The following is a 57,671-nucleotide window of genomic DNA, read 5'->3' as shown; positions in this document are numbered from 1 at the left end:
GGATAATAGCAGTTTCCAGGTTGAAATACCACGTTTCAATCTGATTGCGGATTATGCATTGAATTAAATTTATCAAGGTAATATCATTATTGCCGATTTATCACACAACGAAGCTTTTTTCGCATCGAATAAGAAACTATTTCTTTATTTTTGCGTGCATTCTAAATCAACTTGTTACTGAGATTATGCTGAACTGGATAATTTTGTTCCTCAGCCCCTAGTTAAACATAGCATAGAAAGCCATCCATTAGATTTAATTAGTCAGCAATCAAAAAAGATTATTGATTCAATATATAAATAATTGATAATCAAACGCAACAATATAATTACTTGATTATCAATACATTAAAAAACAATCAGGGGTAATAAATTCCTGAATGGGATTTTATTGTATTAAAATGACTAAAATTAATTTTAGGGTGATATAACGTGAGTATTTTAGCTACAGAACAAGTAAGCCATTCCTTCCATGATAGGTGGCTTTTTAGAGATTTACACTTCGGACTCCAAAAAGGAGAGCGGGTGGCTTTGGTCGGAATAAATGGTACAGGCAAATCAACATTGCTTTCTATTTTAGCAGATCGTACCTTGCCAACATCAGGAAAAGTTGTCAAAGAAAAGGGTATAAAAATAGGCTTTCTCGAACAAGATCCTGATTTCACAGGATTAAAATCAATCAATGATTTTATATATAGTGCAGACAACGATCAGCAACGTCTAATCAGGGAATATGAAGAACTTCTTGAAAGTACTGATATTGATCAAAAAAAATTAGAAGATCTTACCGAAAAAATAAGTTCATTGAATGCTTGGGAATATGAGCATAATATAAAGACGATTTTAAATCGTTTAAATATTATGGACTTTCAGCAGGATATCAAAAGTCTCTCCGGGGGACAACGTAAAAGACTCGCACTGGCCAAACTTTTGATAGACGAGCCGGATGTATATATCCTGGATGAGCCAACCAACCACTTGGATATAGAAACCATTGAATGGTTAGAAAAGTTACTGACCACTGGCAGCAAGACAGTACTTTTAGTTACACACGACCGCTACTTCCTCGATAATATATGTACAGAAATCAGAGAACTGGATAGGGGTAATCTTTACATTTATAAAGGTAACTATTCCTATTTTTTGGAGAAGAAGTCAGATCGAGAAACTATCGATGCAGTCATGGTCGAGAAGAGCAGAAATCTACTTCGCAAGGAATTGGAATGGATGCGGCGTCAACCTCAGGCAAGAGGTACCAAATCTAAATCCCGCATCGAAGCTTTCTACGATCTAGAAGAAAAATCCAAATCAATAAAAGGAAATGACTCTGTTCAGCTTAGTGTAAAAGTAAGTAGACAGGGTTCTAAAATTCTCGAACTGGAACATGTATCCAAGCATTATGGAGCGAAAGAAATCATAACAGATTTTTCCTACACATTCAAAAAAGGAGACCGTATAGGTCTAGCTGGAAAAAACGGAACTGGTAAATCAACCTTTTTAAATCTTATCACAAAAGAAGAAACTCCAGATGCTGGAACCATAGCAGTAGGAGAGACCACTGTATATGGATACTATAAGCAAGGGGGACTTGAAGTAAATGAAAATGATCGTGTACTTGATGTTGTAAAAAATGTTGCTGATTATATTGAGATGGCAAATGGAGAAGTGATTACAGCATCTCAATTACTCACACACTTTTTGTTTCCTCCAGAGAAGCAATTTGGTTTTGTCAACAAACTTAGTGGTGGGGAAAGAAAGCGTCTTCAATTGATGCGGGTATTAATGAAGAATCCTAATTTCCTTATACTAGATGAGCCATCCAATGACCTGGACATTGACACATTAAATGTATTAGAAGATTTCCTTGATAATTATAGGGGCGTACTTATATTGGTATCCCATGATAGATATCTATTGGATAAGTTGACAGATCAACTTTTCATATTTGAGGGAACAGGTAAGATCCGTATCTATAATGGAAATTATGCCGACTTTAAATCAGAACAAGACGAAATCCAAAAATTAGAAAAGGAAAAACAAAAGAAAAATAGCCAAGACAAAGCTAAACCTGAGGTAAAAGAGGAAAAGAAAAAGCTCTCTTACAAGGATCAACTTGAATACAATAAACTGGAAACAGAAATAGAAAATCTCGAACTACAGGTAAAGACAAAGACTGAAGAATTAAATCAATTAACAGATCATGTCAAGCTTTCAACATTAGCAGAGGAGATTAAAACGATACAAGAACAGATAGACCAAAAATCGGAACGATGGTTATATCTTGCAGATTTTATGTAAAATTTTCAATCGGGTTTCACGTGGAACGTAGATAAAAGAGTAAATTTGTAAACAAATAAAAAGCCACGTTTCACGTGGAACAAGGATATAGAGATGTTTAAAAAATACAATGTAATTGTAGTAGGTGCAGGACATGCCGGATGTGAAGCAGCAGCAGCAGCAGCTAATCTGGGTTCTTCCACTTTGCTTATTACAATGAATATGGGTGTGATAGCTCAAATGAGTTGCAACCCCGCTATAGGTGGTGTAGCCAAAGGACAAATCGTAAGAGAAATAGATGCAATGGGAGGATACACAGGTATCATTGCAGATAAATCAACGATTCAATTCCGCATGCTTAATCTTTCAAAAGGTCCAGCGATGTGGAGTCCACGTACACAAAATGATCGGATGCGATTTGCAGAGGAGTGGAGATTACAATTAGAATCTCTGCCAAATCTAGATATGTGGCAAGATACCGTCAAAGAGGTAATCGTTAAAAACGGAAAGGCATGTGGAGTCATCACTTCTATGGGAATAGAAATTGAATCGGATGCTGTTGTCCTAACAAACGGAACATTCTTAAATGGCGTAATCCATATCGGTGACAAAAAATTTGGTGGTGGTAGAACAGGAGAGAAGGCTGCTACGGGACTGACGGAACAGCTCGTTTCACTGGGCTTCGAATCAGGTAGAATGAAAACTGGTACGCCACCAAGAATTGATGGCCGTAGTCTTAACTATGGTCTCATGGAAGAACAATGGGGTGATGAAAAGAAAGGACGATTCTCCTATACAGATGTAGAAATGCCAACAGAACAACGCTGTTGCTGGATTACATATACCAATGATAAGGTACATGAGATGCTTCGTACGGGCTTCGAAAAATCACCTATGTTTACCGGACGAATTAAAGGTTTGGGTCCCCGTTATTGTCCCTCAATAGAGGACAAAATCAATCGCTTTGCGGAGCGTGAGCGACACCAGATTTTTGTGGAACCAGAGGGTTTCAAAACAGTAGAAATTTATGTCAACGGATTCTCCACATCACTTCCAGAAGATGTACAGCTAAAAGCGCTACAACTTATACCCGGATTTGAAAATGCAAAAATGTACCGTCCTGGATATGCGATAGAGTATGACTATTTTCCACCAATGCAGCTTGATCTAACATTGGAAACCCAATTGGTAAAACATCTATTTTTTGCTGGACAGATCAATGGTACTACGGGGTATGAAGAAGCCGCAGCGCAAGGATTCCTTGCCGGTATAAACGCTCATCAACGTATCAATGATGACAAAGAACTTATTCTAAAAAGATCCGAATCTTATATTGGAGTATTAGTAGATGACCTTGTCACAAAAGGAACAGAGGAACCGTACCGCATGTTTACCTCTAGAGCAGAACACCGTTTACTGCTACGTCAGGATAACGCCGATATCCGTCTTACACCATTAGCCTACAAGCTAGGATTAGTCGGAGAGGAGAGACTAAAGAAAGTGCAAGATAAAATAGATAACTCCAATAACATCATTGAATACCTCAAACAGAATTCAACGAATCTTGAAAAGATGAATACGGTATTGGCAGAAGTTGGATCCAGTGCACTTGCTCAAAAAACACGTTTAAGTAATGTACTAGCCCGACCACAGGTCAGCATACAAGATATCGTCAAAGGCGATGAAGCCTTTGCTCAATATGTTTCGCAATTTGATAATGAAACAATAGAGCAGGCAGAAATTAACATGAAATACGAGAGCTATTTTGAAAAAGAAATAGAAATAGTTAATCGCATGAAGAAGATGGAAGATAGAGAAATTAATCCTGATTTCGATTATAGTTTACTAACTTCACTGTCAATTGAAGCAAGACAAAAATTAGCGAAGGTAAAACCTAGAACATTAGGTCAAGCTTCCCGAATTTCGGGCGTATCACCATCAGATATCAGTGTTTTAATGGTACATATGAGTTAATTAATTGATTTACAGGTAATTATAAATAAAAATAAACAAGCTTAAAATAAGCGATTTAAGACAATATTCTATTTTTTATGACAACTTCTTTAAAAAGTAATAAAAGTAGTTCAGAAAGGCTAAAAAGTAGCTTAAAAACGAGATTACTTATTTTAAGCATGTTTATAATGCTCATTGGCTTGTCTATACAATGTGCGAGTATACAACAGCCAACAGGAGGACCTAAAGACTCTATTCCTCCAAAAATTCTGCAGGAAAGCCCTACGAACTTTTCGAAGAATTTTACCGAAAAAAAAATCGTCATAACTTTTGATGAGTATGTCAAGCTGGCCAATCAGCAAAAAGAGTTTAGCATCACACCGGATATGGGAAGTAATCCCCAATTCAAAGTCAAGAAAAAAAATCTGGAAATCACATTACCAGATTCATTGGAAAAAAATACGACTTATAGCATCTATTTCGGCAAGGGCCTAGTAGATTATAATGCAGGGAATGCATTGGTAAATTACGCTTATGTATTTGCAACAGGTGACAAAATTGACTCACTCAGTATATCGGGCAATGTAAAAAGTGCAATGACAAAAGAAGTATTAAAAGAGGTTAAAGTTCTTCTAATACCTACAAGCCAAGATTCTATTTTCGGAAAAAAGAAAGCCAATATCTTTACAATAACAGATACTGCTGGAAACTACAAACTAAATAACCTTCGTGAGGGAACATATCGTATATATGCTCTCCAGGAAAAGAACAATGATCGGATCTATAATGCACCCGATGAAGAAATAGGCTTTCTAAAAGATTCCATTGTATTAGAACGGGACCTTACCAATATCAATTTAGAAGTATTCAAAGCTGTTCCAAAAAAATTCCGCACGCAAGAAAAGAAATTTGAGAAAAATGGAAGTGTGCTCCTCATTTTCAATAGAAGAGTGGATAAACCAAAGCTTAATATTCTGAACGATGAAATCAATAATAAGGATAAAATAGTACGATTCTCGAAGAGTTCCGATTCTGCGACGTTGTTTCTTCCCAACCTAAAAATAGACTCACTCAAGCTCGTTCTAACAGAAGGTGAGAAACCTTTGGATACTATTCTTGTCAGAAGAGGAAATGTGAAAATAGAGCAGGTTATAGACCCACAATTTACACCAAATAATGGTAAAGTGGATAGAATCAATCACCTTCAGGTATCAGCTTTTACTCCGATAAAAAATATAGATAAAGCGAAGTTAAAGTTCAAAGAAGATTCTCTTATAAGAACAAATTATCAATTGGCAGTGGATACAAATGACTCCAATATTTACCATATCCGTTACAATTGGAGAAAAGAGAAAAAATATCAGATAGAATTTACAGAAGGTGCCATAACAGGATATTTTGGGGAACAAAATAAAGAGAAGAAATTCGATCTGACTTACGATGATAGTGAAAACTATGGGGATCTAATATTTGACTTTACGGATCTGGATAGCAATACAACCTACTTGGTCGAACTGATCAATGAGAAAAAAGATAGGATATATAGAATGGATAAGATCAATAGTGTTAATCCATCAGTAGTTTACAAACAATTTCCAGGAGGAAAATATACCATACGTGTCATTCGCGATGACAATAATAATGGAATATGGGATACCGGAGATGTTGAGAAGAAGACTTTCCCTGAGCCTGTTGTCTACCTAAATAAGGTTTTCACGATACGTGCAAACTGGGAACAAAAAGATAGCTTTTCATTAAGTGGACTCAAAAAGGAATAAAATTGAGACTAATTTTAAAAAACAAGAAAAAAACTATTGCTAATACGTTTAAGCTAAAACCAAGAGCTATATAATACATAGTTATGTGGTAGCTGTTGTAAAAGCGCTTTCTGTTCATCAGTCAGCGCTTTTATTTTTTTTGCAGGAACTCCAGCATATAAATATCCCGATTCACAACGGGTATTTTCCAAAACAACAGCACCAGCAGCAATAATTACATTGGATTCTACCACCGCATTATCCATTACTATAGCGCCCATCCCGATCAGAACATGATCTTCCACGACACATCCGTGTACCATGGCCTGATGGCCAATATTAACGTAATTACCAATGGTAGTTCCGCATTTTTTATAGGTACAATGGATAACAGCACCATCTTGTATATTGGTATAATGACCTATACGAATATAATTAACATCCCCGCGAATTACCGCATTGAACCAAACCGAACAATGGTGTCCAATCTCTACATCGCCAACAATAGTCGAATTGGGGGCTAAAAAGCACTCCTCAGCTATCATTGGAGACTTATCTAAAACAGGTAAAATAAGTGCCATATCTACTAAAATATCGTATCCTGTAATATATCCGAATGCTGGTGATAATCTGTCGTATAATGCAAGCCCCTGCTTTCTTTTCTAAGCATAGCCGACTTGGTTACAATATAAGCAACCTGGATCACATTCCGCAGTTCACAAAGCTTCACAGAAAGCCGAGTATTGCGATAGAATTCCTCTGTCTCCTCATATAGTAAATGTAGGCGTTTAAGCGCTCTTTCTAGTCTAAAATCTGATCGAACAATACCAACATAATCACTCATGATCTTTTGGCATTCACGTAGATTATGACTAACTAAAATATCCTCATTGGAAAGGGAGGTCTTCGAGTCATCCCATTCGGGAACATCGGAAACATGGTTTATAGCTCCAATCGATTTTGTAGCATCCAAAAAGATCCGATGAGCATATACAAGAGCCTCAAGCAAGGAATTAGAAGCCAATCGATTTGCTCCATGCAACCCAGTCGATGAACACTCTCCACAGGCATATAGATTACGTATGCTGCTTCGTCCAAAATCATCTACATAAATTCCACCACACAAATAATGGGCAGCCGGAGTGACCGGTATAAAGTCTGTAGCCATGTCCAATCCTATAGAAAGACATTTTTCATAAATATTTGGAAAGTGTTTAATAATATCCTTCTTATCCCTATGGGTAATATCCAAATACACATAATCTATACCTGACCTCTTCATTTCGGCATCTATAGCGCGCGCAACAATATCTCTTGGAGCCAAAGATGCTCTTTCGTCATATTCCTCCATAAAAGACTCACCATTTATCCTTCTAAGAATCCCTCCGAAACCACGAACGGCTTCCGAAACCAAAAAAGCGGGTGAATCCTTCGGATTATATAATGAGGTCGGGTGAAATTGCATAAATTCCATATTACGCACCTTTCCTTTCGCTCGGTAAACCATCGCTATACCATCACCAGTAGCAATAGTCGGATTAGTTGTACTCGAGTACACATGTCCCGCACCACCAGATGCCATGACAGTCACCTTGCTCAAAATCTTGTCTACGAGATGCGATGAGGTATCAAATGCATAAATACCATAACAGGTAATATCTTCCCTATTCTTATCAACATACTCCCCCATATGATGCTGGGTAATCAGATCGATAGCAAAATAATGAGTAACCATTTCAATATTAGGATCGTTGTGTGCTTGCACCAACAACGCTCTTTCTATTTCATAACCTGTTATATCTTTATAATGGAGAATACGATGAGCCGAGTGCCCCCCTTCTTTAGCTAGATCATAAACCCCGGATTCCTCTTTGTCAAATGAGGTTCCATAAGAAATAAGCTCGGCAATCCGATCTGGAGCCTCCCGTACCACGTTTTCCACAATTTCCACATCACATAATCCATCTCCAGCTATCTGAGTATCAATGATATGCTTTTCGAAGCTATCCGACTTATCCACAACGGCAGCCACTCCCCCCTGTGCGTATTTCGTATTAGACTCATCCTCATTGGACTTAGTGACTATCAACACTTTACCAAATTTAGAAGCTTTCAATGCAAAGCTCAATCCGGCAATACCTGATCCAATGACCAAAAAATCTACTTTTCTATCTGCCATATATTTTAAAATTCACAAACTATCCCCAAAAGTGATGGTTCAAATTAACGAAAAATGTGGAAAACGTGTAAATAAAAGGTTAAATAAAAATGAAAAGTATTTAACATTCCACAAATCCCCTACTTTCACTACGAATTCCAATTATTTTTCCGCACAAAAATTGGCAGATTTCCACATTTTACAAACATTAACTATTCAACAAAAAAATATGGAAAATAAAAAACAGGAAAAATTAGAATTTTAAAAATCAGCTCTTTAATACCAAATTTCTGTTGAAAAATTGTTGAAAACTCTATAAAAACCTAAAATCAAAATCGATTCAGATCAATTTATACCACTTTTCCACACCCTAATAAACAATAAGAGATTCTTTAATTTAAAATATTAGTATTTATTGAAAAAAAAGATTGTGGAATACGTTCGAAAATCTTTGTTTAGTTTTGTCAACATCGAATCAAACCTTTTTAGGTTACGATATTTGGAAGTGATTAACTCCCCTATTGAAATATCGAAATCTAAACGGGTTTATTTTCGGGAATCAAATTCTTGAGGGATTTTTGAGCTCTTTAGAATGGAATATTTTTTTTAAAAATTTAAAAACAACATTTTATGAGATTATAAAAGAGTTTGTATTGGCATTTTTATGCTTTTTATTCTGGAATTTTGTTTTTGAGGCTATTAGACTTGTTTATTTCACTTCTGATAACTTTATTCGGATTTTATCTGAATCTTAATGCGTTTAAAATCATTTTGAATGGAAAAATCTGTCTATTTAGGTCGTTTTGGCTTTAATATTTACTTTTTTCTAGAATTTTCTTGATTTACTAGGTTTAAAATAGTTTAAACGAGGATTTTTTATTGAATTTTCGAACGTAATTTTGGGAGATTTCTATATTTTGAAATTTGAAATTTTAACCCTTTCAGAATCAGATAAACGATTCGTTAGTATACTTTTAACGTTTTATCGGATTCCTGGGGGCTTTAAGACAAGGAAAATTTATTTTAAGATCGACTATTTCCAAAAAAGTAATTTTATATGAGTGAAAATTTTGAAAAACGCCATTTAATGGTGGTTTATTACCGATTTCTTTGAGATATTCAAATTTTCGTAGTATTTATTGGTATTTATGCTATTCTCAGCGGCTTTATTATAAATTTTTGTAAAATAGAGGCGATTAGAATTGAATATTTTCCATTGAATTTTTTTAAGAAATTGTTATTAGATTCTAAATAACATTTTGAAATATACTAATCGAATCGCATGAACCGTGTATTTGATGAGTTTAGCATAATTTCACAGTAGATACACTGAAATCGAATGTGATTGTGTTATTTGAAAAAAATTTATTGAGAAATGAACATTCTTACTATATTTGCGACCCAGTATCGACTGGCCATTTTTGGAAATTTAAAATTTAAGTGCTTTAGCTTTTGATGAATGGCATTATTGGATATTGTATATTTTCTATGACAATCTCAAGGAGTTTATTTTTAAAATAAGGTCTCTATGAATGCAATAGAATTATATACTTTGTAACATATAAATTTTGGTCGATTCTAAAGGAGTTTATTTGTGCTGGATAGCGGATTCTAAAGGCTTTAAGATTGGCTTATTCGAAGGATAGGATTTATGTTTATAGATTATTGAATTCTTAGATCCTATAAGAGGCTTTACAAACTACAATAGTTAATTATAATAAAATTTTATACTTGTTTAAATTATATTGATATTGTTATTGTAATATAATTTTATATATGGTTTATATTTAATTATATAGAAATTTTTTAAATAATATTCCTTTACACCGATAGAAAGCATAGAAATGACAATTTTTTCTATATATTTCTGAGTTATTTTGAGCGTATTAGTGGACGCTTTAGTAGAAATACATTATTCTCTAAACACTCAATTCATTTCTATTCGACTAATGGATTTTATTGGGCGTTCTAGATTCCGATATCAGCCTATTTTCTATTTATTATATTGAATAGTTCACCCATAAGGAGCTTGTTTAATAGTCAAGGCCTGCTAGACTTGAATAAAATCTGATTTACTGATTTTTCATATGGATATTCTATTCCTACAGCTTTCATTTAGTTGAATTTCGACCTTACAAGTAGACCAAACCCTCCTAGCTTTCTATATAACTTTTTACTTTCTTATTTTATTAAAAAATTGGATTCTAAAAGACTTTTATTCCGAATAGCCAATATTTGTCTTTCGGAATCGATTTATTTTCAAAATCGATCTGGGTTATTTAATCAACTACTTCTGACTGTCTAAACCTATTTATAATACAAATTTTTATTTTCGAAATTATGCTGCATAAAACACTTTACCCAAGAATTTAAAGTCTTTGAGATTTTGCTGCAGCACATTATGTTGATAATAGAGACAGATATTCAATTCTCAGCGACTTTATTTGAAAATGGATAGCGCTTGTCTACGCTTGTTTTACTCCTTTCGATTTGCACATCTAAAAAATAGCTCTATTTAAAAATAAAGTCTTTCAGGTTTTCTTAAAACTTCACCGTTAGCTGCCAGTATGTGAATAATCAATTCTCAGCGACCTTATTTGAAAATGGATAGCGTTTAGTTTACGCTTGTTTTACTCCTTTCGATTCGCACATTAAAAAATGGCTCTATTTAAAAAATAAAGTCTTTCAGGTTTTCGTAAAACTTCAGCGTTTACTGTTAGTACGCGAATATTCAAATCTCAGCGGCCTTATTTGAGGGTGGATTCTGTATAGACAAACCTTTATCAATTTTTTTAGATTTTTATTTTTTCAAAAACTAGTCGATTTAAAAATAAAGTCTTTTAGATTTTTTTAAAAATCGCGGCTGACTTCCTGCACGGGAATAATCAATTCTAAACGACTTTATATTTGCGGATGCTATTCTCTTTGAAATCGACATATTTTTACCCTCTATAGCGGCTCGATATGGTAGTTATTAGAAGGGGGATGGTTATTGAAGTTTCTTCCTAAATTTCCCTAGACATCAATATTTTTTTCCTTCATAAATTCATTTTTGAATAGCGGATTCTAACGGCTACAAATTTCCATCGGATAGAAAATGTTAATAAATAAAGCTTCCGTTTATGCTATATTTTTCCTTGTTTTGTATCATGCCTAAGAACGTTCATAAGGCTAGAAATTTATAGAAATTCGTTTTCTGTGTTAGAAAGATTCTGAAACAAACCCGCTGAGATTTTGATATAGGATATATAGCTTGGTTATTTATAGGATATACGACTCTAAGAGGGTTTAAAATTGAATATTTCTGGAGTTATTTTGTTTTACGATAATAATTTAACTTTAGTTTTTGTATTATTTTTAAATTACTCTATCAACATATTTGATTAATTTGCTTTTTGCTGACTTTTATATATGTAACAATGCTTATTTTTGTTGTTCATAAACTGTTGAAGGTACCCGCATGGAAATTGTAAATTATGAGCTTCAGGCAAAAGGATATAATGATGCTCCGATTGACCCCTCATTGGATTTAGTAGCCGAAATCCAACGATTAAAGAAAGAAAAGAATGCTGTAATTTTAGCACACTATTATCAAGAGTCTGAAATTCAAGATATAGCAGATTATATTGGGGATAGTTTGGGCTTGTCGCAAGAAGCGGCGAAAACGGATGCAGACTTGATAGTGTTTGCTGGAGTACATTTTATGGCCGAGACAGCCAAGATACTTTCACCAACAAAAAAAGTTATTTTGCCAGACGCTAAAGCTGGTTGTTCATTATCGGATTCATGTCCACCACATTTGTTTGCTAAGTTTAAAGAGCAATACCCAGATCATTTGGTGATTACTTACGTAAATTGTACAGCTGAATTAAAAGCGCTTTCAGATATCGTATGTACCTCAAGCAATGCTGTACAAATCGTCGAGAGTCTTCCGATAGACCAAAAAATCATATTTGGGCCAGATCGTAACCTTGGGGCCTATGTAAAGAAAAAAACTGGACGTGATCTAGTGTTGTGGAATGGAGCGTGTATGGTACATGAAATTTTTTCTCAGGATAAAATAGATCGTTTGAAAAGCGAATACCCTGAGGCTAAATTTATTGCACATCCGGAATGTGAAGACCATATTTTAGCTAAAGCAGATTATGTTGGTTCCACAGCCGGAATGCTTAAGTTTACACAGACAGATAGTGCCCAGTCTTATATTGTTGCCACGGAATCTGGAATTCTTTATCAGATGCAGAAAGCAAGCCCTGAGAAGACTTTTATTCCTGCTCCACCGAACAATGCCTGTGCATGTAATGATTGCCCTCACATGAAGCTTAATACGCTTGAGAAGCTTTATAATTGTTTGAAATATGAATCGCCTGAAATTTTACTTCCTGAAGATGTCATACTTCGCGCACAACGGCCTATTGAACGGATGTTAGAGATATCGGCAAGTTTGGGACTGTAGTAATTTGCATAGTTTTTGATAATAATCGATATGAAAACAAATTGGTTTTCATATCGATTATTATTTTATAATGCTATTCATCAAGTTATCTTGATGAGGATCGAGGGAATATCCTGATGAAGCATTACATGATATTTTGAAATTTTAAATTTTTTAACATGTTTGATTTTGATAATACTGAACGTACCAATTTGGAAGAAATGGGGGAGTTTGGTTTAATTGACTATATAAGTAAAGCAGTAGAGTTGACCGAGAAATCGACCATTAAAGGAATTGGTGATGATGCAGCAGTATTGGATTTTGAAGGAAAGAAGACTTTAATTTCTACTGATTTGCTCCTCGAGGGAATTCATTTTGATCTGCGATATGTTCCATTAAAACACTTGGGCTATAAAGCTGTACAGGTAAATTTGAGTGATATCTATGCCATGAATGGAATTGCTTCTCAGATTACATTTTCTATTGGTTTATCTTCCAAATTTCCATTGGAGGCGGTGGAAGAGATCTATCAGGGAGCTTTGATTGCCTGTAAAAAGTATAATGTTGATCTCGTGGGCGGGGATACCTCGGCTTCAGCGCAAGGCCTCGTTATATCAGTAACAAGTATAGGCTATGCCGATGCTGAAAAGATCGTTTATCGTAACGGAGCAAAAGAAGGTGACCTATTGTGCGTATCGGGAGATTTAGGAGCAGCATACATGGGATTACAGCTACTGGAGAGAGAAAAGGATATTTATTTAGAAAATCCTAATGTGCAGCCTGATCTAGAAGGTAAAGACTATATCGTGGAACGTCAGTTAAAACCAGAGGCACGAAAAGATATTGTTGAATTATTTGCAAAATTGGACATTATACCTACGTCAATGATGGATATTTCAGATGGTTTGGCTTCCGAAGTACTTCATATTTGTCGCCAATCTGATAAAGGTTGTAGACTGTATGAGGAAAAAATTCCATTGGATCAGATGACTTATGATACTGGACGTGAATTTGGTATTGACCCAACCGTTGCCGCTCTTAATGGTGGAGAGGACTATGAATTGCTGTTTACAATAGCACAGTCAGATCACGATAAGATTAAGAATTTGCCTGATATCAGTATCATTGGCTATATGACAGCGGCTTCAGAAGGTTGTGAAATGATTTCGAAATCTGGAAATCTGTATCCGATTACAGCGCAAGGCTGGAATGCTTTCAAGAAAAAGGATTAACAAGAAAAAGGATTAAAAAGAAGATATCTAAAAAACAAGAAACGAATTTTCCACGAATAAATATTAAAAAAGTTCGATGTGGAATGTTTCGGTAAAGCAAGATAAAAAGAGGCTGCCAAACTAATTTGGCAGCCTTTTTTTATTGCTCTAATTCTTCTTCAAACACTAAATCTTCTTGTTGTGGATCTCGCTCACCAACATTGAAATTATTGTATCCAAGACCTACTTCTATCTGCAGTAAACGCTGTTGTAGCATCTCTAGAATGGCCAGAAAATTATATACAAACTGAATCTTGTTTTCTGAGTTTTTCAATATCTCCTGAAAATCCAATTTCTTATTGATTTCAATAAGCTCAGCTATCGCCTTTTTCTGTTGTTCGATAGTATAGGGATACTTTACAACAGTATGTGTTACTTCTGCTGGTCTATTGCGAAATTGATACATCATTTGTTCATAGATCATCATTAGTCCATAGAGATCAAAGCTGTCTAGGTTTTCACCTGTCGCATCCAATTGTAGTCGTTGTCGTATATCATATTGGATGTTGCCTCTACTAAATAACTGGAGACGATTTTCTTCCATTACCTTTAAGCCTTCACATACCTCTTTAAATTGCTTATAGAGGATAAGTTTCTGAACAAGGTCTTCTCTCAGATCTATTTCGTTTTCGTTTTCATCCAGATCTGGTCTAGGCAGTAGCATCTTCGCCTTAATACGCATCAATGTAGAGGCTACAAAAATAAATTCGCTGGCCATCTCCATATTGAGTGCCTGCATTTGACTCACGTAAGACAAAAAATCATCGGTAATTTTCGAAATAGGGATATCATGAATGTTCAATTCATCCCGCTCGATAAAAAATAGTAATAAATCAAAAGGTCCCTCAAATTGGGGAAGCTTGATTTCGTAACCTTCTTCTACTTGCATATCTAATACAAATTTACATAATAAAATCTTTTGGAATTGTTCATATAGAAACTATTGGTGCTTTTATTTGTTGTAGCTCAATATGGAAATGCGATTTATTTTAAAGATTAAATAAAATTGTCGTTACTTTGTGTAAACATTTAATGTAAAATAGCAGTACTATGCAATTTGAGGCTGGAGAACTATTAAGTAAAATAAACGATCCCTCTGATCTTAAAAAGCTAAAGGAAGACCAATTAGAACAACTAAGCCAGGAATTACGTCAATTTATTATTGATCAAGTTTCGGTGAATGGTGGTCACTTTGCAGCAAGTTTGGGAGTCGTTGAGTTAACCGTGGCATTACACTATGTAATGAATACACCTTATGATCAATTGATCTGGGATGTAGGTCATCAGGCTTATGGTCATAAAATTTTGACTGGACGTCGTGAGATATTTCATACGAATCGCATAGAAAACGGAATTTCGGGTTTTCCCAACCGTTTTGAGTCCGAATATGACGCTTTTGGGGTAGGGCATTCTTCTACATCAATTTCAGCGGCTTTAGGTATGGCTGTAGCTTCCCAAATAAAAGGAGAAAAAGATCGTCAACATATTGCGGTTATTGGAGACGGAGCTTTAACTGGCGGTATGTCATTTGAAGCTTTGAACCATGCCGGTATTTCTAAATCTAACCTATTGGTGATTTTGAATGACAATTGTATGTCCATAGATCCCAATGTTGGCGCACTAAAAGAATATTTAACAAGTATTACTACATCAAAACGATATAATAGATTTCGGGATGATATAGCTGCTGTGTTGACTAAAATCTCGGAAGTGGGGCCAAATGCTCTCGGCATTGTAAAAAAACTGGAGAAAAGCATCAAAGGTACTTTATTGAAGAATGCTAATCTTTTTGAGTCATTGAACTTTAGATATTTTGGTCCAGTTGATGGACATGATGTAAAGAAGTTGGCCAAGACGCTTGAAGATCTTAAACATATACCCGGTCCCAAATTGCTACATGTTGTAACAATGAAAGGAAAGGGATTTGCGCTTGCTGAAAAGGATCAGACGAAGTGGCATGCGCCAGGCCTATTTGATAAAATTACTGGGGAGATAAAGAAATCTTCAAGTGAAAAACCTGTAGCACCAAAATACCAGGATGTTTTTGGACATACTATGGTAGAACTTGCTGAAGCAAATGAAAAAATTGTTGGTATAACGCCAGCAATGCCTTCTGGCTCCTCAATGAATATCATGATGAAAGCAATGCCTGACAGAGCATTTGATGTTGGTATTGCCGAACAACATGCTGTTACATTTAGTGCTGGCTTAGCGACGCAGGGCTTATTACCCTTTTGTAATATTTATTCATCGTTTATGCAACGTGCCTATGATCAGGTTGTCCATGACGTCGCCCTACAAAATTTGAATGTTGTGTTTTGCTTAGATCGTGCTGGCGTAGTGGGAGCTGATGGTGCAACACATCATGGAGCCTATGATATTGCTTTTATGCGTTGTGTCCCGAATATGACTGTTTCTGCTCCAATGAATGAAGAGGAGCTTAGAAACTTAATGTATACTGCACAGTTACCTAATAAAGGACCTTTCGTCATTCGCTATCCGAGAGGAAATGGGGTGATGCCAGATTGGCGCCGTCCATTTACGGAAATAGAAATAGGGAAAGGACGAGTGATTACTGAAGGGGAGGAACTCGCTATCTTAAGCTTCGGTGCTATTGGAAATGAAGCCGTCAAAGCCGTACAGCAATTGAATGAATTGGGAATACACCCTGCGCATTATGATCTGCGATTTGCTAAGCCTTTGGATGAAGCCTTATTGCATCAAGTCTTTAAAAAATTCAAGAAGATAATCACCGTTGAAGATGGTTGTCTGCAGGGAGGCATAGGTTCCGCTGTATTAGAATTTATGGCTGACCATGGTTACAATAGTCAGATTGTACGATTAGGTATTCCTGACCGAATTGTAGACCATGCTGAACAGAATGCCCAATGGCGAAATTCTCATTACGATGCTGCTGCAATTGTCGAAGAGGGAAAGAAGATGTGTGATGGAAAATTTACACATACAATGGTTGGATAGATCCAGCCACTTATAATTTACCATAAAAAGGAAATCCTCTAAGGGGATTTCCTTTTTTTCTGAGAAAGTTTTTTTGGAGTCTTCCTTTCTGTCATGTTACAAAAACGATTGTTCAATGACTTGTAATTATTATACTTTTTTATTTCACAAGGGCTTCAGAATAGAGTAGAAAGATGTTGAGTAATGTTGTTAAGTAGAGTTTAAATTCTTATAAATTTAATATTAAAAATATATGAACTAAAGGTTGTATTTCGCTTTTATTTTGGTTAATTTAGTTCTATACCTTTAAGACTGAGCTGTAGTATGTTTACTACTTTTTTTGTTCTTTTTTTTGAAATAAATTTGGAATGTTAATAATTATTTTTAGAGATCAATTTTAGCGCGAGTTTTCCACAATTTTACAAGGTAATTTACTGATATATAAGGTTTTATTAATTATTTTATATTTTAGTTTTTTAGCTGATTTTTTTTTGTCATCTTCGTTCTCAGAGAAAGTTATCAACATATTTTTTGTCGCGTATTGTAAATCAACTTATTAACAATTTTAGAATGGAAAAAACGTATTCAAGTGTCTGGAATAATTGTCTTTCGATTATCAAAGATAATATCCCAGCACAAAGTTTCAAGACCTGGTTTGAACCTGTGAAAGCAGTCCGTTTGGAGGGTGACGTTTTGACTATTCAAGTACCTAGCTTATTTTTTTATGAGTGGTTGGAAGAACACTATGTTGGTATTCTTCGCAAGACCGTAAAGAAGTTTCTAGGAGAACAAGGTAGATTGGAATACAATATTGTAGTTGAGAAGTCATCGGCTTCTCATCCCTATACGACTAATCTTCCATCGAATGGCAATGGGGCAGAGGGTAAGAGACAATCTATTCCTGTGCCGGTATCTTTGAATAGAGATATCAAAAATCCATTTGTTATTCCTGGATTAAAGAAATTGCAGGTTGACCCGCAATTGAATCAAAACTACACATTTGAGAATTTTATTGAAGGCGAATGTAACCGTCTTGCTCGTTCTGCAGGCTACGCTGTAGCAAACAAACCAGGAGGTACTTCATTCAACCCTTTAATGATCTATGGTGATGTAGGTTTGGGAAAGACACACCTTTCCCAAGCTATCGGTAATGAAATCAAAAGAAATCTTCCCGATAAGTTGGTCATTTATGTGTCCTGTGAAAAATTCTGTCAGCAGTTTGTGGATTCATTGAAAAATAACACAATCAATGACTTCGTTAATTTCTATCAGGCAATGGACGTAATCATCATGGATGATGTGCACAATTTTGCTGGTAAAGAGAAAACACAGGATATTTTCTTCCATATATTCAATCATTTGCATCAATCTGGAAAACAAATCATTCTGACTTCTGACAAAGCACCTAAAGATCTAGCTGGTTTAGAAGAACGTTTGCTTAGTCGTTTCAAGTGGGGATTATCTGCAGATATTCAAATTCCGGATCTTGAAACAAGAATGGCGATTTTAAAGAAGAAGATGTATTCTGACGGCATTGAATTACCTGAAAATGTCGTGGAATATGTAGCAACTCAAATCGATAACAGTGTTCGTGAATTAGAGGGAGCAATGGTTTCTTTATTGGCTCAATCTACATTGAACAAAAAGGAAATTGATTTGGGGTTGGCGAAATCGATGTTGAAGAATTTTGTGAAGAATACACATAAGGAAATTTCAATGGATTTTATTCAAAAATTAGTTTGCGAATACTTTGAGGTTCCTGTGGATATGGTAAAGTCAAAGGTCAGAAAGCGTGAAATCGTGCAGGCCAGGCAAATTTCGATGTATTTAGCAAAAAGCCACACAAAATCTTCGCTCAAATCGATTGGTGCATTCTTCGGAGGAAGAGATCATTCAACTGTCATCTATGCATGTCAAACCGTTGAGGATTTAATTGAAACTGACAAGAAATTTAAAACTTATGTCAGCGACATTATGAAGAAATTGAAATCTTAATGTAGCTTGATATCGAGTTAAAGTAAAAAAGGCTGTCTAGATAGACAGCCTTTTTTTGTACTCATATGTGGTGAAGGAATAAAAAAAACCTCTGAATATGCCTAAGCATATCCAGAGGTTTAATACATTCTTCTTAATTTAATAGAATGATTATTGTTGTTGATTGCTGTTTTCGTTGTTATTTTCCTTTTGTTCTGTTGGTGCCGGAGTGGCAGGTATGCTTACTGCAGGTCGCTCCTCAATGTATTTTTTAAAGGCCACTTTCTGCTCATCGGTCAATAGTAGAGCAATCTTGCTATCTGATTCACCTTGAAGCTTCGTAATACTCTCTTTTTTTACATCAGCTGTTGTTGTGGTATCTTGGATAACAGCTGCTATCGCTTTTTCTTGATCCAATACAATTGGTGATACAGCAGTTTTTTGTTCATCATTCAGTGTAAGCTTTGTTACCAATTCAGTTACAACCTTAGTTGCATTTTCTTCTGGGGTGGTTTGCTGTGCAAATATTAGGCTCATCGCTAGGAAAAAACCTATACCGGTTAAAAATAACTTTTTCATGATGTTTAATTTTAAATGAAATTATTCAATGAATTTATTAACGTCTGTTTTTAATTATTCCAATAAGCTATTAATTAGCACTGGAATCTGTTTTAGTAGGTTCTGTACGCGTAGGGACAGCTTTTGCTGGGCGTTCAGCAATTACCTTCTGATAGATAGTTTTTTGATCTTCTGTAAGTAATTGACTCACTTTGCTGTCTACTTCTGTTTGAAGTTTATTGAGGGTTTCGCCTTTCGCAGCAGCAGTGGAAGAGCTGTCTTTTAGAATCGTTTCTTCTGCTTTTGCCTGATCCAATAGAATGGAGGATACAGCAGTTTTCTGTTCATCATTGAGATTCAGCTTTTGTACCAGTTCGGTAGTAGCTTTTGCAGCGGTTTCCTCAGGTGTAGCCTGTTGGGCGAATGTTAGGCCAAGTGCCAAACACAATCCTATACCTGTTAAAATTAGCTTTTTCATATCTATTGTATTTAAAAGTTATAACTACAATGTCTTAATATAAAAACTATTAAAATTGAGCTATATTGTATCAAGTATGTTACTTTAACAAAGTTTTAACGCTACATATTTATGTATCTTGTTTGTTGTCAGCTGTATATGTGTTTTAGGGGCAAGATATAATAGATAACGATTGTTTTGTTTTAAATAAAGCGCGGAGAATCGCTTTTGGTATAGAAGAAAGAATATGTTTGCTTGGAAGGATAAATGGCCTTAAATGACCTAATAATGGTATTATATGGCTTTATAGGTCTAATATGCTATAGAAAGATACACGCTCTACTATTTTGGCTAGCCATAAGTTAATTCATAAAAAAGGTCGATAAATAATCGACCTTTTTTATGAAAATTAGTTTTCAGAACGTTTTTTCATTCTATCCTTCATTTTTTCTTGCTGTTCATCGAATAGTTTTACTTGATCCGGAGTGAGCCATGATTTTATTTTAGTTGCCTGAGCTTCTTGGAGCTGTTTATACTTTTCCATATTGGCTTTGCGGTCTCCGCCATCACTTTTTATTGCCGCTCGTTGTTGGGCTTGACTTAATGTAAGATTATAAATGGAATCTTTTTGCACTTGATTAAGTGTAAGTAGTTTGTCTAGATGTTCCACACGCATCTTTGCCTGTTCTTCGGGACTACGTTGTTGGCGCTGTTGTGCAAAAGCTACTGTTGTTGCCAAAAGCAGGCCACCTATTACCATTAAAGTTTTCTTTTTCATCGCTTTATATTTTAAGTTTACTTTCCTTTTGAATATAAATTTGACGAAAAAGTTTACTAAAATATTAGCCCTTAACAAAATTTAAGGTTGATTAACACTTAATGCGACTGTATCACTTATAATATTACAAAATTGATCTCTTTGTTCTGGATCATTAAATTTAAGTCCTATCGGTAAATAGACGAGTTCTATAGTATCGAAACGATCTTTATATGGTTTTAGCCGCTGATAATCCTTTTCAGTGGTTAATATTATTTTATTGCTGCTATTTAGAGATTGGAATGCTTTTATGATTAGGTCAATATCGGAGTCGTTAAATGCATGGTGATCTCCAAAAGAGATATGATTGACAGCGTTTGCTTTTTTCTTGACATGATCTAGTAATGGCTGTGGTCTGGCTATACCAGTCACTAATATGATATCCTTATCTTCGATATCAATCGATCTCCCATCGCTATTAACAGGTTCAAAATAGTCTATATGGCTAAATGCGATCAAGGCTTCGCTGTTATAACGACGGAGCTTTTCTTCTATACGTATCTTTTCCTCACTGGAAATATTAGGCGGACATTTTGTAATGACTATGATTTGCGCTCGTTTAGATTCAGTGAGTAGGTCTCTGAAATTTCCAGCAGGAAATACAAACATAGGTTGCGAAAAGGATCGGAAATCAAATAAAAGAATATTAAATAAAGGAGATAATTTTCGATGTTGATAGGCATCATCCAATATAATAAGCTGATGATCTGTCTCAAGATTTTCTATTCCAGTACAACGATCTTCACATACCGCTACTGTGATATTTGGAAGCTTGTTTTTGAATTGCAATGGCTCATCGCCTACTTCTGTTGCTAAAGAATCTGTTTGCACAGTCCGGAATCCTTTTGTTTTTCGACCATAACCTCTGCTGAGGATAGCTACCTTGTAGTTACTACTAAGATAGGAGACAACAAATTCGGTCATGGGACTCTTACCGGTACCACCAACTGCTAAATTACCAATTACGATGGTCGGAATCTGGAAAGATCGAACTGGTAGCAGATGGGAATCATATAGGCGATTTCTTAACCATACGATTAATCCAAAAATAATGGAAAAGGGAAGAAGGAGATATCGTAGGAAAGTCCACATTATTTTGGTATTACTGTCAATCCAATATCTGTAATTTCCTGCAAAGGATTATCTCGCATATTCTGTTCAATGGATATCGTATATAATCCTGTATCTGGAAATACGTAATCTTGATGAATGATAGATTGCTGATTGTAAAGACTGCCTGATGATTTTCCAATCCACTTTCCATCTGATTTTGCCAATTTAATTTCCTTACGGAAGGTATTTGTTTTTTTATCGGGACCCTGCTGGTAAATCAAAACAAAGAGATTAGAAAAGGCATATTCGGGTGTATGGCGTACATCTATAAGTACATTGTATTTTTTTGTCTTGTCGCTAATGTGGAATTGAAAACTAGGATGTGAGGTATATAGCCACGTCTTATTTTCGATAGGTTTATTTTCATTGATAATAGCAGTTTGGTCACAGGATGTCCATAAACCAATACATAAAATTCCAAAAAGAAAAGCCTTTAGTTTCATTTTAAATCTATATAAATAGAATATGCCTAACATTTTAAAATTAGGCATATTCGTTTTATTCTGTTTTTGAGGCAGGATTGTTATTGTTGCCTTTGTTTTTATTTCTATGACGATTAAAGCGTTTTTTAGGTTTATTATTTTGACCCTCTTTATTTTCTTTGCTCGCTGTTGCAGGATTTGTACTATCCGGATTGCTTTGCTGTTTGGCCACTACCTGTTTTGGTGGATTTTGTTCAGCCTTATCATTTTTCTGACCGCTTTTGTTTTCCGGTTTAGCATTATTGCTTTTAGTTTTCCGTTTTTTCTTTCTTTTGTTGCGGTCATCCAAACGTGTTAAACTATCTTGACCGACTACATTTTCATAATCGTAGTTGATAATTTTTTCCTCTCGGATATCTTCGGTTTCTATTGCACTTGATATGGCTTCTGGTTTAATACCCTGCTTATTCATTTCGACAAGTTCTTTGACTTGTTGAACTGGCATTGCAATCCAGTTTTCTGCTCCTGGGAAAGAAAACCACATCATTTTTTTGAAGATATCGGTTTTTTGGAGATAAGCCACACCTTTTAGTGTTTCAATACGGTCAATATTGTTAGGAATGTCTTTCAATGCGTCCATATAACTATCCAATTCATAATTGAGACAGCATTTTAACTTACCACATTGTCCAGCTAGCTTTAAGGTATTCAATGATAAATTTTGATAGCGGGCAGCAGAGGTGGATACGGTTTTAAAATCCGTTAACCAAGTAGAACAACACAGTTCGCGTCCACATGATCCAATACCGCCAAGACGGCTCGCTTCCTGACGCATACCGATCTGGCGCATTTCAATCCGTATACGGAATGCTTCAGCCATTTTCTTGATCAATTCACGAAAATCCACACGACCTTCTGCCGTATAATAAAACGTTGCTTTCGTTTTATCTCCCTGATAGTCTACATCCGAAATTTTCATTAATAAGCCTAGATCCAAAGCAAGTTTACGTGCTTTATGCATGGTTTCCCATTCAAGATCTTTCGCTGCATTATACTTCTCTACATCCACTTCATTTGGCTTCCGATAGATCTTTTTTGTTACCAATTCAGGGGTAACATTGTTCTTTTTTAATTGTAATCGAACTAGCTCACCCGTCAAGGAAACGTGGCCAACGTCATATCCCCCTGTTGAGGGCTCTACAACGACCATTTCTCCCATTTCAAGGTAAAGGTTGTCTACATTAATAAAGAAATCCTTTCGAGATCCTTTGAATCGTACTTCTACGATATTGAATGGTTTATAGTTTGATGGCATATCCATATCGGAAAGCCAGTCATATACATCTAATTTATTACATCCGCTAGTCATGCAAGAGCCATTATTTTGACATCCTGCCGGTGTACCACTTGCTGTGGTAGTACCGCAACCTCCGCCGGATGAGCAACTGCCACATCCCATAGTTTTCTATTTATATATATTGAGTTCCTTTCGGAAACGTTTTGTATTTGTATATTAATGTTAATTGCAAAGATAAATCTAAAAATAATATTTTAGGGTTTGCATTTCTTTCTACAAAATAATGCGTTTCCTCAAATAGATTTATTGTTTCTTCAATTTGTTCTATGCTATAATGTACTGCAAATTTTTGGACAAAATCCAATTCTTTGGCAGGTAAAAATACGAGACTGGCGAGACCTTCCTTAATCAAAATAATCTGCCGCATCATATTGATCGCGTAAAAAAGAAAGGTCTTTTGATTTTCGCGACCCATTTTGGACAAGTCCTCTTCAACTAAAGAAATCATGTTTGTTCCTGCGTCCGATACGATAAATCGTAGCCAGTTTACCAGAATACCAAAATGATTATTGGTCTGTGTATTGAGTTGATTAAGCGCTTCCTGTAAGTTTCCATCAGCTATAAAAGCTATTTCAGATGCTTCCTGATCAGAAAGATGTTGCGCAGTCTTCAAATACTGTGAGACTTCGGTATGATCTAGTTTCTTAATTTTGACCAGCTGTGTCCGAGAAATAATGGTATTTAAAATTTTATCTTGATTCTCTGCAACCAAAATAAATAACGTTTTTTCAGGTGGTTCTTCAATCAATTTTAATAATGCGTTGCCTTGGGTATCCAAGTATTCGGGCAACCACATGATCAAAACTTTATACTCAGCCTCAAAAGCTTTAAGACTCAATTTCTTGATGATACCATGTGCTTCCGCAATATTAATATTGACCTGTTTATTATCTGCATCCAACTGATTTCGCCAGTATTCCAAACCCATATAGGGATTGGTTAAAAAAGACTTTCGCCAGTTTTCAGCATAGTCTGTGGCTGTATCTTCTTTGTGTTTGGCAATAAAAGGATAAGACATGTGCAAATCTGGATGAATCAGCTTGCCATATTTTCGGCAAGAGGCACATTCGCCACAACTATCCGTAGCTTGTTTGTTTTCACAGTTTAAAAACTGAGCATATGCATAGGCTAGAGCAAGGCTTCCGGAGCCCTCTGGGCCTAGAAATAATTGCGCATGGCTCACACGGTTTTCATGAACCGTACGAACAAGATGTTCTTTGATGTCTTTATGCCCAATGATATCTTTAAACTGCATACACTATTGCTATTATACAAATGTAATAAATATTGTGATTTATCAGGGTGAATTTGCTTTCTATACTTTTGAAAGCGTGCTTATTAATTGAAATACAATCGCTTATTTAAGTGCAATAAATCTTCGTATGTGGAAAGAAAGGCATTTACAAATCTCAAAAATATTGATTAATTTGTGTATTATTGCACATAATAATTAGTAATTAGGAAATGAGATTCATTGTATCAACATCAATTTTATTAAAGCAGTTACAAGCTATCAATGGAGCATCTAGTACAAGTACTGTTTTACCAATATTGGAAAACTTTCTTTTTGAAATAAAAGACAATAACTTGACTATTTCTGCTACGGATTTGCAGACGAGTATGGTTACTTCTTTGCAGATTGAAGCAAAAGAAGAAGGAAGAGTAGCTATGCCTTCTAAGATTTTGATAGAAACACTAAAAACTCTCCCAGATCAGCCCGTTGCTTTTTCAGTAGACATGAATACATTGGCTATTGAAATCAGTGCAGGTGATGGTAAATATAAATTGAGCGGAGAAAATGCAGATGATTTTCCTAAAATTCCTTCTATTGATAACGGATCTATTATAGAAATGCCAGCTCCGGTTCTTTCGGAAGCTATCAGTAAGACTATCTTTGCGGTAAGTAACGATGAATTGAGACCAGCGATGTCTGGGGTTTTAGTGCAATTGGCTGAGAAAAATGTGACTTTTGTTTCTACAGATGCACATAAATTGGTACGTTACACGAGATCGGATATCAGTGCTGAAAAACCTGCTTCACTTATTCTACCTAAGAAAGCACTTTCTTTATTAAAATCGTCATTACCATCGGATGATACAAAAGTATCTATCGAATATAATCAGACTAATGCATTTTTTAGTTTTGGTAATATCAATCTGATCTGTCGTTTGATCGATGAGCGTTACCCTGACTATGCTGCGGTAATTCCTCAGGTCAATCCAAATAAGCTGACGGTTGATAGATTACTTTTCTTAAACACTTTGAGAAGAGTTGTTATTTTCGCAAATAAGACAACACATCAAGTACGATTGAAGATATCAGGTAGCGAATTGAATATCTCTGCTGAAGATTTGGATTTCTCCAACGAAGCACACGAGCGTTTGTCTTGTCAATTTGAGGGAGATGATATGGAGATCGGATTTAACGCTAAATTTTTGGTTGAAATGTTAAATAACCTTGAAAGCGAAGAGGTTGTTATCGAAATGAGTACACCAAACCGTGCCGGTTTATTGATTCCTGCGACGTCTGAAGATCATGAGGATATTTTGATGTTGGTTATGCCAGTGATGTTAAATAACGCTTAATCTTCTTATCGGTTTTGGAAATAATTACACATCTTATTGACTTTATTCTCCATATTGATAAACATTTGGTTGAAATTGTCAATGATTATCAATTATGGACATATCTTATTTTGTTTCTTATCATTTTTGTGGAAACGGGTGTGGTCGTAATGCCTTTTTTACCGGGAGATTCTTTGCTGTTTGCTGGCGGAATGCTTGCTGCACAACCGAATGAATTGAATGTTTGGTTGATGATATTGATTCTGCTGATTGCTGCAATATCAGGCGACTCTCTTAACTATTCCATCGGAAAGCATTTTGGGATGCGATTGACAAAATTCAAACTTTTTGGAAAACAGGTTGTCAAGGATGAACAGATTGCCAAGACACACGCTTTCTATGAAAAGTATGGAAGTAAAACGATTGTCATAGCTCGTTTCGTACCCATTGTACGTACTTTAGCACCATTTGTTGGTGGTATTGGCAAGATGAATTATGGTACTTTCATTACTTACAATATAGTAGGAGCAGTGTTGTGGGTGGGTGGCATAACATTAGCCGGCTATTTTTTGGGTAATATTCCAATTATTCGAGATAACTTTTCGAAAGTGGTACTACTGATCATTTTTATTTCAGTACTGCCTATTATATTTGAGTTGGTAAAAGAAAAAATAAAAACTAAAAAGGGAGTTCAATAGGACTCCCTTTTTTTATTTATCAAATATGGAGATTGTTTCTCAGCTGGTCGATTTTATCCTACATATTGATCAACACCTGTTGCAGATTGTCAATACCTATGCTGGATGGACTTATTTCATTCTATTCTTGATTATCTTTGCTGAAACAGGATTTGTGGTTACACCATTCCTTCCGGGAGATTCAGTATTATTTGCATTGGGAGCCATTATTGCCCGACCAGAAAGCAATCTTTCACTGTCACTTTTCCTATTTATTCTAATATGTGCGGCTATTTCTGGCGATTTTGTGAATTATGAGATAGGTAAATATTTTGGAATTCGAGTTTTTAAACCAGACTCAAAAATTTTTAAACCATCCTATCTTCAAAAAACACAAGATTTCTATGCAAAATATGGTACTAAAACCATTGTTTATGCTCGTTTTGTACCTATTGTCCGAACCTTTGCCCCTTTTGTAGCTGGTATTGGCAAGATGCCATACCGCATTTTTGGCAAATACAATATAGTAGGTGGTATATTATGGGTATCGTTATTTATTCTAGCGGGTTACTTTTTTGGGCAGATTCCTTTTTTCAAGCAGAATTTTTCCCTAGTTGTATTAGCTATCATATTTATTAGCCTAATACCCATGTTGATACAGTTTTTAGCGGTTAAAAGGTCAAAAAAAGATTAAACGTTAAATACTAAAGTCAGTCTTTTAAGGTTAAAGGATTGATATGAAATACTTCATTTTAGCATTTACCTTATTTGTCGCACAGCTTGCTTTGGGGCAACGTGTCTCTGTCGATCGGCGTCAAGCAAAAGAGGCTTACGATCTGTTGAATAAAATTCGAACAAATCCTGAAAAATATAAAAGGGAATTAAAACTTTTCAATCTACAAAAGATTACTCGAACAAAGCTTAATTGGAACAAGCAGCTTGCCGAAGTTGCAGAATATCGAGCTAAAGATATGGCCAAACGGTCTTATTTTGATCATGTCTCTCCTGAAGGCTATGGACCCAATTATTTTATCGAAGAAGCCGGATACGAGTTAAATCAGTCTTGGCTAAAGAAAAGGAGTGCCAATAATTTTGAATCCATTGCTGCCAATCGTGCTAGTGCAACCGATGCTGTTAAAGCATTAATTATCGGAAGAGAAGCGCCAGGTTATCATCACCGTACGCATTTATTGGGTATGGATCAATGGAACGGATCACTATATGATATCGGGATTGGTTATGTGAAGTGCAAGGGAGCTAGTCCTTATGAAAGCTATCTCGTTGTTATTATTGCAAAGCATGACTGGTAAATATCTATCCTATTTGGAGGTAATTTGAGGAGTATCAGCAATTAATCTATGTTGCGCCTTCAACTTTTATTCGAAAAGTCATACCTTTGCATATGATAAAATCCATGACAGGATATGGCACGGCTTCCAAAGAGAACGGTAAAGTCAAATATAGTGTCGAAATAAAGTCCTTAAATTCAAAATTCCTTGAATTAAATCTTCGTCTGCCCAAAGTAGTTTCGGACAAAGAATTGACCTTGCGTACTGAATGCAGTAAGCTTATTGAACGCGGAAAAGTTAATCTGAACGTAACCGTAGAATATGCTGATCAAACAGCCAAGGCTTCATCTATCAATGCTGATTTACTAAAAAAATATTATGGTCAATTGCAGCAGATCGCAAATGAGCTAAATGATACGAATGTCAATCTATTCGAATTGGCGTTAAATATGCCTGAAGTTGTTACCAACAATGACGATACCGTTGATGATGAAGAATCTAGCGTATTGATGGATGCTTTTTATGATGCGGTAAGACATTTCAATACATTCCGTGAAGATGAAGGAAATGTATTGGCTCAAGATCTAAAAAAGAGAGCTGAAATGATTTTGACCTATTTGGGCGAAGTGGAAGCACTTGAAGTTGAACGTATCCCTTTGATCAGACAACGTATAGAGCAATTTCTCAATGATAGTGTGGGTAAAGAGAATGTAGATCAGAATCGTTTTGAACAGGAGCTTGTTTATTATATCGATAAATTAGATGTCACTGAAGAGAAAGTTAGGTTGCGTTCCCACTGTAACTACTTTCTAAAAGCCTTTGATTCTGACGATTCAAATGGTAAGAAACTAGGCTTTATCTCTCAAGAAATGGGCCGTGAAATCAATACTTTGGGATCTAAAGCTAATCACGCCGGTATACAGCAGATTGTGGTTAGAATGAAGGAAGAATTAGAAAAAATAAAAGAGCAGTTGCTCAACGTATTATAAGGATGAGCGGTAAATTAATTATTTTCTCAGCACCGTCGGGCGCGGGAAAAACAACTATAGTAAGAGACCTTTTAAGTAAACATGGCGATAAAATAGAATTTTCTATTTCTGCGAGTACCCGTGATCCAAGGGGACAGGAAGTCGATGGAAAAGACTATTACTTTATGTCCAAAGAAGAATTTTTGCATAAAGTTGCCAAACAAGAGTTTATCGAATTTGAAGAGGTCTATTCAGGTACATTTTATGGTACTTTGCGTTCCGAAATTGAACGTATCTGGAAAGAGGGTAAAAATGTTATTTTCGATATTGATGTCGTTGGAGGATTACGTCTGAAATCTAAATTTCCAGAGCAGGCAATCTCTATATTTGTGCAACCACCATCATTAGAAGTACTTAAAGAACGTCTAACTGGACGTGGCACAGATTCGGAGGAAAAACTACAGGAAAGATTTGCCAAAGCGGAATTGGAACTAACCTATGCGAATAAGTTTGATGTAATCCTGAAAAATTTTGATTTAGCTACAGCTTGTGCCGACGCAGAAGAAATTGTAATGGGCTTCATCAATAAATAAAGGGCGAAATGAAAAAAATTGGTTTGTTTTTTGGTTCCTTTAATCCGGTGCATGTTGGGCATTTGATTATAGCAAATTACATGGCCAATTTTACTGGACTGGATGAAGTTTGGTTTGTGGTATCTCCACAGAATCCATTTAAGAAAAAATCTACCTTAGCTGATCCATACGATCGTTTAGAGATGTTAAATCTGGCAGTGGAGGATTGTGAACATTTGCGCGTGAGTGATATTGAATTTCATTTACCAGTACCGTCTTATACAATAGATACCTTAACATATCTAAAAGAAAAATATCCAAATAGAGAATTTGTGCTTTTGATGGGGGAGGATATCTTAGAGTCATTGGAGAAATGGAAGAATGCGGAGATTATTTTGCGCGATTATCATATTTATGTATACCCTCGTCCAGGTTATGATGGAAGAAAACTAAAGGATCACCCTTCCATAACCATGACAGATACACCATTAATGGAACTCTCTTCTACTTTTCTGCGAAAAGCGATCAAAGAGAATAAGAATATTCAGTTTTTTACGCCGCAAAAAGTTATTGATTTTATAGATAAAAAGGGCCTTTATTCATAAGGACGGCAAAATATACAACGTGAATCCCTGGATCTCTTAGGAAGTCTGGGGATTTTTGTTTTCTATGTCGTTAGAAAGCTAATTGTGCAGCGCATAGCTTTGGAAAATGTAGATATATCGAAAGTGATACCCTTAAGATCAGAAGGAAATAAAATTTATGGTATTAGGTTTAACAAATGGAATTGTTTTTGGTAGGAATAATTTCTTTACTTTTAAATAGCATTATGTATACTTTATGAGAAGTTTAATTTTATTATTTATTTGCTTAGGTAGTTGGACTTGGGCTTTTGCACAGACAGAAAACGAGGAGGGAAGTAATTATATGATGGATCCCGCAGCTATTGAATTCAGGACAAAGATGACAATACCACCTTATGGTTTGGCAAAGGTGAAAGCTTTGATTGCTAAATTATCTCCTGTAGGGGATAAAGATGGGGGAGAGACTAGTGTGCTTGCTCTTTCTGCAACGGATTTTAAGAATTTAAGTTTACGCGAAAAATTTACCTATACTATGATTCATGCTGAGGTAAATGCCCAGAATTGCGATATTCCAGAAAATCAGAAAGCTATAGACAAGAAAATATTTGGTAAGTTGCTTGGTGGTTTTAATGAAGCTTGGTGGTCGGAAAGACAGACCGATTTTTTACAGGAAAATAGGGATTCGGTTATGAAACTGATTCAAGAGTCTGTCTTGAGAAGCAAACGAATGGGGGTGAATTATAAGGAGACGATTGAACAGATCAATGGCTGGCAAATGATTCCATTTATTATTGAATATGCAAAGAAAACCCCTAAAGATAAGGATGCATTAACTTTGCTGTTGTTACTGATGAAACGTGGCGAGTATAGCGAATTTATGAAGTCTACATCCTTCAAAAAGTTATATGGCGAGACAAGTAATTATTATGCCTATTTGGATTATAATAAGGAGAATGAAGCATTAATATATCGTAGAGCAATGGGGTATTACAATGAAAAAAAAGGTAAATAAAATATGGGCTTGCTGCTTGATCTTGTTAGGCTTTATCAGTAATGTGAGTTTTGGCCAGGAATATAAAGATGTTGCCTGGAATGAACCTCGGTCAAAAGATTCAGCTTATTATGCGATGCGGGAAAAAGAGAGTATACCACCTTTTGGTCTCAAAAAGGTTCAAGGCTTAGTGGAGCAACAATCAAAAAAGCTTCCGGATGGAGCATTGGTAGACTATAACGCAGGAATTTCGAGAGCTGACTTTGATAAGCTGAGCTTTGAAGAGAAGTTTACTTATATAATGATCTATCCTGAAATTTACAGTCAGGCTTGCGCGGAGCGAATGTTTGTATTCGATCCTCAGAACAAAATCTTTGGGCAATTGCTTTTTGTTTATAATGGTGTCTTTTGGAGTGAACGACAACTTCTTTTTATGAAGAAAAATAAAAAAAGAATAATAGATCTGATTATAAACCAAGCGATCCAGAACCATACACTCGGATTGAATTATAAAACAGCATTAATAGAAATTGACGCTTGGGAAAGTATTCCCTTTTTGCTCAGTTTCTATCAAAAGAATCCAAAGGACAAAGATATATTGACTACTTTGCTTCAGTTATTGAAAACGTCAAATTTTGGCGCATTTGAACAGTCTAAAATATACAACAAGTTATACGGAGAAAATACGCATTCTGATAGTTGGATAAATTTTTCAAGTGTCAACGAAGAGTATATTATTGAATCTGCTCAAGCATTATATAAAAAACGTCAAAATCAGTGAGACAAGCACTATCCATATTGATTTTGTTTCTCTTGAGCTATATATCATTAATAGGGCAGGAGAAGGGATATGTTTTGATTCCCGGAGGAGATTACCAACTGGGGGATACAATGAGTCTGGATAATCCGAAAAGAACAGTACATATAGATCCTTTTTGGATTGCTCAATACGAACTGACCAATGCCGAATTTGAAAAATTTGTACAGGCGACGGGCTATCATACTTTGGCAGAACGATATCATAATGCGATGGTATTTGAGCCAGGGCTTGCAGAATTCAGGTGGCTACAAGACAGCACTGCTTATTGGCGTTTCCCTAATGGGGTAAGCCGTGGTGGTATAGTAGACAAAATGGATCATCCTGTCACTTGTATATCTTTTAAAGACGTATTGGCTTATTGCGCTTGGGCTGATTGCAGGTTACCCAGTTTTGAGGAGTGGGAGGTTGCTGCGCGGGCCGGTAGTGATGGACGTTATTTTGAGGGGGTGAATAAAGAAAATATAGGTCAATATGCTAATATATGGCATAGCAGGGATCACCTTAAAGCAGACTATTCGGATGGTTATATGTATACTTCCCCTGTAGGGGCATTCAAACCGAATCCATGGGGACTGTATGATGTCTTTGGTAATGTATTTGAATTTTGTTCGGGCAAGCTAAATAGAGATGGGGAGCGTTATGTGGCTCATGCAAGAGGAGGGTCATGGTGGTGCAGTAGAAATAGCTGTTCGGCATTCAATACAGTCTATATTGGTTCTGTTAGCCCGAATGCCTCATTCAGCAATCTTGGATTTAGGATCGTAAAAAAAGCCTTTACCCCGAAGGATAAAGACTTTTAAAACAAAAAATCTTAAAAGGTTGATTTTTCATCTTCCCATCCAGCCACCATCGACAGTAAGGATGGTACCATGTACGTAATCTGCTGCTTTTGAAGCAAGGAATACAGCAGGTCCTTTAAAGTCTTCCGGCGTCCCCCAGCGTCCAGCAGGTATACGGTCCAAGATAGATTTAGAACGTTCTGGATCGTCTCTCAATGCTTCCGTATTATCCGTTGCAATATAACCTGGAGCAAAACCATTTACATTCACTCCCTTGGAGGCCCATTCATTTGCAAAAGCCTTTACCAATGACCCTATTGCGCCTTTGGAGGCTGCATATCCAGGAACGTTGATACCGCCTTGAAAAGTCAATAACGATGCCGTGAATACAATTTTTCCAGTTCCACGTGAAATCATATCTTTTCCAATTTCCCTTGTCAGGATGAATTGCGCATTTTGATTGATTTCGATAATTTCATCCCAGTACTCATCGGGATGTTCAGCTGCTGGTTTACGCAGAATATTTCCAGCATTGTTGAAAAGGATGTCTATGGTTGGATGCTCCGATTTTACTTTTTCAATAAACTGATAGAGTTCGGTTCTTTTTGAAAAATCACATTGGTAAGCATAAAAATTCCTTCCTAATGCTTGTATGGATCTTTCTACTGCCGACCCTGTTGTCTCCAGCGAAGCCGAAACACCAATGATATCTGCCCCAGCTTCCGCTAATGCTTCGGCTATAGCTTTACCTATCCCTCTTTTACAGCCAGTTACCAAAGCGACCTTCCCGGTCAAATCAAAAGATTGCAGTATGGACATTATTTTGAGTATTTTATCGTTAATGGTTGATTTAAGTTATTTCTAAATTCTTTGATATAAGATTGCCATTGATCAAAACTGGTTATTTTTCCTGCTTTATTGAATGCAGCTCCAGCAAAATAGGTCAAAGGACTGTTGTTTTTGACCGTAGTTGCCAATAAAAACTGTTTTGGACTATCCTTAAATACATATTTTACTTTATTAGGTAAGATCACGGCAGTCCCAGTGATTTTATCACCCTCAGCGGGCTCCCAATAAGCCAAAATACCATTTTTGGTATCGTTTAAGAGTTGAGGTTTATCCTCTTTTCGTTTGGCAAGACCAACGACTACAGGAGTGTTGCTTGAAGTCGTATTTTTGATTGCATAACGTATTTTGTTCAGTTGGCTTCCAGCGTCCAAAGAGACTGTTTTTTCAACTTGTATATGTTGACCCTTTACATTTTCTGGCTCATAGATAAGCTTAAATGTAGTGCGTAAAGGACCATTATCTAGGACTTCGTATTGACGATAATGTTTGTGATAGACTACCTGCTGATCAATAAATGGAGTTGCGTCGCCTACTCCTAGCGTTTGACCCACAGAATAGTAATCTAAACCTTTACCATGATCGGCATGATAATCCCCTGTTTTATACCATTCGTCAATAATAAGGTCATTCGTTCTCTTAGACCAAAAATCAAATCCCTGGGCATCTTCAGAGCTCCCTTCTAATGCTTTTCCATAGGCTCTGAATGCAGCAATGTCATTTTCCCAGGCAAAGTCATCTTTACGTTCGGGGACATAACGCGCAAATGTTTTGGTAGTAACGGTTTTTGGATTATTTCCAGTTACACCAAAAGTCAAAGCACTTTTAGGTGCAATAGATACTTGTATCAGTACATTTTGAGGGGTTGGCTGTCCTAGCTTTTCCAATTGGTAAGCCAGTTCCGCTTTATCCTTGCTATCAACAATCGTAAAGACATTTTTCTTCAACTCGAAATGTTTTTCGAACGTTGCATAGGGAATACTGATCAGCTCTGTTCTAGATACAGCTGAAGGATTTTTAACCGTAATCGTCTTATTGTTTTGGGCAAAGGCGATGCTTGAAAGCCCCAGCGTTAAACTTAGTATGAATGTTCTTTTCATTTGATAATGGATTAAAGAAAAAAGATATCTAAATACTACTTAAGCTCAGTGATAGCGCACTTATCCATATCATCGTAGTCGAGGTTTTCGCCCGCCATACCCCAGATAAACGTATAGTTGGATGTTCCAGCTCCTGAGTGAATTGACCAAGGAGGAGAAATGACAGCCTGATCATTATGCATCCAGATATGACGTGTTTCGTCTATCGGTCCCATAAAATGAGATACAGCCTGACCTTCTGGTAACTCAAAGTAAAAATAAACCTCCATACGACGGTCATGCGTATGCGATGGCATCGTATTCCACACGGATCCTGGCTTTAGCTCTGTCATTCCCATTTGCAGCTGACAGGTCTGTACAACTTTATTCAATAACATTTGATTGATTGTACGGTGGTTGGCTGTTTCCAGAGATCCTAATTCTATTTTATTAGCATCTTCCTTAGTGACCTTTTTGGTCGGATAACTATGGTGCGCTGGTGTTGAGTTTAAATAAAACTTTGCCGGATTCGCACTGTCTTGGCTTGAAAAATAGACATCTTTTGCACCTTGTCCGATATAGAGCGCTTCTTTGGTTTTAAGTTCATACAATGTTCCATCTACCTCTACCTGCCCATTGCCACCGACATTGATAATACCCAATTCTCTTCTAGAGAGAAAGTAAGGTTCTTTTAATAATTCGGGGATTGTTTCTAATTTAATTTTAGAATTTACGGGCATTGCACCACCAGCCATGTAACGGTCATAGTGTGTGTAGACAAAGTTAACTTTATCAGTTTCAAAAACTTTTTCAATGAGAAAATTATCTCTTAATCCTTGTGTATCTAATGTTTTGTATTCTTTAGGCCCGATTGCATAGCGGGATTCAAAATTAATGCTCATAACGGAATGATTTTTCTTTATTTGAAAGCTAAATTTAGGGCTAATATTTCTCAAAAACGATACAATCTTACGCAATCGATGTCGTACTTATGTAAAGGATCTATTAAGACAAATTTTCTTGCGGTTTTTATTTTTCAGATTTGCTAACTTCGTATATGGTAAAGAAGAAACCGAATATTTTAGTTGTTAATGACGATGGTATCACAGCGCCGGGAATTAAGGTGTTGTTAGAAGAAATGCAAAAAATTGGCAATGTGGTTGTTGTGGCACCAGATTCGGCACAATCAGGTATGGGGCATGCGATTACGCTTGGTAGACCACTTCGATTGGATAAAATCAATCTCTATGAGGGAGTTGAGATGTACCAATGTTCTGGAACACCTGTTGACTGTGTCAAGCTCGCTGTTAATAAAGTCTTCAAGGGGCAGAAGCCGGATATCTGTGTGTCCGGTATTAACCATGGGCTTAACAATTCAATTAACGTGTTATACTCTGGGACAATGTCTGCTGCGGTCGAAGGAGCTATCGAGGGAATACCTTCTGTTGGCTTTTCGTTGGATAATTTTTCCCATGATGCAGACTTTAGCTACTGTAGACCTTATGTGATTTCCATAACGGAACAGGTTTTGGCCAATGGCTTACCCAAAAATACACTGCTAAATGTCAACTTTCCACAAACACAAGGATTTAAAGGGATTAAAATCTGCAGACAGGCTGGAGGACATTGGGTAGAGGAATTTGATGAACGTATCGATCCACATAACCGTGATTATTATTGGACGACAGGAAAGTTTGTCTTACAAGACCGTGGAGAAGATACGGATAGTTTTGCATTAGCAAATGGCTATGTTTCAGTTGTTCCTACACAATTCGACATGACTGCACATCATGCTATCCCAGAACTGAATTCATGGAGTTTTGATCATTTGGAAGGTACGACGAAACACAGCAAAGGTGAAAAATAATCTTTGGGTGGGTTCGGGCATAGGAATTGCTTTTCCCTTGCTGGCATTTTTGTTGGTGCATTTCACCGACATCGAACTTCATTTTCTGCCCGAGAAGCCAATGGCAACGTATACCATTGCTGTATTGATCAATTTGATTTTCTTAAGGTTTGCATACCGTTCAGGTAATGATCAGGTAGGGAAAGGAATTATCATCATGACATTTTTAGCCATGATATTATATTTAATTACACATAAAGTGACAGTATAAAACGAAATGTAAAGATATCCGAGCTATACAGCGAAGGATATTTGCGAGGTTTTTATTGTTTATTTTTTAAGAGGAATAAGATGAAATTAACACTGGGGTTTTCTCCTTGTCCGAATGATACATTTATTTTTGATGCTTTGATTCACCATAAAATTGATACAAAGGGGTTGGATTTTGATGTGGAATATCAGGACGTTGAGACATTAAATTTGAAGGCATTTCAAGGAGATCTGGACATCACCAAACTGAGTTATCATGCTTTTGCTTATGCCGTTGAAGACTATGAATTATTGGATGCCGGTAGCGCTTTGGGCTTTGGTGTAGGGCCTATGCTGATCACAAAAGATGCGACTTTGGCCGAAGTGCTCCAAGCGAAGCTAAAAAGTGGTGACGGTTTGGGTGAATTTGATAAGTTAAAGGTGGGATATCCGGGGAAGTTTACAACAGCAAATTTTCTGTTGGGGCTAGCATTTCCGGAATTAACCAATAAAATAGAGCTGGTCTTTTCTGATATTGAGGGTGCTCTATTAGATGGTTCAATTGATTTGGGACTGATTATTCATGAAAATCGGTTTACCTATTCAGAAAAAGGACTGTATAAAGTGGTCGATTTGGGAGAGTATTGGGAAAATACGACAAAATTTCCGATTCCGCTTGGTGGTATTGTCGTAAAACGTTCGTTGCCGAAAGATGTGAAAGACACTCTTAATACAATTTTAAAAGAAAGTGTTGAATTTGCTTTTGCAAATCCAAAGTCCGGATTGGAGTTTATCCGTAGTCATGCACAAGAGATGAGTGAGGAGGTGATGTATAAGCATATTGAACTGTATGTCAATAAATATTCCGTTGAATTGGGTGTCGAAGGACGTAATGCAATTACCAAAATGTTTGAAAAGGCTCAGGAAATGGGTTTTATCCCACATTCGGATAAAAAACTGTTTCTTTCATAACATCATCACTGATATTTAGTAGCCGTATAAGTAGGCCGCTTGTGCAGGAACTAAGTCTACCAGTTTGGTTTCAAATGCGGCTATTTTGGGTTTAGAGAGCAAATAATCAGGATACCGAGCATATGAGATACCCGATAATAGGATAAATTGAACCGTGCAGAATAACAAGCTAATCCGATAGAAAAAAATAACGCAAAAAAAATAGTGGTAAGCTGTTAGATATCATATCTAATAACTAAATTTGCCCGATTAGTGTCAAATTGTCTGCAATTTTACTTTGGAGTCATTATTGTACAAAATCTTTAGTTGAGATAGAAAAAAAATTATGTTAAAGTTTTTAAGTAAATTATTTGGAAGTAAATCCGAAAGAGATATCAAGGGGATTCAGCCAGTTGTAGAGCAAATCAAAGCTGAATATGATAAACTTTCAAATCTAACCAATGACGAGTTACGTGCCAAGACCGCTGACTTCAAAGAAAGAATTAAAAATTACCTTGCAGATATTGACCAAGAAATAGATACGCTTAAAAAAGAGGCGGATCAAGATGAGGACGATATGGCTAAAAAGACTTCTATTTACGAGCAAGTAGACAAATTGTCTAAAGATCGTGATAAGAAGTTGGAAGAGGTATTGAAGGATATTTTACCAGAAGCATTTGCTGTGGTGAAGGAAACTTCAAGACGTTTGACAGAAAACGAAGAATTAGAAGTTACTGCCAGTGATTTTGACAGAGAATTGGCTGTCTACAAGCCAAACGTTATTATCAATGGTGATAAAGCCATTTGGAAAAACAAATGGATGGCTGCTGGTACAGAGGTAACCTGGAACATGGTACATTATGATGTACAGTTGATCGGTGGTATTGTATTACATAGCGGTAAGATTGCTGAGATGGCTACGGGTGAAGGTAAGACATTGGTCGGAACTTTGCCAACCTATCTGAACGCACTTTCTGGACAAGGGGTGCATATCGTGACCGTGAATGATTACCTTGCTCGTCGTGACTCTGAATGGAACGCCCCATTATTTGAGTTCCACGGTTTATCAGTAGATTGCATCGATAAACATCAACCAAACTCGCCACAACGTCGTAAAGCCTACCAATCGGATATCGTATATGGTACCAACAACGAATTTGGTTTCGACTATTTACGTGATAACATGGTTCAGACACCTGATGCATTGGTGCAAGGTAAATTGCATTTCGCCATGGTCGATGAGGTTGACTCGGTTTTAATTGACGATGCCCGTACACCATTGATTATTTCAGGTCCGATCCCTCGTGGTGATCAACATGAGTTCTATCAATTGAAACCACGTATTGAGCGTTTGGTACATGTTCAAAAAGCTTATATCAATACTGTATTAAATGATGCTAAAAAAGCATTGGCTGCAGGTGATTCTGATGTAGAAGGTGGTGGCCTAGCTTTATTAAGAGCTTACAGAGGTTTACCTAAAAATAAAGCCTTAATCAAATTCTTGAGTGAAGGTGCTAATCGTTCTATCTTGCAAAAAGTAGAAAACTACTATATGCAAGAGCAAAATAAAAATATGCCTAAAGTTGATGCTGAGCTTTATTTTGTCATCGATGAGAAGAACAATCAGGTTGAACTGACTGAAAAAGGTATTGAATTGATCACAGCCACAGGAGAGGATCCTTCATTCTTTATTTTACCTGATGTAGGTACTGAGATCGCGGAAATTGAAAAGTCTTCGTTGACTTTGGAAGAAAAAGCCGCTCAGAAAGAAGACATGTTACGCGATTACTCTATTAAGGCTGATCGTATCCACTCGATCAATCAATTATTGAAAGCATATACCTTATTCGAGAATGATGTAGAATATATCGTTGACGAGGGTAAAGTGAAAATTGTTGATGAGCAAACAGGCCGTATCATGGATGGTCGTCGTTACTCAGACGGTTTACACCAAGCGATCGAAGCGAAAGAAAATGTAAAAGTCGAAGATGCTACACAGACTTATGCGACGATTACATTACAAAACTACTTCCGTATGTACCACAAACTCTCGGGGATGACTGGTACAGCTTCAACAGAAGCGGGAGAGCTTTGGGAAATCTATAAATTGGATGTTGTTGAAATCCCTACGAATCGTGGCATCCAACGTCATGACCAACAAGATTTTATTTATCGTACTGCACGTGAAAAATACAATGCGGTGGCGGAAGAAATCCAACGTCTGACAGAACAAGGTCGTCCTGTATTGGTTGGTACAACATCGGTAGAAATTTCCGAATTATTGAGTCGTATGCTTCAATTACGGAAGATCAAACACAACGTCTTGAATGCGAAGTTGCACCAGAAAGAAGCCGATATCGTTGCAGAGGCTGGTCAACCGGGCCAAGTGACCATTGCTACGAATATGGCTGGTCGTGGTACCGATATTAAATTGACCGAGATCGTTAAAAACGCTGGGGGTCTTGCGATAATTGGTACTGAGCGTCATGAGTCGCGCCGTGTTGACCGTCAGTTACGTGGTCGTGCAGGTCGTCAAGGGGATCCGGGATCATCACAATTCTTTGTTTCCCTGGAAGATAACTTAATGCGTCTATTTGCTTCCGAAAGAATCTCCAATATCATGGTAAAAATGGGTGTTGAAGAAGGCGAAGTGATGCAACATAGCATGTTGACCAAATCTATCGAGCGAGCACAACGTAAGGTAGAGGAGAACAACTTCGGTATTCGTAAACGTCTATTGGAATACGATGACGTCATGAACTCCCAACGTACAGTAATCTATTCAAAACGTAAGAACGCTTTGTTTGGCGAACGTTTAGACGTGGATTTGAATAATATGATCTTTGACGTTGCTGAAGAGATTGTTGCTGAAGCCAAAGAGCAAGGTAATTTTGAAGACTTCCAAATCGAAGTAATCCGTATTTTTGCGATTACTCCGGAAATTACTGCAGAAGAGTTTGCACAAGGTAAGATTGAAGGATTGACAGATCGTCTTTTCGAGCAAGCAATTAACGCTTACCATCATAAAATTGACGCTATTGGTGCATTGACTGTTCCAGTATTGAATAATGTGTATGCAGAACGTGGTCAGATTGTTGAAAATGTCGTTATTCCATTTACAGACGGTATCCGCGGTATCCAAGTTTCAGCGAATCTGAAAAAAGCAATTGAGACCAATGGTAAAGAGGTTTTCAAATCGTTTGAAAAAGGAATTGTCTTGGCATTGATCGACGAAGCATGGAAAGAGCATTTACGTGAAATGGATGATCTAAAACAATCTGTTCAAAATGCTGTTTATGAACAAAAGGATCCGATTATTATCTATAAAATGGAGGCCTTTAACTTGTTCAAATCCATGTTGGCTGCTATGAACAAGGATGTCGTGAGCTTTATTTTCAAAGGTGAGATTCCTGGACAGGAAACAACTTCATTACAGGCTAGACAAGTAAATCAAGCTCCTGTAAAGACGATTGAAACAAAAGCAGAATTAGTTTCACCAACAGGAGTCAGTGAAGAAGATGTGAATGATGGACCGAAAGAACCTGTTCGTAACGAGAATACAGTAGGACGCAATGACGAATGTCCTTGTGGTTCAGGAAAAAAATATAAAAATTGCCACGGCGCAAATAACTAATCGATAAGAAAAGTTAAACTATGCTGAAGAGAGGATTGATTTTCATACATGCACTTGTGCTATTTACGATCGTTAATGTAAAAGCGCAAGAAAAGGGTGGAGTTATTGTAACCAAAGATTCTTTGATTACACAGCTTCAAAATTTTAGGGCTGCCATGGGAATCAATCCTGTCGAAAGCAAAATCACGACGGTTCCTTCGAAACCAGTTGTACGTTCTGCTGCAACAAGAGTCAAAGTGAGAGGCTTTCGCGTACAGATCTTTGCTGGATCTAGTCGAAATCAAGCTTTTTCGGAGCAAACTCGTTTTCGGGGAATGTATAAGGATGTTGATACCTATATCACCTATGATGAACCCAATTATCGGGTGAAGGTGGGCGACTTTAGAAGTCGTTCCGAGGCAAATGCGTTTATGCGTGAGCTACGTCAATATTTTAGTAACGTTTTCGTATTTTCAGAAAGCGTTTTTGTCTATCAATAAATCAAACAACCTCATGGCAAGTACGAAAGAAAAAGTCTTGGCCTTAGCCCATCAATATTTTGAAGATACAGTCGCTAACCGTAGACACCTTCATCAAAATCCTGAACTTTCCTTTGAAGAGTATAATACTTCGGCATTTGTAAAGGCGCAGCTGGATCAATTAGGCATCCCTTACGAAGTAAAAGCAGATACAGGTATTGTAGCACTAATTAAAGGTGAACTTCCTTCAGATGAAGTAATCGCATTACGCGGGGATATGGATGCATTACCTATTCAGGAAGTCGAAGGACGACCGTATGGGTCCAATAACCCAGGTGTCATGCACGCTTGTGGCCATGATGTACATACATCCTCGCTTTTGGGAACTGCGAAGATATTACATAGCTTGAAAGCTGAATTTGGCGGTACGGTAAAATTAATCTTCCAACCAGGCGAAGAGCGTTTGCCCGGCGGAGCATCCATTATGATCAAAGAAGGAGCACTACAAAATCCAGCACCTTCTGCAATAATAGGTCAACATGTAATGCCGTTTATTGAAGTCGGCAAAGTCGGATTTCGTGAAGGGAAATATATGGCTTCCTGTGACGAGTTATTTATGACCGTTAAAGGAAGAGGAGGGCACGGAGCACATCCACATCAGAATATTGATCCGATTGTGATCACAGCACATATTATTACAGCCTTACAACAGATAGCAAGCCGCTTTGCAGATCCGCGTACACCGACGGTTTTGTCTTTTGGCAAAATCATCGCTAACGGTGCAACAAATATTATTCCTGACCAAGTTTATCTCGAGGGTACATTCCGCACATTCGATGAGCAATGGCGTGCTGAAGCACATGAGAAGATGGTAAAAATGGCTGTCGGAATCGCTGAAAGTATGGATGCTACCTGTGATTTTGAGGTTCGCAAAGGCTATCCATTTTTGATCAATGAGCCAGAACTGACGAAGCGTGCGCGTACTTTTGCGGAGGAATATCTTGGAAAAGAGAACGTCTTGGATTTAGATCTTTGGCCTGCTGCCGAAGATTTTTCCTACTACTCACAAGAAATCAATGCTTGTTTCTACCGACTGGGCACAGGAAATAAAGCGAAAGGAATAACTTCTGCAGTTCATACACCAACCTTCGATGTTGACGAGTCCTCGTTGGAGATCAGCACAGGGCTAATGGCGTATATCACGTTGCGCAGATTAGGCTATTAGATCTTTAGTATGTCATCGCATCATATTGTTCGTGAGAACCAGGAACCTGCTCTGCTGATTGAAGACCTTTTTCTCATAGACGAAGAAGATTTGGGGCAATTGCTTGAATGGAGTCCAACAATTGTTATCGAAAACAATATGGTTGATCCATTGGACGCTAGAGGATACAAGTTTGATATTGTTTTTGCGCAGACCCAAGCGAATCAAGCACAGGAGAATTTAAAAATAATTCCATATATCGATAATTTTTTGCAATCAGCCATTGGCTATCTCATTAAACATCAGTATAAGGCGGTCAATATTATTACGGATCAAATAAGTCTTGCACACTATCAACACTATTTGGATCTGATCAATGTGGTCTTGTTAGCTAAGGGGGTACGCTACTATTTTGTCACTACAGGTTTTACAAAATGGAAAACAGAGGGTGAACAGCTAAAAATAGATTCCCAAAGTGAAGAAATCACGACAGAAGGGCTTCGAAAAATTGGTGATGATCTTTATGAAACAGTAGCGGATGGCTTATTTACCCTCAGATTTTCGAAATCAAAATATATTTTAATAGGAGAGACAATCTCATGATAACAATAGAATTAGCCGAACAGACAGATATCCGTAGCATTTCTAATATGGCACATATTATATGGCCTGACGCGTATGGAGAAATACTTTCAAAAGATCAGATTGATTTCATGCTGGAGAAAAGTTATACCATTGAGGGCTTAGCGGAAGGAATGGTCGGTGGACAGTTCTTTTATATTCTGAAGGAAGACGGTATTGGCCAAGGTTTTGTTGCATTGAAAACTCTTGCAGATAAACTTCGTATTGAAAAGCTCTATTTGATGCCCAATGTACAGGGAAAAGGTTTTGGGAAAGCATTGATTGACTTCGCTATCGAAAAAGCGAAAGTCAAAGGCAAGGATATTTTGGAACTCAATGTCAATAGAAATAACCCTGCTTACCATTTCTATTTAAAGCAGGGTTTTCAGGTTATTGAAACTGTTGATATTCCCTATTATGACTATGTGTTGAATGACTATGTCATGCAGCTGGCAATAGATCGTACAGCCAGTTCCTAGTCCTTTAATTTTTCCACACGCGAGGGAGTTTGCTTGCCTTCTACAATACCTGAAGCTCCAATCGCAATCGCTTCGATACTGGAGATAATATTTTGGACATTTAATGTAGCTACTTCATCCTTTACCGTGTGGTAATATTCATCTTTATCCATTTGGGAAGTTGAGAATGAATGTGCAGGAACACCTTTTGCGGCTAACACAGCATTATCACTTCGATAGAATAAATTTTGCTTTATATAAGGGTCTGAATAAAATTTGAACGTTGTGTTCTTTAGGTTTTCTTGCATTAATTTGCCTAAATCGGATTGATCATATCCTGTTATATAGACCGTATTGGGACCAAATTTTGAATCTTTTCCGATCATTTCCATGTTGATCATTGCTACAACCTGGTCTGCATTGATGTGATTAGAAAAATATTTTGAACCATACATGCCAAGCTCTTCTGCTGTAAATGCCACAAAAATAAGCGTCCTTTCATTATTGTTTTTCTTTTTATAGTAGTCTGCAAGTGTCAACATCGCTGTTACTCCCGAAGCATCGTCATCTGCTCCATTGGCAATCGAGTCCTGTCCGACAGCAGGTAATATGCCGATATGGTCATAATGGCCGGAGAAAATTACATATTCATTTGGTTTACTTTTTCCGGGGATAACTCCCGCAACATTAAAAAGTGGAAAGTTTTGAAGGTTCCGTTCAATATGAATGTGGAATGTTTTTGGTTTTTCTTTTGTCAGCAGATAAACTATTGAGGGTTTTTGTATACTCGAATCTTCAATAAACTTGGGATTGCTGAGCATTTGGCCAAAACGAACAAAAGAGGCTTCAAAGGATGGATCTACTAGTACAAGCGTATTTTCCTTGGATAAGGACTGTTCCCGAAAGGCTTGGGCGAAATCCGCATCCGATGTAATATTAACGATTTTAATGGGACTCTTATCATCCCATTTGAGATCCACATGGTTTCCAAGCGATATGATATGTTCGGCAGGAATTGTCTTTTTATTTATAGTTGCTGTATTGCTTTTTGGCGAGAGTTTGTCCAGTTGGAATGACTGTCGGAAAGATTCTTCCGCATAAGGTTTGAGGCCTATTTTTTTCATTTCTCCGGCGATAAAATCTGCTGCAGGCTCGATGTCTTTTGTCAAAGCCGATCGTCCACGCATATCATCCGAAGCCAAGGTATTTAAGATACGGCTCACGTCCTGACGTTGCTGTTCGGAAATTACTTGCTGTCCAAATGTCATGGAAGATAGCGCAATTAACGATAAGGCTAAAAATATTTTAGGTGCTGATTTCATAAAGTTAGTAATGTTCGGATGAAGATAATGATTTCGCCTGTAATTTTAGCGGAAATTTGTAGTGCCTTAGCATAAACCCATATCATCTTTATGCTAAAGGTCATGACTGTTGAAATGGAGATGTTAATGAGTTCCGGGAAAATATGCTTTCAATAAAACTTTCGTGGATGCTATCGAATTGGCAACAGGCACGAAAGTTCTTGATGGCCTTTGAAGAAAGACAATTCAGAAAAAAATGTAGTATATTTGGGTATAAATTATTTGACAATGAAAGAAGTATCTGTACAAGAATTAAAGAGCAAGATCGATAATAACGAAGATTTTCAATTGATTGATGTGCGTGAGTCATTTGAATATGAAGTTTCAAATTTGGACGGTTTAAATATTCCACTTTCAGGAATTTTGATCGAGTCCGATAAGATTGCGAAGGATAAACCAGTTATCGTTCAATGTCGTTCTGGAAAACGTTCAGCACAGGCAATTATGTTGTTGGAGCAACAAGGATTTGATAATCTAGCAAATTTAAAAGGCGGTATCTTGGCCTGGAAAGAGGAAATCGATCCAGAGTTAGACGTTTATTAATATGAAAAACTTGGAGCATCAGACTAAACAAGCTTTCTTGTTTAGTCTTGCTTTTTATATCGTAGCCCTATTAACTCGGCTCTTAAACTTAGGGATCTTCCCTGTATTAGGTAGTCTCTCTATTTTATTGTCCCTCTTATGGGTGATATTGGCCTTGCGGGAAATTATGCTTTCCAGGACTATTTCCAATGGTGAGCGGATGTTGATGGCACTGGCGATCGTACTGCTTAATATTATCGGCGGAATTTTCTATTTCTTTGTGTGGCGACCGCGTGTATTGGGATTAACAAAAAAGTAATATGACAAAATATTTTATACTGAATATTGTATTGAACCTAGCCATTGTATTTTTGGCGTATTGTGGATTTGAAGGGTATAAAGCCGGAAATATGTTGGTGACAGGATTGTCTATCGCATTTTTGGTTGTTCTGATTTACCTTAAGGTTGTCTTAAGCAAGCGGATAAAAGTCGTTATCCAAGAAAAGGATCGTGAAAAAAAACAGGAATATGCTGCTAAGCAAGCGAAAGGAAAAAGTAAATAAGAGCGGAGTTTCTTACTTATCATATACAAAAAGAGCAGAAAACGATAGTCTTCTGCTCTTTTTTATATCGCCTACACCTATTCTTATTTGACAAATGGAGGTTTCGTTACCTTAGCTTTAACTTTTTGATTACGGATATGGATAAAGATATCTGTACCATCTTTTGCAAATGCGGTATCTACGTAACCCAAACCTACCGATTTTTTCAATGTCGGAGATTGTGTTCCCGAAGTAACCCGACCGATTACATTGCCATCAGCATCTACGATTTCATAATCATGACGCGGAATACCTCTGTCGATCATTTCAAAACCAACTAGTTTCTTTTTAAGTCCAGCTTCTTTTTCAGCTTTAAGCGCAGCGGAGTTTACAAAGTCTTTTGTAAACTTCGTTACCCAACCTAAGCCAGCCTCTAAAGGAGAGGTATTGTCGTCGATATCATTTCCATAAAGGCAGAAACCCATTTCTAGACGTAATGTATCACGAGCACCTAATCCGATAGGTTTAATTCCGTAAGCTTTTCCGGCTTCAAAAATAGCATCCCAAACTTTCTGCGCATCTTCATTGGCAACATAAATTTCGAAACCACCTGCACCAGTATATCCGGTTGCCGATACCAATACGTTATCTACTCCCGCAAAAGTACCTTTAGCAAAGGTGTAATATTCCATTGGTGCAAGTTCGATATCTGTCAACGATTGTAAAGCATCGGCTGCTTTAGGTCCCTGAACGGCAAATAAAGAAGTCTGGTCAGAAATATTTTTCATTTCTACACCATCAGTATTGTATTTGGAAATCCAGTTCCAGTCTTTCTCAATATTGGACGCATTGACAACCAGAAAATAGGTGTTATCGTCTATACGGTATGTTAGAAAATCGTCTACAACACCGCCAGTTTCATTCGGAATATAAGCATATTGAACTTTGCCGTCATATAATTTCGATACATCGTTGGAAGAGATTTTTTGAAGAAGATCCAGGGCCTTTTCACCTTTAAGGATGAATTCGCCCATGTGGCTTACATCAAAAACTCCTACACCTGTACGAACTGTTTCGTGCTCATCATTGATACCAGTATATTGCACTGGCATGTTGAAGCCTGCGAAGGGAACCATCTTTGCTCCTAAAGCAATGTGTGTCTCCGAAAGGGCAGTATTTTTTAACATAAAAATTAAGTTTTAATCAGTTGCAAATTTAATAAAATATACGTGATTCCTAGCTTTGATTCTATTTTAGAACAAACGATTTAATTCGTTACTTTCAACGAATAGACAGTCAGCTCAGCATCTTCTGTATCAGTATCTTCGCAGAGTAAGAAAATTAAGCCGTTATCGGTTTTCTCCTTGAAGGTGATTCCCTCAAACTTGTGATTTTCGGGTATTTGAAATACTTCCGGTTTGGAAGACAGATCTGTTGATATTTTCCCAAGTAGAGATCCTGCAATCTCGCCATCGAGATAGGTCGATTTTGCATCTTCTGCAGTTGCGATAAAATAAATGTCGTCACCAACAACTGTCGCATCGGAAAAACCAGTACTGATCCCATTTAACTTGGGTAATTCAATAGGAGTATACCGATATTTATCTTCAGCCTTACTGTTATATTCTAAAACAGCATTGATGCCTTTGGGGCCATTCCCTCTATTGAAAAACAATATCCGGTCATCAATATGTACTACACCTTCTATGTTAAAGTCCTCCTTGCTTATCCCAAATTTCTGCATAAAATGCGTATAGATCTTGCTATAGTCTTCCTGTATGACCTTTTTTCCGTCCCAGATAAAGCGATTGTTTCTTTTTTCAGTTGACCCTGAGCCATAGAGATAATAACGATTGCCATCGAATGTAATAGATTCAAGGTCCATTTTATTCGCTTTGCTTATATTTTCCATGGGCTCAGCTTCCAATAAGACTGTTTTGGATAAGTGTTGCTGAGCGAGGTTATAGCTATACAGGTAATTGCTATTGTCCGAGACTATATGAAGCTCATCATTGTTGTAGACAATCCCAGATGCAGCCGCGATGCCCGATATGCTGATAAATGCTTCGAGAATTAATTTTAACATAATTCGTGTATGTTTAAGATTCCAAGGACTTTCTGGAAATCGGACTGGATTGCTGCTTTTACATGAACAGTTTCACCCGAAAGGGGATGTTTGAAGGTTAATTCAGAGGCATGTAGTAGCATGGTATCCATCTGGTAGTTCTCTTTCCAGAATTTATTTTGCTTATTACAGCCATGTGGACGGTCACCGATAATGGGATAAAAGATATGCGCAAAGTGACGTCGCAATTGATGCATGCGGCCAGTAAGTGGATTGGCTTCAACAAGACTGTAACGCGAGGTCGGGAATTTTCCGAAAGGAATATCCAGTTCACTTTTAGCTAGCAACCTGAACGATGTCTGGGCCTCCTGTATGGTGCCATTTTCTTTTTTCAATGGATAATCAATCAACCCTTCTTCAGGAGCGAAGCCTCTCAGTATGGCGAGGTACTTTTTGTCTATTTGATGTTCCTGAAAGCTTTTTTGTAAGTATTGATCCGTTTCTTTATTTAATGAAAACAGAAGGACACCTCCAGTTTTACGATCTAAGCGATGTGCCGGATATACCGTTTTCCCTAATTGATCACGTAAGAGTTGAAGGGCGAATTCGGATGTATCACGCGCAATGGATGAGCGATGCACTAATAGACCATGTGGCTTATTAATCGCTACAATGGATTCGTCTTCGTAAAGAATTTCTAAGGACATATTAGATCTTTTTCAATGCAGCAATGATTTCATCTGCTTTTTCATCAATCTTGGGACTCAACCAAATCTGTTTAAATGCACCACCACCTATGATCTGTTCTTTACCTTGCCATTTGATCTTGGTGAGGGAAAAGAGGTAGTAATTGTCCACAACAACAGAATTTTGGACAAAATCATCGACTAATTTGTTTCCAAACAATTGCATGCCCAATCCAAAAAAGGCTTGGTCTTTTGCATGAAGCTGACTTTTCAATAATTGTTCGGCTTTTGCACGTACAATTTTCTCATGTTCCTCTTTGCTTGGATTTGTCAGGATGGCCGCCAGCATGATGACAACTAGAAGTAGGGCAAATATTCTTTTTTTACTCATTTTTAATGCTAAAATTAGTGTTGATAGATCAGGTCAAAACAGCATCTATCGCTATCAAAATTATTAAATAGATATTAGATATGCACAATTGTTTTTGCATGAGGGATTTGTTGTGGACGGCGAGAGGAGTAAAAAAGGTTGGATCTTAAAAAGAAATCCCATTTAGCAGGGAAAACGCCCAGGAAAAGAAAATCCAGATCAGGTAACAAGTGCCTCCTATTAAGATAAATAATATGAATATTATTGTTAGGATAATACCTATACCAGAGCCTTTGTGTCGACCCTCATAATAGTGCTCGCGTAAAAGTTTGATATTCTTTTCATTGGCTTTGCTATAGAAATCGAAGATGTTACCTAGAAAGGGGATGCTTCCTAAGATCGCATCAAGGGTGATATTGAGCAGCATACGGATGACTAACTTGGGGCTAGCACCATTTCGCCACATGGCGATGACCAGAACCAGTGATGTGCCAAAGCCGGCGATAGCACCGCCCAAAGGAATCAGATTCAAAATTGGATCTAATCCGAACCGGAAATTGCCAATCTTGAATTGATTATCCATTAACCAAGATATTCGGTTGATCCAACCGAAATCTTGGTCTATTTGTTTCTTCTTATCTTCTGGAGATAATTCTCTATGCATGATTATAATAGTTCGAAAGAAGCGCTGATTTCGCTGGTCACTTTCATCGGTCTGATATTTAAATCAAGACCATTTCCACCAGCATCGTCTGCTGCTTCAGCCATGGCGCCTTTAAACATTGCATTACGCATCATTGGTTGAACACCAAAGATAATTTGTTGCGGTGTCTCAGAAAGCACGATCGCTTTACCAATTTTTTGTCCTGCTGCTTCGGCAAGAATTTGCGCATTCGCTTTCGCATCCAATACAGCTTTCGTTTTTAAGGTCTTTTCTAACTCTTTTTTCTTCGAATAATCATATTCACTGATGTAAGTGCTTTGAATACCAGCTTTATCAACCCCATCCAACAATTGATCTAAGTTGTTTAAGTTCGTTACTTTAATGCGGTATTGTCTAGAAAGTAAGATATCCGTATCTTTTTTCTTTTTTTCTGGTGTATTGTAACTCCAGATATTCTGGATCGTAAAATCTTCTTTTTTAACACCAGCTTTTGTTGCCGAGTCAAATAAGTCTTTTTCTAACTTGTCAATAGCAACCTTTTTCTTGGTGTTTCCATTGTCATAAAACTCTTTTAGTGTAACATCTATATAGATGATGTCTGGAGTCACTTCTTCCTCTGCGCGACCCACTGTGGATACAAATTCTTTATTTACCATTTGTTGAGCGTTTAGTTTTGTCATCAAACCTAAAAAAGCCAGTCCTAATAATATTTTTTTCATGTTTTACTATCTTAAAGTTTTATAATAATACGATTGCTATTGTCGCATTGCTACAAGATTGGAGCCAAAGTAGACAAAAAAGTTTAACGCATAAAAAAAATAAAAACGTTAAGATTTTTAATTTTATTTCTATACCTTTAGGGAAATTAATAAAATAGTGCCATGCAAGAAGGTAAAGTAAAATTCTTTAATGAGACCAAAGGTTTCGGTTTCATCATCCCTAATTCAGGCGAGAGCGAAATTTTTGTTCACGTTTCTGGATTAGTTGACAAAGTTCGTGAGAATGACAATGTATCTTACGAAGTTGAACAAGGCCGTAAAGGTCTTAATGCGGTAAATGTAAGAGTTATCTAATTAGATTCAAGATATATTTATTGTGAAAAAGCCTATGCCATCAGCATGGGCTTTTTTATTGAGCAAATGTTTTGGACTGATAATTGTATTGACATGTATCAAATATATAGTTTAACATGAAACGTACTTTAGTATTGATCCTTTCTGTTGTGGTGGCAATTTCGATGTCTGCATGTTATTCCACGCATCATGGGCATGGGCATAGGCACAAAGGTGGATCGAAGGGAATGCCCCCTGGTCAGGCAAAAAAATATTATGGAGAACAATCAGCAAAAGATTTTGCTCCTGGACAACAAAAGAAAAAGAAACATAAACATTGATCTCAGGGATTTTTCGCTTTTGCAGAAAATTCCGCAATCAACAAAAAGTGAATAAGAAAAAAGAGCTTTCATTTATTAAATGAAAGCTCTTTTTTCTTATTCAGAATAATCTATGCGAATGGATCATTATCCGGAGGAGGAGTTGAAGATGAAGTAGGTGCTTGTGAACTTCCAAATGGATCCTTTGGTTGCGAAGAGCCAAATGGATCTTGGGCTTGATTGAATGGATGACTTGCTCCATTTTCCTCCGCTTTTGGATCGGGACCGTATTGATTGGGTCCCTTGTCACCCTCAATAACCATCAGATAAATCAAGTATAAATTGACTAATGGGATAAGACCCAATAATAAAAACCAACCCGATTTATTTGTATCATGTAGTCTCCGTACTGCAACAGCGATACCTGGAATCAGTAAAGCTAAGCTTACAAGATAGGAGATGTAAGAAAATAAACTTGCGATTTGTCCGAGTATTCCGAATACAACCCCAATGATAACGTTTGCCAAAAAGAACATCCAGTACTCTTTGCGACGGGCGCGGCCGTTGAAATTTGCATAATTATCCCTTACGACTTTCAAAAACCAATCTTTAATTTCCATATAATTTTAAGATTTTTAGGTGAAAAATATGTGTTAGTAAATCAATGTTATTACAATTCTGTTACAATAAATGTACCAATAATTTATCTGATAAAACAATTATTATGGAATGCATCGTTGTTCAATTTCATTGTTGAATAAATAGGGGGATGAAAAGACCTTTTCATTTATAGTATATGTTCGTGCATCGTATTAGCGAGTGGCGGCAGGATATGGAGGTTTTGCTTGCTGTAATTTGGGATTGGGTCACAGCACTAAGCACTACCGAAAGATCTCTTCAAGTATATAAAGCGATTTTATCTCCTTGAAATTTGTGCGGTGAAGACGATAGAAATCCAGTAGCTTTTCCAATAAAAATTGTCGGTCTGTACTGGACATTTTGATATGATCACAATTTGAATATTCTGCTGTTATTAAATCCCGGAAAATTGAAGTATGCGGTTCCTGGAGCACAAGGGGGTGTTCGGGGAGACTGTTTGAAAATGTCGCCTCGTGTAGGTTAAAATAGGGCAGAGTCTGTTTGGATGCGGCCGGATAAAAGCCAAGAAAGCGTGTCAGTTTGATTAGAAATACCAAGTGAAAATTGGCCAGATTTAAATGGGTTTCATCTAACCATCGGATAGACTGATGGATGAATTCAAATAAATAAGAGTCACTCTCCTGTTCTTTCAATACTTTATACAAGATTTCATTTAAGAAGAGCGCCAGTGAGCTTTTTATAATATCGTAAGGTATTTCTTGCAATACCGGAGTCTGGCGAGCTTCCGAGATGCGCTGCAGTGAACCATTATCCTTATGTGTTGCTATAATTTCCAACAGATGTAAAGGTTGTAAGATATTGGCTTTGATTTTTGCCTTTGGCTTACGTGCGCCAGCAATGAGATAAGATTGCATGCCAAACGACTCGGTATATAATTGCGCGACGAGGCTGCTTTCCGAATAATTTGTTGTTTTTAAGACGATACCCCTAGTTTTGTTCAGCATCTTCTTCCTTATCTTTTTTATGAATATCCTCTTTATGAGCCTCTCCACGCATCTCGATAATCGCATTACGGTCCACTTTTCGAATCATTCTATAAATTAATGTAAGGAAACCAATGCTGAAGGTAATTACTCCGACGAGCATTGCTAATTTATACCAGTTGGATCGTTGTTCCATCAGGTAATAACCGAGGATAACCAATAATACACCAATGATTATTTCTCTTAGACCCTTGCGAAGATATTTGTTCATAAATGTGAATTGTTGAAAACTATTTTTCTTTACAGAGCAAATATAATACAATAAAATGCTTTATTTTTGCCCATACCATTCCTGTGTAGAACTATTTTTAAAAATAATTCCCATAATGTTGTTGCTTATCTAAAAAAAAATATAGATATTTGCAAACTCTTTGCAGAGAGTGCAAAGGATTAACATATTGTAATAAAGACAACAAAAAAGATAATATCATGTCAAGAATTTGTGATTTAACAGGCAAAGCAGCGTTAACAGGAAATAACGTTTCTCACTCAAACGTTAAAACTAAACGTAAATTCTATCCAAATTTACAAACTAAACGTTTTTACATTCCAGAAGAAGATCGTTGGATTACGTTGAAAGTATCTACTTCTGCTATCAAGACTATCAACAAGAACGGTATCACAGCTGCGATCAATAAATTTATCGTTAAAGGATCAATTTAATATTGATTTATCGCCTGTTACATTAAGATTATTCATGAATTTCAATCCTATATTAGGATCAAAATAAAGTAAAACAATGGCTAAAAAAGGAAATAGAGTACAAGTTATCTTAGAATGTACTGAACACAAAGAAAGTGGTCTTCCGGGAATGTCTCGTTACATCACTACTAAAAACAAAAAGAACACAACTGAGCGTTTAGAGTTGAAAAAATTCAACCCAGTATTGAGAAAAGTTACTGTTCATAAAGAAATTAAGTAATTCACCGATCTTAGCACTTGCAATAGAGGGCTGAGTAAAAATATTTAAAATACCATGGCAAAGAAAGCAGTTGCATCGTTACAAAAAGGTGGCGGTAAAGAATTTACAAAGGTTATTATTACTACTAAATCTGCGAAAACTGGCGCGTATACTTTCAAAGAAGGTATGATTCACAACGATAAAGTGAAAGACGCAGTTGCAGAAGCTCAAAAAAATAACTAGTAGCATTTTCCTTTTTTAAAGTTTTTCTTTAAAAAGAATTCGATAAAAATAGCCGTTTTGGTATCCTACCGAAAGGGCTTTTTTTGTTGAGGACATTTGTTTATATTTGGACATCAATTTTCACTAAACACTCCATGGGATTATTTGATTTTTTTAAGAAAAAACCACAAACACAAGAAGAAGAACAAGCCTTAGATAAAGGTTTGGAAAAAACAAAAGAAGGATTTCTTTCCAAGATAACGAAAGCTGTAGTCGGTAAATCGACTGTGGATGACGATGTGCTTGATAATCTGGAAGAGGTTTTGGTTACTTCTGATGTCGGGGTTACAACGACTTTAAAAATCATCGACCGTATACAGGCGCGTGTGGCCAGAGATAAATATGTGTCCACTTCGGAGCTGAACAATTTACTGAAAGAAGAGATTCAGACATTACTGGCAGAGAATAATAGCTCAGATTTTGAAAACTTTAATTACGGAGATCATAAACCTTATGTAATTATGGTTGTCGGGGTGAATGGTGTTGGCAAGACCACCACAATCGGTAAACTTGCCCATCAACTTAAACAGGGTGGAAGTAAAGTGGTTTTGGGGGCGGCAGATACGTTTCGTGCGGCTGCTGTAGATCAGCTTAAACTCTGGGGTGAACGTGTTGATGTGCGCGTTGTTGCACAGGCAATGGGTTCAGATCCCGCTTCGGTCGCCTATGATACCATTAAATCTGCTGTAGCGAATGGTGAAGATGTCTGTATTATTGATACTGCCGGTCGTCTACATAATAAGGTTGGTTTAATGAATGAGTTGACCAAAATTAAAAATGTCATGCAAAAAGTTGTTCCCGGCGCTCCGCATGAAATTTTATTGGTCTTAGATGCTTCAACAGGTCAGAATGCTATAGAACAATGTACGCAATTCACACAAGCGACAGATGTAAACGCTTTGGCACTGACAAAATTGGATGGAACAGCCAAAGGCGGTGTTGTTATCGGGATATCCGATCAGTTCAAAATCCCCGTGAAATACATCGGTGTGGGTGAGAAAATAGGCGATCTCCAATTATTTAACAAAAAGGAGTTTGTAGACTCACTTTTCAAATAGAATACTAAAACAATTGTCAGAAATAAGGCTTTCATTCTTTACCGGGAATGATTAATAAACAGCCGCCCTTTTTTCTCGACAAACCCTTCTAATCATATGAAGACAAAATATACGAAATCTGTCCCTTTGATCAATAAACCCCGTGTGAACGTGGTTACCTTGGGCTGTTCGAAAAATATTCACGATAGTGAAGTGCTAATGGGCCAGTTGAAAGGTAATCAGATGGAGGTGGTCCATGAAGCCTCGAATATACAGGAGAATGATATTGTTGTCATTAATACCTGCGGATTTATTGACAACGCCAAACAGGAATCTATTGATGCGATTTTGCAATATTCGGAATTAAAGGATCAAGGTAAGATCAATAAGGTGATTGTTACCGGATGTCTTTCGGAGCGTTATAAACCCGAATTGCAAGCTGAAATACCGAGTGTGGATGCCTATTTTGGGACAAATGATTTGCCTGATTTGCTAACCGCTATCGGAGCAGATTATCGTCATGAATTATTAGGCGAACGTCTATTGACGACTCCTTCACACTTTTCTTATTTTAAGATCGCGGAAGGTTGTAACCGCCCATGTTCATTCTGTGCAATACCTTTAATGCGTGGTAAGCATGTTTCCAAATCCATTGATGATTTGGTTAAAGAAGCTAAATTTTTGGCTTCAAATGGAACCAAGGAGTTGATTTTAATTGCTCAGGATTTAACCTATTATGGATTGGATATCTACGGTAAACGTAATCTTTCTGATTTGATGCGCCATTTATCAGATGTGGATGGTATCGATTGGATCCGTTTGCAGTATGCTTATCCTTCTGGTTTTCCTATGGATATTTTAGATGCAATGAATGAGCGTTCAAATATTTGTAATTATCTGGATATGCCATTGCAGCATATCTCCGACCCGATGTTGAAATCTATGCGTAGAGGTACGACCAAACAAAAGCAGGTTGATCTTGTCAATGCCATTCGCGACAAAGTACCGAATATCGCATTGCGAACAACATTAATCTGTGGATATCCAGACGAGACCGAACAAGATTTTCAGGAGATGTTGGAATGGGTAGAGGAAACCCGTTTTGACCGTTTGGGCTGTTTTACTTATTCACATGAGGAGAAGACGCATGCACATACCTTGGCGGACAATGTGCCACAAGAAGTAAAAGAAGAACGTGTTGAGGCGATTATGGAGGTTCAACAAGGCATTTCTTATGAGATCAATCAATCTAAAGTAGGTAATACCTATAAAGTGCTTGTGGATCGTGTGGACGGAGATTATTTTATCGGACGGACAGAATATGATTCCCCAGAGGTGGATAATGAGGTGCTGATTTCGGCAGCGGATTCCTATGCACGGATCGGAGATTTTGTTCAGGTAAAAATAGATCGTGCAGAGGATTTCGATCTCTATGGCGAAATTGTCAAAAAATAATACTTGATTGATCTGTGCAGATCATGAAATAATATACAGAGGAGCCTCCCAGATATGGGGAGGCTCTTTTTTTGAAATTGCTTTTTATTTGATTTGTATTTTTTCATTAAGGTATCAATAAGCTCGCTATGCCCAGGTTATTGGCCAGAAAGACTTCCGTCGATTTTCTGTGCTGTTGGTGCTTGTGAAATCATGAAGGTTTCAGTTGGACATTTGTCAATAGAATGATATAATTTAAAAGTGGAATGAGCTTTTTATTAAAAATCAGTATTTTGTCTGCTCAAACTAAATACATTTGTATATCGTACAATAAGCATATATGAAAGCAACTTATATCGAATATAGTGAGACAAACAGTTTCTCCAAAACATTGCTGGCCTATCTGGCTCATGACGAGGCACTGAAACCGTTTGTTGGACACTGGCCTACATTTGACGGTTTTGAGAAGCAATTGCACGAAAAAAGGCATTTTGGCCACCGCACCATTCTTGTGGAGCGCCTAAAAGCTCAATATGAGACTTTGTTGGAGGATTCTCCCACTGTCGCCGCAAATATAGATTTGTTGTTGCAGGAGAATACCTATACGATTACCACAGGTCATCAACTGAATATCTTTACAGGGCCCTTATACTTTATATTTAAGATCATGACAGCAATACGTCTGTCAGAAGACCTG

Annotated in this window: 60 protein-coding genes (2 of these 60 only partly in view); 37 read left to right on the top strand and 23 right to left on the bottom strand. The window is 37.0% G+C overall.

Annotated features, from left to right (window positions below; translation table 11 throughout):
- From apaG to DFQ12_RS22420, 4 genes are all read left to right on the top strand, one after another.
- Positions 1-67, top strand: the 3' end of a protein-coding gene (gene apaG / locus DFQ12_RS22435; RefSeq protein ID WP_120261301.1) for a Co2+/Mg2+ efflux protein ApaG. It extends 320 nt beyond the left edge of the window; the window shows 67 of its 387 coding nt (coding positions 321-387); the start codon falls outside the window, past its left edge; its stop codon occupies positions 65-67.
- Between the two features lie 362 nt (positions 68-429).
- Entirely contained in the window at positions 430-2,295 is a 1,866-nt protein-coding gene (locus DFQ12_RS22430; protein ID WP_120261300.1) for an ABC-F family ATP-binding cassette domain-containing protein, read from the top strand.
- 93 nt (positions 2,296-2,388) lie between these two features.
- Positions 2,389-4,248 carry a tRNA uridine-5-carboxymethylaminomethyl(34) synthesis enzyme MnmG gene (gene mnmG, locus DFQ12_RS22425; protein WP_120261299.1) on the top strand — a complete coding sequence of 620 codons (1,860 nt, stop codon included), beginning with the start codon at positions 2,389-2,391 and terminating at the stop codon, positions 4,246-4,248.
- 158 nt (positions 4,249-4,406) lie between these two features.
- The gene (locus tag DFQ12_RS22420) at positions 4,407-6,005 is read left to right on the top strand and encodes an Ig-like domain-containing protein (protein ID WP_244211821.1); all 1,599 of its coding nucleotides are present in this window, start codon (positions 4,407-4,409) and stop codon (positions 6,003-6,005) included.
- A 53-nt stretch (positions 6,006-6,058) separates the two neighbouring features.
- On the opposite strand, the gene DFQ12_RS22415 is transcribed toward DFQ12_RS22420, so the two are convergent.
- A complete protein-coding gene (locus DFQ12_RS22415) occupies positions 6,059-6,565 on the bottom strand; it encodes a gamma carbonic anhydrase family protein (RefSeq protein WP_120261297.1) in 507 nt (168 codons plus the stop codon).
- 5 nt (positions 6,566-6,570) lie between these two features.
- A complete protein-coding gene (gene nadB / locus DFQ12_RS22410) occupies positions 6,571-8,163 on the bottom strand; it encodes an L-aspartate oxidase (RefSeq protein WP_120261296.1) in 1,593 nt (530 codons plus the stop codon).
- Between the two features lie 3,439 nt (positions 8,164-11,602).
- Here nadB and nadA point away from each other — a divergent pair.
- Positions 11,603-12,598 (top strand): quinolinate synthase NadA, encoded by a 996-nt coding sequence (gene nadA / locus DFQ12_RS22395; RefSeq protein ID WP_120261293.1) that lies wholly within the window; start codon positions 11,603-11,605, stop codon positions 12,596-12,598.
- Positions 12,599-12,756: 158 nt separating this feature from the next.
- Positions 12,757-13,809, top strand: coding sequence for a thiamine-phosphate kinase (gene thiL, locus DFQ12_RS22390; RefSeq protein WP_120261292.1), 1,053 nt, complete (start codon positions 12,757-12,759; stop codon positions 13,807-13,809).
- A gap of 139 nt (positions 13,810-13,948) precedes the next feature.
- Here thiL and DFQ12_RS22385 read toward each other — a convergent pair whose 3' ends face one another.
- Positions 13,949-14,737 (bottom strand): segregation and condensation protein A, encoded by a 789-nt coding sequence (locus DFQ12_RS22385; RefSeq protein ID WP_120261291.1) that lies wholly within the window; start codon positions 14,735-14,737, stop codon positions 13,949-13,951.
- Between the two features lie 161 nt (positions 14,738-14,898).
- Here DFQ12_RS22385 and dxs point away from each other — a divergent pair, with 161 nt between their 5' ends.
- Positions 14,899-16,827, top strand: a complete 1,929-nt coding sequence (dxs, locus tag DFQ12_RS22380) for a 1-deoxy-D-xylulose-5-phosphate synthase (RefSeq protein ID WP_120261290.1) — start codon at positions 14,899-14,901, stop codon at positions 16,825-16,827.
- A gap of 549 nt (positions 16,828-17,376) precedes the next feature.
- Entirely contained in the window at positions 17,377-18,801 is a 1,425-nt protein-coding gene (gene dnaA, locus DFQ12_RS22375; RefSeq protein ID WP_120261289.1) for a chromosomal replication initiator protein DnaA, read from the top strand.
- Between the two features lie 150 nt (positions 18,802-18,951).
- On the opposite strand, the gene DFQ12_RS22370 is transcribed toward dnaA, so the two are convergent.
- The 7 genes from DFQ12_RS22370 to DFQ12_RS22340 form a co-directional block, all read right to left on the bottom strand.
- A complete protein-coding gene (locus DFQ12_RS22370; RefSeq protein ID WP_120261288.1) occupies positions 18,952-19,359 on the bottom strand; it encodes a hypothetical protein in 408 nt (135 codons plus the stop codon).
- 70 nt (positions 19,360-19,429) lie between these two features.
- The gene (locus DFQ12_RS22365; protein WP_120261287.1) at positions 19,430-19,816 is read right to left on the bottom strand and encodes a hypothetical protein; all 387 of its coding nucleotides are present in this window, start codon (positions 19,814-19,816) and stop codon (positions 19,430-19,432) included.
- A gap of 388 nt (positions 19,817-20,204) precedes the next feature.
- The gene (locus tag DFQ12_RS22360; RefSeq protein WP_120261286.1) at positions 20,205-20,573 is read right to left on the bottom strand and encodes a hypothetical protein; all 369 of its coding nucleotides are present in this window, start codon (positions 20,571-20,573) and stop codon (positions 20,205-20,207) included.
- An 81-nt stretch (positions 20,574-20,654) separates the two neighbouring features.
- Entirely contained in the window at positions 20,655-21,704 is a 1,050-nt protein-coding gene (lpxK, locus tag DFQ12_RS22355) for a tetraacyldisaccharide 4'-kinase (protein WP_120261285.1), read from the bottom strand.
- Complete coding sequence (locus tag DFQ12_RS22350; protein WP_167457336.1) at positions 21,704-22,168, bottom strand: gliding motility lipoprotein GldH; 465 nt, start codon at positions 22,166-22,168, stop codon at positions 21,704-21,706. The genes lpxK and DFQ12_RS22350 overlap by 1 nt, the downstream gene beginning before the upstream one ends.
- A gap of 55 nt (positions 22,169-22,223) precedes the next feature.
- On the bottom strand, positions 22,224-23,606 hold the full coding sequence (locus DFQ12_RS22345; protein ID WP_208642604.1) for a PSP1 domain-containing protein: 1,383 nt from the start codon (positions 23,604-23,606) through the stop codon (positions 22,224-22,226).
- Positions 23,607-23,616: 10 nt separating this feature from the next.
- A complete protein-coding gene (locus DFQ12_RS22340) occupies positions 23,617-24,759 on the bottom strand; it encodes a DNA polymerase III subunit (RefSeq protein ID WP_120261282.1) in 1,143 nt (380 codons plus the stop codon).
- Positions 24,760-24,968: 209 nt separating this feature from the next.
- On the opposite strand from DFQ12_RS22340, the gene dnaN reads away from it, so the two are divergent.
- The 10 genes from dnaN to DFQ12_RS22290 all read left to right on the top strand — a co-directional run bounded on the left by dnaN (position 24,969) and on the right by DFQ12_RS22290 (position 32,770).
- Positions 24,969-26,090, top strand: coding sequence for a DNA polymerase III subunit beta (gene dnaN / locus DFQ12_RS22335; RefSeq protein WP_104384747.1), 1,122 nt, complete (start codon positions 24,969-24,971; stop codon positions 26,088-26,090).
- 14 nt (positions 26,091-26,104) lie between these two features.
- The gene (locus DFQ12_RS22330; RefSeq protein WP_120261281.1) at positions 26,105-26,767 is read left to right on the top strand and encodes a DedA family protein; all 663 of its coding nucleotides are present in this window, start codon (positions 26,105-26,107) and stop codon (positions 26,765-26,767) included.
- 25 nt (positions 26,768-26,792) lie between these two features.
- Positions 26,793-27,440 carry a DedA family protein gene (locus DFQ12_RS22325; protein ID WP_120261280.1) on the top strand — a complete coding sequence of 216 codons (648 nt, stop codon included), beginning with the start codon at positions 26,793-26,795 and terminating at the stop codon, positions 27,438-27,440.
- A gap of 43 nt (positions 27,441-27,483) precedes the next feature.
- A complete protein-coding gene (locus tag DFQ12_RS22320) occupies positions 27,484-28,056 on the top strand; it encodes a CAP domain-containing protein (protein WP_120261279.1) in 573 nt (190 codons plus the stop codon).
- Positions 28,057-28,148: 92 nt separating this feature from the next.
- Positions 28,149-29,024: a YicC/YloC family endoribonuclease gene (locus DFQ12_RS22315; protein WP_120261278.1), complete on the top strand. Its 876-nt coding sequence runs from the start codon at positions 28,149-28,151 to the stop codon at positions 29,022-29,024.
- A 2-nt stretch (positions 29,025-29,026) separates the two neighbouring features.
- A complete protein-coding gene (gmk, locus tag DFQ12_RS22310; RefSeq protein WP_120261277.1) occupies positions 29,027-29,596 on the top strand; it encodes a guanylate kinase in 570 nt (189 codons plus the stop codon).
- Positions 29,597-29,604: 8 nt separating this feature from the next.
- A complete protein-coding gene (gene nadD, locus DFQ12_RS22305) occupies positions 29,605-30,180 on the top strand; it encodes a nicotinate (nicotinamide) nucleotide adenylyltransferase (protein WP_120261276.1) in 576 nt (191 codons plus the stop codon).
- Positions 30,181-30,415: 235 nt separating this feature from the next.
- Positions 30,416-31,171, top strand: coding sequence for a hypothetical protein (locus DFQ12_RS22300; protein WP_120261275.1), 756 nt, complete (start codon positions 30,416-30,418; stop codon positions 31,169-31,171).
- On the top strand, positions 31,152-31,931 hold the full coding sequence (locus DFQ12_RS22295; RefSeq protein ID WP_120261274.1) for a hypothetical protein: 780 nt from the start codon (positions 31,152-31,154) through the stop codon (positions 31,929-31,931). The genes DFQ12_RS22300 and DFQ12_RS22295 overlap by 20 nt, the downstream gene beginning before the upstream one ends.
- Positions 31,928-32,770, top strand: coding sequence for an SUMF1/EgtB/PvdO family nonheme iron enzyme (locus tag DFQ12_RS22290; RefSeq protein ID WP_208642603.1), 843 nt, complete (start codon positions 31,928-31,930; stop codon positions 32,768-32,770). The genes DFQ12_RS22295 and DFQ12_RS22290 overlap by 4 nt, the downstream gene beginning before the upstream one ends.
- Positions 32,771-32,797: 27 nt before the next feature.
- Here DFQ12_RS22290 and DFQ12_RS22285 read toward each other — a convergent pair whose 3' ends face one another.
- Genes DFQ12_RS22285 through kduI form a run of 3 tightly spaced genes read right to left on the bottom strand, consistent with a single transcriptional unit; the run spans position 32,798 to position 35,576 of the window.
- Positions 32,798-33,562, bottom strand: a complete 765-nt coding sequence (locus tag DFQ12_RS22285) for an SDR family NAD(P)-dependent oxidoreductase (RefSeq protein ID WP_208642610.1) — start codon at positions 33,560-33,562, stop codon at positions 32,798-32,800.
- 5 nt (positions 33,563-33,567) lie between these two features.
- Positions 33,568-34,695 carry a DUF4861 family protein gene (locus DFQ12_RS22280; protein WP_120261272.1) on the bottom strand — a complete coding sequence of 376 codons (1,128 nt, stop codon included), beginning with the start codon at positions 34,693-34,695 and terminating at the stop codon, positions 33,568-33,570.
- 35 nt (positions 34,696-34,730) lie between these two features.
- Positions 34,731-35,576: a 5-dehydro-4-deoxy-D-glucuronate isomerase gene (gene kduI, locus DFQ12_RS22275; protein WP_120261271.1), complete on the bottom strand. Its 846-nt coding sequence runs from the start codon at positions 35,574-35,576 to the stop codon at positions 34,731-34,733.
- 155 nt (positions 35,577-35,731) lie between these two features.
- Between kduI and surE the strand changes: the two genes are divergently transcribed.
- From surE to DFQ12_RS22235, 8 genes are all read left to right on the top strand, one after another.
- A complete protein-coding gene (gene surE, locus DFQ12_RS22270) occupies positions 35,732-36,541 on the top strand; it encodes a 5'/3'-nucleotidase SurE (protein WP_120261270.1) in 810 nt (269 codons plus the stop codon).
- Positions 36,531-36,791 (top strand): hypothetical protein, encoded by a 261-nt coding sequence (locus DFQ12_RS22265; RefSeq protein ID WP_120261269.1) that lies wholly within the window; start codon positions 36,531-36,533, stop codon positions 36,789-36,791. The genes surE and DFQ12_RS22265 overlap by 11 nt, the downstream gene beginning before the upstream one ends.
- Before the next feature lie 80 nt (positions 36,792-36,871).
- A complete protein-coding gene (locus DFQ12_RS22260; protein WP_120261268.1) occupies positions 36,872-37,741 on the top strand; it encodes a menaquinone biosynthesis family protein in 870 nt (289 codons plus the stop codon).
- Between the two features lie 325 nt (positions 37,742-38,066).
- Positions 38,067-41,354: a preprotein translocase subunit SecA gene (gene secA / locus DFQ12_RS22255; RefSeq protein ID WP_120261267.1), complete on the top strand. Its 3,288-nt coding sequence runs from the start codon at positions 38,067-38,069 to the stop codon at positions 41,352-41,354.
- A 20-nt stretch (positions 41,355-41,374) separates the two neighbouring features.
- A complete protein-coding gene (locus tag DFQ12_RS22250; protein ID WP_120261266.1) occupies positions 41,375-41,833 on the top strand; it encodes an SPOR domain-containing protein in 459 nt (152 codons plus the stop codon).
- 13 nt (positions 41,834-41,846) lie between these two features.
- Complete coding sequence (locus DFQ12_RS22245; RefSeq protein WP_120261265.1) at positions 41,847-43,037, top strand: M20 metallopeptidase family protein; 1,191 nt, start codon at positions 41,847-41,849, stop codon at positions 43,035-43,037.
- Positions 43,038-43,046: 9 nt separating this feature from the next.
- Positions 43,047-43,619 (top strand): thiamine diphosphokinase, encoded by a 573-nt coding sequence (locus DFQ12_RS22240; RefSeq protein WP_120261264.1) that lies wholly within the window; start codon positions 43,047-43,049, stop codon positions 43,617-43,619.
- The gene (locus tag DFQ12_RS22235; RefSeq protein WP_120261263.1) at positions 43,616-44,116 is read left to right on the top strand and encodes a GNAT family N-acetyltransferase; all 501 of its coding nucleotides are present in this window, start codon (positions 43,616-43,618) and stop codon (positions 44,114-44,116) included. Before DFQ12_RS22240 ends, DFQ12_RS22235 begins: the two co-directional genes overlap by 4 nt.
- Here DFQ12_RS22235 and DFQ12_RS22230 read toward each other — a convergent pair.
- The gene (locus DFQ12_RS22230) at positions 44,113-45,417 is read right to left on the bottom strand and encodes a M20/M25/M40 family metallo-hydrolase (RefSeq protein WP_120261262.1); all 1,305 of its coding nucleotides are present in this window, start codon (positions 45,415-45,417) and stop codon (positions 44,113-44,115) included. The genes DFQ12_RS22235 and DFQ12_RS22230 overlap by 4 nt on opposite strands.
- Before the next feature lie 267 nt (positions 45,418-45,684).
- Here DFQ12_RS22230 and DFQ12_RS22225 point away from each other — a divergent pair, with 267 nt between their 5' ends.
- Genes DFQ12_RS22225 through DFQ12_RS22215 form a run of 3 tightly spaced genes read left to right on the top strand, consistent with a single transcriptional unit; the run spans position 45,685 to position 46,541 of the window.
- Positions 45,685-45,999: a rhodanese-like domain-containing protein gene (locus DFQ12_RS22225; protein WP_120261261.1), complete on the top strand. Its 315-nt coding sequence runs from the start codon at positions 45,685-45,687 to the stop codon at positions 45,997-45,999.
- Position 46,000: 1 nt separating this feature from the next.
- On the top strand, positions 46,001-46,297 hold the full coding sequence (locus DFQ12_RS22220; RefSeq protein WP_120261260.1) for a PLDc N-terminal domain-containing protein: 297 nt from the start codon (positions 46,001-46,003) through the stop codon (positions 46,295-46,297).
- A gap of 1 nt (position 46,298) precedes the next feature.
- Positions 46,299-46,541 (top strand): DUF6358 family protein, encoded by a 243-nt coding sequence (locus DFQ12_RS22215; RefSeq protein WP_120261259.1) that lies wholly within the window; start codon positions 46,299-46,301, stop codon positions 46,539-46,541.
- An 83-nt stretch (positions 46,542-46,624) separates the two neighbouring features.
- On the opposite strand, the gene gcvT is transcribed toward DFQ12_RS22215, so the two are convergent.
- The 6 genes from gcvT to DFQ12_RS22185 all read right to left on the bottom strand — a co-directional run bounded on the left by gcvT (position 46,625) and on the right by DFQ12_RS22185 (position 51,024).
- Positions 46,625-47,707 carry a glycine cleavage system aminomethyltransferase GcvT gene (gene gcvT / locus DFQ12_RS22210; protein WP_120261258.1) on the bottom strand — a complete coding sequence of 361 codons (1,083 nt, stop codon included), beginning with the start codon at positions 47,705-47,707 and terminating at the stop codon, positions 46,625-46,627.
- 80 nt (positions 47,708-47,787) lie between these two features.
- Positions 47,788-48,606 carry a DUF6929 family protein gene (locus DFQ12_RS22205; protein WP_120261257.1) on the bottom strand — a complete coding sequence of 273 codons (819 nt, stop codon included), beginning with the start codon at positions 48,604-48,606 and terminating at the stop codon, positions 47,788-47,790.
- Positions 48,600-49,292 (bottom strand): pseudouridine synthase, encoded by a 693-nt coding sequence (locus DFQ12_RS22200; RefSeq protein WP_120261256.1) that lies wholly within the window; start codon positions 49,290-49,292, stop codon positions 48,600-48,602. The genes DFQ12_RS22205 and DFQ12_RS22200 overlap by 7 nt, the downstream gene beginning before the upstream one ends.
- 1 nt (position 49,293) lies before the next feature.
- Entirely contained in the window at positions 49,294-49,662 is a 369-nt protein-coding gene (locus tag DFQ12_RS22195) for a DUF4359 domain-containing protein (protein ID WP_120261255.1), read from the bottom strand.
- Between the two features lie 145 nt (positions 49,663-49,807).
- Entirely contained in the window at positions 49,808-50,305 is a 498-nt protein-coding gene (locus DFQ12_RS22190) for a DUF4112 domain-containing protein (protein WP_120261254.1), read from the bottom strand.
- Between the two features lie 2 nt (positions 50,306-50,307).
- Positions 50,308-51,024: an SIMPL domain-containing protein gene (locus DFQ12_RS22185; RefSeq protein WP_120261253.1), complete on the bottom strand. Its 717-nt coding sequence runs from the start codon at positions 51,022-51,024 to the stop codon at positions 50,308-50,310.
- A gap of 162 nt (positions 51,025-51,186) precedes the next feature.
- Between DFQ12_RS22185 and DFQ12_RS22180 the strand changes: the two genes are divergently transcribed.
- Both DFQ12_RS22180 and DFQ12_RS22175 read left to right on the top strand, forming a co-directional pair.
- A complete protein-coding gene (locus DFQ12_RS22180) occupies positions 51,187-51,378 on the top strand; it encodes a cold-shock protein (protein ID WP_046672593.1) in 192 nt (63 codons plus the stop codon).
- Positions 51,379-51,494: 116 nt separating this feature from the next.
- Positions 51,495-51,698 (top strand): quinol oxidase subunit 4, encoded by a 204-nt coding sequence (locus DFQ12_RS22175; protein WP_120261252.1) that lies wholly within the window; start codon positions 51,495-51,497, stop codon positions 51,696-51,698.
- A 110-nt stretch (positions 51,699-51,808) separates the two neighbouring features.
- Here the strand turns inward: DFQ12_RS22175 and DFQ12_RS22170 are convergent, their stop codons facing one another.
- The 3 genes from DFQ12_RS22170 to DFQ12_RS22160 form a co-directional block, all read right to left on the bottom strand.
- A complete protein-coding gene (locus tag DFQ12_RS22170; protein ID WP_120261251.1) occupies positions 51,809-52,297 on the bottom strand; it encodes a DUF805 domain-containing protein in 489 nt (162 codons plus the stop codon).
- Positions 52,298-52,558: 261 nt separating this feature from the next.
- Complete coding sequence (recO, locus tag DFQ12_RS22165) at positions 52,559-53,281, bottom strand: DNA repair protein RecO (protein WP_120261250.1); 723 nt, start codon at positions 53,279-53,281, stop codon at positions 52,559-52,561.
- A complete protein-coding gene (locus DFQ12_RS22160; RefSeq protein ID WP_120261249.1) occupies positions 53,265-53,531 on the bottom strand; it encodes a signal peptidase in 267 nt (88 codons plus the stop codon). Before DFQ12_RS22160 ends, recO begins: the two co-directional genes overlap by 17 nt.
- 218 nt (positions 53,532-53,749) lie before the next feature.
- On the opposite strand from DFQ12_RS22160, the gene rpmB reads away from it, so the two are divergent.
- The 6 genes from rpmB to bshC all read left to right on the top strand — a co-directional run.
- A complete protein-coding gene (gene rpmB, locus DFQ12_RS22155) occupies positions 53,750-53,983 on the top strand; it encodes a 50S ribosomal protein L28 (protein ID WP_046672597.1) in 234 nt (77 codons plus the stop codon).
- A gap of 76 nt (positions 53,984-54,059) precedes the next feature.
- Positions 54,060-54,242, top strand: a complete 183-nt coding sequence (gene rpmG, locus DFQ12_RS22150) for a 50S ribosomal protein L33 (protein ID WP_002998409.1) — start codon at positions 54,060-54,062, stop codon at positions 54,240-54,242.
- Positions 54,243-54,296: 54 nt separating this feature from the next.
- Positions 54,297-54,464: a DUF4295 domain-containing protein gene (locus DFQ12_RS22145; RefSeq protein ID WP_120261248.1), complete on the top strand. Its 168-nt coding sequence runs from the start codon at positions 54,297-54,299 to the stop codon at positions 54,462-54,464.
- 134 nt (positions 54,465-54,598) lie between these two features.
- Positions 54,599-55,561 (top strand): signal recognition particle-docking protein FtsY, encoded by a 963-nt coding sequence (gene ftsY, locus DFQ12_RS22140; RefSeq protein ID WP_120261247.1) that lies wholly within the window; start codon positions 54,599-54,601, stop codon positions 55,559-55,561.
- Positions 55,562-55,657: 96 nt separating this feature from the next.
- Entirely contained in the window at positions 55,658-56,995 is a 1,338-nt protein-coding gene (gene rimO, locus DFQ12_RS22135) for a 30S ribosomal protein S12 methylthiotransferase RimO (RefSeq protein WP_120261246.1), read from the top strand.
- A gap of 319 nt (positions 56,996-57,314) precedes the next feature.
- Positions 57,315-57,671, top strand: partial view of a bacillithiol biosynthesis cysteine-adding enzyme BshC gene (gene bshC / locus DFQ12_RS22130; RefSeq protein WP_120261245.1) — the beginning only. Its footprint extends 1,233 nt past the window's final position; only the first 357 of its 1,590 coding nucleotides appear in the window; it begins with the start codon at positions 57,315-57,317; the stop codon falls past the right edge of the window.

It is taken from the genome of Sphingobacterium detergens (genome assembly GCF_003610355.1).
Taxonomy (GTDB): domain Bacteria; phylum Bacteroidota; class Bacteroidia; order Sphingobacteriales; family Sphingobacteriaceae; genus Sphingobacterium; species Sphingobacterium detergens.
Note: the sequence above shows the minus strand (reverse complement) of the source record. Positions and strands in the feature narration are given on the sequence as shown.

Excerpts from the sequence above, each read along its gene's own strand:
- mnmG (WP_120261299.1), top strand. The coding sequence starts at position 2,389 with ATGTTTAAAAAATACAATGTAATTGTAGTAGGTGCAGGACATGCCGGA.
- DFQ12_RS22420 (WP_244211821.1), top strand. The coding sequence starts at position 4,407 with ATGTTTATAATGCTCATTGGCTTGTCTATACAATGTGCGAGTATACAA.
- DFQ12_RS22415 (WP_120261297.1), bottom strand. The coding sequence starts at position 6,565 with ATGGCACTTATTTTACCTGTTTTAGATAAGTCTCCAATGATAGCTGAG.
- nadB (WP_120261296.1), bottom strand. The coding sequence starts at position 8,163 with ATGGCAGATAGAAAAGTAGATTTTTTGGTCATTGGATCAGGTATTGCC.
- nadA (WP_120261293.1), top strand. The coding sequence starts at position 11,603 with ATGGAAATTGTAAATTATGAGCTTCAGGCAAAAGGATATAATGATGCT.
- thiL (WP_120261292.1), top strand. The coding sequence starts at position 12,757 with ATGTTTGATTTTGATAATACTGAACGTACCAATTTGGAAGAAATGGGG.
- DFQ12_RS22385 (WP_120261291.1), bottom strand. The coding sequence starts at position 14,737 with ATGCAAGTAGAAGAAGGTTACGAAATCAAGCTTCCCCAATTTGAGGGA.
- dxs (WP_120261290.1), top strand. The coding sequence starts at position 14,899 with ATGCAATTTGAGGCTGGAGAACTATTAAGTAAAATAAACGATCCCTCT.
- dnaA (WP_120261289.1), top strand. The coding sequence starts at position 17,377 with ATGGAAAAAACGTATTCAAGTGTCTGGAATAATTGTCTTTCGATTATC.
- DFQ12_RS22370 (WP_120261288.1), bottom strand. The coding sequence starts at position 19,359 with ATGAAAAAGTTATTTTTAACCGGTATAGGTTTTTTCCTAGCGATGAGC.
- DFQ12_RS22365 (WP_120261287.1), bottom strand. The coding sequence starts at position 19,816 with ATGAAAAAGCTAATTTTAACAGGTATAGGATTGTGTTTGGCACTTGGC.
- DFQ12_RS22360 (WP_120261286.1), bottom strand. The coding sequence starts at position 20,573 with ATGAAAAAGAAAACTTTAATGGTAATAGGTGGCCTGCTTTTGGCAACA.
- lpxK (WP_120261285.1), bottom strand. The coding sequence starts at position 21,704 with ATGTGGACTTTCCTACGATATCTCCTTCTTCCCTTTTCCATTATTTTT.
- DFQ12_RS22350 (WP_167457336.1), bottom strand. The coding sequence starts at position 22,168 with ATGAAACTAAAGGCTTTTCTTTTTGGAATTTTATGTATTGGTTTATGG.
- DFQ12_RS22345 (WP_208642604.1), bottom strand. The coding sequence starts at position 23,606 with ATGGGATGTGGCAGTTGCTCATCCGGCGGAGGTTGCGGTACTACCACA.
- DFQ12_RS22340 (WP_120261282.1), bottom strand. The coding sequence starts at position 24,759 with ATGCAGTTTAAAGATATCATTGGGCATAAAGACATCAAAGAACATCTT.
- dnaN (WP_104384747.1), top strand. The coding sequence starts at position 24,969 with ATGAGATTCATTGTATCAACATCAATTTTATTAAAGCAGTTACAAGCT.
- DFQ12_RS22325 (WP_120261280.1), top strand. The coding sequence starts at position 26,793 with ATGGAGATTGTTTCTCAGCTGGTCGATTTTATCCTACATATTGATCAA.
- DFQ12_RS22320 (WP_120261279.1), top strand. The coding sequence starts at position 27,484 with ATGAAATACTTCATTTTAGCATTTACCTTATTTGTCGCACAGCTTGCT.
- DFQ12_RS22315 (WP_120261278.1), top strand. The coding sequence starts at position 28,149 with ATGATAAAATCCATGACAGGATATGGCACGGCTTCCAAAGAGAACGGT.
- gmk (WP_120261277.1), top strand. The coding sequence starts at position 29,027 with ATGAGCGGTAAATTAATTATTTTCTCAGCACCGTCGGGCGCGGGAAAA.
- nadD (WP_120261276.1), top strand. The coding sequence starts at position 29,605 with ATGAAAAAAATTGGTTTGTTTTTTGGTTCCTTTAATCCGGTGCATGTT.
- DFQ12_RS22300 (WP_120261275.1), top strand. The coding sequence starts at position 30,416 with ATGAGAAGTTTAATTTTATTATTTATTTGCTTAGGTAGTTGGACTTGG.
- DFQ12_RS22295 (WP_120261274.1), top strand. The coding sequence starts at position 31,152 with ATGAAAAAAAAGGTAAATAAAATATGGGCTTGCTGCTTGATCTTGTTA.
- DFQ12_RS22280 (WP_120261272.1), bottom strand. The coding sequence starts at position 34,695 with ATGAAAAGAACATTCATACTAAGTTTAACGCTGGGGCTTTCAAGCATC.
- kduI (WP_120261271.1), bottom strand. The coding sequence starts at position 35,576 with ATGAGCATTAATTTTGAATCCCGCTATGCAATCGGGCCTAAAGAATAC.
- surE (WP_120261270.1), top strand. The coding sequence starts at position 35,732 with ATGGTAAAGAAGAAACCGAATATTTTAGTTGTTAATGACGATGGTATC.
- DFQ12_RS22260 (WP_120261268.1), top strand. The coding sequence starts at position 36,872 with ATGAAATTAACACTGGGGTTTTCTCCTTGTCCGAATGATACATTTATT.
- secA (WP_120261267.1), top strand. The coding sequence starts at position 38,067 with ATGTTAAAGTTTTTAAGTAAATTATTTGGAAGTAAATCCGAAAGAGAT.
- DFQ12_RS22250 (WP_120261266.1), top strand. The coding sequence starts at position 41,375 with ATGCTGAAGAGAGGATTGATTTTCATACATGCACTTGTGCTATTTACG.
- DFQ12_RS22245 (WP_120261265.1), top strand. The coding sequence starts at position 41,847 with ATGGCAAGTACGAAAGAAAAAGTCTTGGCCTTAGCCCATCAATATTTT.
- DFQ12_RS22240 (WP_120261264.1), top strand. The coding sequence starts at position 43,047 with ATGTCATCGCATCATATTGTTCGTGAGAACCAGGAACCTGCTCTGCTG.
- DFQ12_RS22235 (WP_120261263.1), top strand. The coding sequence starts at position 43,616 with ATGATAACAATAGAATTAGCCGAACAGACAGATATCCGTAGCATTTCT.
- DFQ12_RS22230 (WP_120261262.1), bottom strand. The coding sequence starts at position 45,417 with ATGAAATCAGCACCTAAAATATTTTTAGCCTTATCGTTAATTGCGCTA.
- DFQ12_RS22225 (WP_120261261.1), top strand. The coding sequence starts at position 45,685 with ATGAAAGAAGTATCTGTACAAGAATTAAAGAGCAAGATCGATAATAAC.
- DFQ12_RS22220 (WP_120261260.1), top strand. The coding sequence starts at position 46,001 with ATGAAAAACTTGGAGCATCAGACTAAACAAGCTTTCTTGTTTAGTCTT.
- DFQ12_RS22215 (WP_120261259.1), top strand. The coding sequence starts at position 46,299 with ATGACAAAATATTTTATACTGAATATTGTATTGAACCTAGCCATTGTA.
- gcvT (WP_120261258.1), bottom strand. The coding sequence starts at position 47,707 with ATGTTAAAAAATACTGCCCTTTCGGAGACACACATTGCTTTAGGAGCA.
- DFQ12_RS22205 (WP_120261257.1), bottom strand. The coding sequence starts at position 48,606 with ATGTTAAAATTAATTCTCGAAGCATTTATCAGCATATCGGGCATCGCG.
- DFQ12_RS22200 (WP_120261256.1), bottom strand. The coding sequence starts at position 49,292 with ATGTCCTTAGAAATTCTTTACGAAGACGAATCCATTGTAGCGATTAAT.
- DFQ12_RS22195 (WP_120261255.1), bottom strand. The coding sequence starts at position 49,662 with ATGAGTAAAAAAAGAATATTTGCCCTACTTCTAGTTGTCATCATGCTG.
- DFQ12_RS22190 (WP_120261254.1), bottom strand. The coding sequence starts at position 50,305 with ATGCATAGAGAATTATCTCCAGAAGATAAGAAGAAACAAATAGACCAA.
- DFQ12_RS22185 (WP_120261253.1), bottom strand. The coding sequence starts at position 51,024 with ATGAAAAAAATATTATTAGGACTGGCTTTTTTAGGTTTGATGACAAAA.
- DFQ12_RS22180 (WP_046672593.1), top strand. The coding sequence starts at position 51,187 with ATGCAAGAAGGTAAAGTAAAATTCTTTAATGAGACCAAAGGTTTCGGT.
- DFQ12_RS22175 (WP_120261252.1), top strand. The coding sequence starts at position 51,495 with ATGAAACGTACTTTAGTATTGATCCTTTCTGTTGTGGTGGCAATTTCG.
- DFQ12_RS22170 (WP_120261251.1), bottom strand. The coding sequence starts at position 52,297 with ATGGAAATTAAAGATTGGTTTTTGAAAGTCGTAAGGGATAATTATGCA.
- recO (WP_120261250.1), bottom strand. The coding sequence starts at position 53,281 with ATGCTGAACAAAACTAGGGGTATCGTCTTAAAAACAACAAATTATTCG.
- DFQ12_RS22160 (WP_120261249.1), bottom strand. The coding sequence starts at position 53,531 with ATGAACAAATATCTTCGCAAGGGTCTAAGAGAAATAATCATTGGTGTA.
- rpmB (WP_046672597.1), top strand. The coding sequence starts at position 53,750 with ATGTCAAGAATTTGTGATTTAACAGGCAAAGCAGCGTTAACAGGAAAT.
- rpmG (WP_002998409.1), top strand. The coding sequence starts at position 54,060 with ATGGCTAAAAAAGGAAATAGAGTACAAGTTATCTTAGAATGTACTGAA.
- DFQ12_RS22145 (WP_120261248.1), top strand. The coding sequence starts at position 54,297 with ATGGCAAAGAAAGCAGTTGCATCGTTACAAAAAGGTGGCGGTAAAGAA.
- ftsY (WP_120261247.1), top strand. The coding sequence starts at position 54,599 with ATGGGATTATTTGATTTTTTTAAGAAAAAACCACAAACACAAGAAGAA.
- rimO (WP_120261246.1), top strand. The coding sequence starts at position 55,658 with ATGAAGACAAAATATACGAAATCTGTCCCTTTGATCAATAAACCCCGT.